The organism is Chryseobacterium sp., from assembly GCF_045629545.1.
Taxonomy (GTDB): Bacteria; Bacteroidota; Bacteroidia; order Flavobacteriales; family Weeksellaceae; genus Chryseobacterium.
In genome coordinates, this window is record NZ_JAZQRK010000038.1 from 1 (window position 1) to 45,937 (window position 45,937).

35 protein-coding genes are annotated in these 45,937 nt (G+C 34.5%); 18 read left to right on the plus strand and 17 right to left on the minus strand.

Going from position 1 to position 45,937, the window contains the following annotated elements; genetic code table 11:
• Positions 1–85 precede the first annotated feature (85 nt).
• Positions 86–820 (plus strand): SDR family NAD(P)-dependent oxidoreductase, encoded by a 735-nt coding sequence (locus ACKI42_RS08765; RefSeq protein WP_407404509.1) that lies wholly within the window; start codon positions 86–88, stop codon positions 818–820.
• Here the strand turns inward: ACKI42_RS08765 and ACKI42_RS08770 are convergent.
• The gene (locus ACKI42_RS08770; RefSeq protein WP_407404511.1) at positions 817–1,926 is read right to left on the minus strand and encodes a DUF6438 domain-containing protein; all 1,110 of its coding nucleotides are present in this window, start codon (positions 1,924–1,926) and stop codon (positions 817–819) included. The two genes, ACKI42_RS08765 and ACKI42_RS08770, sit on opposite strands and share 4 nt — an antisense overlap.
• 189 nt (positions 1,927–2,115) lie before the next feature.
• Here ACKI42_RS08770 and ACKI42_RS08775 point away from each other — a divergent pair, with 189 nt between their 5' ends.
• Positions 2,116–4,233, plus strand: coding sequence for a catalase (locus ACKI42_RS08775; protein WP_407404513.1), 2,118 nt, complete (start codon positions 2,116–2,118; stop codon positions 4,231–4,233).
• Positions 4,234–4,320: 87 nt separating this feature from the next.
• Complete coding sequence (locus ACKI42_RS08780) at positions 4,321–5,892, plus strand: GMC family oxidoreductase N-terminal domain-containing protein (RefSeq protein WP_407404515.1); 1,572 nt, start codon at positions 4,321–4,323, stop codon at positions 5,890–5,892.
• A gap of 1 nt (position 5,893) precedes the next feature.
• On the opposite strand, the gene ACKI42_RS08785 is transcribed toward ACKI42_RS08780, so the two are convergent.
• The 8 genes from ACKI42_RS08785 to ACKI42_RS08820 form a co-directional block, all read right to left on the minus strand.
• Entirely contained in the window at positions 5,894–6,448 is a 555-nt protein-coding gene (locus tag ACKI42_RS08785) for a hypothetical protein (protein ID WP_407404517.1), read from the minus strand.
• 395 nt (positions 6,449–6,843) lie between these two features.
• Positions 6,844–8,598 (minus strand): aspartate--tRNA ligase, encoded by a 1,755-nt coding sequence (gene aspS / locus ACKI42_RS08790; protein WP_407404519.1) that lies wholly within the window; start codon positions 8,596–8,598, stop codon positions 6,844–6,846.
• Between the two features lie 175 nt (positions 8,599–8,773).
• On the minus strand, positions 8,774–8,980 hold the full coding sequence (locus ACKI42_RS08795) for a helix-turn-helix domain-containing protein (protein WP_407404521.1): 207 nt from the start codon (positions 8,978–8,980) through the stop codon (positions 8,774–8,776).
• A 3-nt stretch (positions 8,981–8,983) separates the two neighbouring features.
• Positions 8,984–9,535 carry a DUF2975 domain-containing protein gene (locus ACKI42_RS08800; RefSeq protein WP_407404523.1) on the minus strand — a complete coding sequence of 184 codons (552 nt, stop codon included), beginning with the start codon at positions 9,533–9,535 and terminating at the stop codon, positions 8,984–8,986.
• A 57-nt stretch (positions 9,536–9,592) separates the two neighbouring features.
• Entirely contained in the window at positions 9,593–10,078 is a 486-nt protein-coding gene (locus tag ACKI42_RS08805; protein WP_407404525.1) for a hypothetical protein, read from the minus strand.
• 120 nt (positions 10,079–10,198) lie between these two features.
• Positions 10,199–10,636, minus strand: a complete 438-nt coding sequence (locus ACKI42_RS08810) for a hypothetical protein (protein WP_407404527.1) — start codon at positions 10,634–10,636, stop codon at positions 10,199–10,201.
• A gap of 217 nt (positions 10,637–10,853) precedes the next feature.
• Positions 10,854–11,522, minus strand: coding sequence for a DUF937 domain-containing protein (locus tag ACKI42_RS08815; RefSeq protein WP_407404529.1), 669 nt, complete (start codon positions 11,520–11,522; stop codon positions 10,854–10,856).
• Positions 11,523–11,636: 114 nt separating this feature from the next.
• Positions 11,637–12,146, minus strand: coding sequence for a DUF2480 family protein (locus tag ACKI42_RS08820; protein ID WP_407404531.1), 510 nt, complete (start codon positions 12,144–12,146; stop codon positions 11,637–11,639).
• A gap of 101 nt (positions 12,147–12,247) precedes the next feature.
• On the opposite strand from ACKI42_RS08820, the gene lpxB reads away from it, so the two are divergent.
• The 12 genes from lpxB (at position 12,248) to ACKI42_RS08880 (ending at position 34,579) form a co-directional block, all read left to right on the plus strand.
• Entirely contained in the window at positions 12,248–13,357 is a 1,110-nt protein-coding gene (lpxB, locus tag ACKI42_RS08825; RefSeq protein WP_407404533.1) for a lipid-A-disaccharide synthase, read from the plus strand.
• 113 nt (positions 13,358–13,470) lie between these two features.
• Positions 13,471–15,204 carry a ComEC/Rec2 family competence protein gene (locus ACKI42_RS08830; protein WP_407404573.1) on the plus strand — a complete coding sequence of 578 codons (1,734 nt, stop codon included), beginning with the start codon at positions 13,471–13,473 and terminating at the stop codon, positions 15,202–15,204.
• A 142-nt stretch (positions 15,205–15,346) separates the two neighbouring features.
• Positions 15,347–16,006, plus strand: a complete 660-nt coding sequence (locus ACKI42_RS08835) for a succinate dehydrogenase cytochrome b subunit (protein ID WP_407404535.1) — start codon at positions 15,347–15,349, stop codon at positions 16,004–16,006.
• A 15-nt stretch (positions 16,007–16,021) separates the two neighbouring features.
• The gene (locus tag ACKI42_RS08840) at positions 16,022–18,034 is read left to right on the plus strand and encodes a fumarate reductase/succinate dehydrogenase flavoprotein subunit (protein ID WP_407404537.1); all 2,013 of its coding nucleotides are present in this window, start codon (positions 16,022–16,024) and stop codon (positions 18,032–18,034) included.
• A 24-nt stretch (positions 18,035–18,058) separates the two neighbouring features.
• A complete protein-coding gene (locus tag ACKI42_RS08845; RefSeq protein ID WP_407404539.1) occupies positions 18,059–18,826 on the plus strand; it encodes a succinate dehydrogenase/fumarate reductase iron-sulfur subunit in 768 nt (255 codons plus the stop codon).
• Between the two features lie 137 nt (positions 18,827–18,963).
• Positions 18,964–20,493 carry a TlpA family protein disulfide reductase gene (locus ACKI42_RS08850; protein ID WP_407404541.1) on the plus strand — a complete coding sequence of 510 codons (1,530 nt, stop codon included), beginning with the start codon at positions 18,964–18,966 and terminating at the stop codon, positions 20,491–20,493.
• A 128-nt stretch (positions 20,494–20,621) separates the two neighbouring features.
• Complete coding sequence (gene rlmD, locus ACKI42_RS08855) at positions 20,622–22,028, plus strand: 23S rRNA (uracil(1939)-C(5))-methyltransferase RlmD (protein ID WP_407404543.1); 1,407 nt, start codon at positions 20,622–20,624, stop codon at positions 22,026–22,028.
• A gap of 30 nt (positions 22,029–22,058) precedes the next feature.
• The gene (locus ACKI42_RS08860; protein WP_407404545.1) at positions 22,059–24,524 is read left to right on the plus strand and encodes a zinc-dependent metalloprotease; all 2,466 of its coding nucleotides are present in this window, start codon (positions 22,059–22,061) and stop codon (positions 24,522–24,524) included.
• On the plus strand, positions 24,524–24,997 hold the full coding sequence (locus ACKI42_RS08865) for a DUF6452 family protein (RefSeq protein ID WP_407404547.1): 474 nt from the start codon (positions 24,524–24,526) through the stop codon (positions 24,995–24,997). The genes ACKI42_RS08860 and ACKI42_RS08865 overlap by 1 nt, the downstream gene beginning before the upstream one ends.
• Positions 24,963–25,622, plus strand: coding sequence for a DUF6048 family protein (locus ACKI42_RS08870; protein ID WP_407404549.1), 660 nt, complete (start codon positions 24,963–24,965; stop codon positions 25,620–25,622). The genes ACKI42_RS08865 and ACKI42_RS08870 overlap by 35 nt, the downstream gene beginning before the upstream one ends.
• A 72-nt stretch (positions 25,623–25,694) precedes the next feature.
• On the plus strand, positions 25,695–28,691 hold the full coding sequence (locus ACKI42_RS08875; protein ID WP_407404551.1) for a reprolysin-like metallopeptidase: 2,997 nt from the start codon (positions 25,695–25,697) through the stop codon (positions 28,689–28,691).
• 170 nt (positions 28,692–28,861) lie between these two features.
• Entirely contained in the window at positions 28,862–34,579 is a 5,718-nt protein-coding gene (locus ACKI42_RS08880) for a GEVED domain-containing protein (RefSeq protein WP_407404553.1), read from the plus strand.
• Positions 34,580–34,662: 83 nt separating this feature from the next.
• Here the strand turns inward: ACKI42_RS08880 and coaE are convergent, their stop codons facing one another.
• The 3 genes from coaE to ruvB form a co-directional block, all read right to left on the minus strand.
• Positions 34,663–35,292: a dephospho-CoA kinase gene (coaE, locus tag ACKI42_RS08885; RefSeq protein WP_407404575.1), complete on the minus strand. Its 630-nt coding sequence runs from the start codon at positions 35,290–35,292 to the stop codon at positions 34,663–34,665.
• A gap of 4 nt (positions 35,293–35,296) precedes the next feature.
• A complete protein-coding gene (locus ACKI42_RS08890; RefSeq protein ID WP_407404555.1) occupies positions 35,297–36,163 on the minus strand; it encodes an MBL fold metallo-hydrolase in 867 nt (288 codons plus the stop codon).
• 79 nt (positions 36,164–36,242) lie between these two features.
• Complete coding sequence (ruvB, locus tag ACKI42_RS08895; protein ID WP_407404557.1) at positions 36,243–37,265, minus strand: Holliday junction branch migration DNA helicase RuvB; 1,023 nt, start codon at positions 37,263–37,265, stop codon at positions 36,243–36,245.
• A 72-nt stretch (positions 37,266–37,337) separates the two neighbouring features.
• On the opposite strand from ruvB, the gene hutI reads away from it, so the two are divergent.
• The 3 genes from hutI (at position 37,338) to ACKI42_RS08910 (ending at position 40,931) form a co-directional block, all read left to right on the plus strand.
• Positions 37,338–38,561, plus strand: coding sequence for an imidazolonepropionase (gene hutI, locus ACKI42_RS08900; RefSeq protein ID WP_407404559.1), 1,224 nt, complete (start codon positions 37,338–37,340; stop codon positions 38,559–38,561).
• Between the two features lie 21 nt (positions 38,562–38,582).
• The gene (hutG, locus tag ACKI42_RS08905; protein ID WP_407404561.1) at positions 38,583–39,503 is read left to right on the plus strand and encodes a formimidoylglutamase; all 921 of its coding nucleotides are present in this window, start codon (positions 38,583–38,585) and stop codon (positions 39,501–39,503) included.
• Positions 39,504–39,638: 135 nt separating this feature from the next.
• On the plus strand, positions 39,639–40,931 hold the full coding sequence (locus ACKI42_RS08910) for an aldehyde dehydrogenase family protein (RefSeq protein ID WP_407404563.1): 1,293 nt from the start codon (positions 39,639–39,641) through the stop codon (positions 40,929–40,931).
• A gap of 65 nt (positions 40,932–40,996) precedes the next feature.
• On the opposite strand, the gene pyk is transcribed toward ACKI42_RS08910, so the two are convergent.
• Genes pyk through ACKI42_RS08935 form a run of 5 tightly spaced genes read right to left on the minus strand, consistent with a single transcriptional unit; the run spans position 40,997 to position 45,174 of the window.
• Positions 40,997–42,442 carry a pyruvate kinase gene (pyk, locus tag ACKI42_RS08915; protein ID WP_407404565.1) on the minus strand — a complete coding sequence of 482 codons (1,446 nt, stop codon included), beginning with the start codon at positions 42,440–42,442 and terminating at the stop codon, positions 40,997–40,999.
• Positions 42,435–42,908 carry an IPExxxVDY family protein gene (locus ACKI42_RS08920; protein WP_407404567.1) on the minus strand — a complete coding sequence of 158 codons (474 nt, stop codon included), beginning with the start codon at positions 42,906–42,908 and terminating at the stop codon, positions 42,435–42,437. Before ACKI42_RS08920 ends, pyk begins: the two co-directional genes overlap by 8 nt.
• Entirely contained in the window at positions 42,886–43,650 is a 765-nt protein-coding gene (rnc, locus tag ACKI42_RS08925; RefSeq protein ID WP_407404569.1) for a ribonuclease III, read from the minus strand. Before rnc ends, ACKI42_RS08920 begins: the two co-directional genes overlap by 23 nt.
• Before the next feature lie 10 nt (positions 43,651–43,660).
• A complete protein-coding gene (fabF, locus tag ACKI42_RS08930; protein WP_407404571.1) occupies positions 43,661–44,905 on the minus strand; it encodes a beta-ketoacyl-ACP synthase II in 1,245 nt (414 codons plus the stop codon).
• A gap of 29 nt (positions 44,906–44,934) precedes the next feature.
• Positions 44,935–45,174 (minus strand): acyl carrier protein, encoded by a 240-nt coding sequence (locus ACKI42_RS08935; RefSeq protein ID WP_002976354.1) that lies wholly within the window; start codon positions 45,172–45,174, stop codon positions 44,935–44,937.
• Positions 45,175–45,937: the final 763 nt, after the last annotated feature.

Here is a 45,937-nt window from a genome sequence, read left to right on the forward strand (position 1 = left end):
AAAAAACAACGCGGGAGAAAAAAACTGCCCATCATTTGCTTTTTTTGCATTATTATTTAAATTATAAAAATAATATCTTTGCGTAATGTCTATGCCTTTATCTAAAAATGTTCTCTTATTAGGTGCCAACTCTGATGTTGCTAAACAATGTATTTTACAATATATCAAGAAAGGATATAAAGTATTTGCGGCTTCTAGAAATACGCAGTCTTTGGAACAATTTGTCTTAGAAAATAAACTTATTTCTGCCCAAATCACTGTTCTTGCTTTTGATGCAATAGATTTTTCTTCTCACCAATCTTTTTACGATTCACTTTCAGAAAAGCCTCATATTGTAGTGTATGCAGCAGGTTTTCTAGTAGATAACCCAAACGCGTTTAATGATTTTCAAGGTGCTTTTGAAATGATGAAAACCAATTATGCAGGTGCAGTTTCTATTATAAATATCATTGCTACAGATTTGACTAATAAAAATTTGGAGAGAATTGTCGGATTATCCTCATTATCGGGCGTTAGAGGCAGAAAATCTAATTTTATATACGGAAGTACAAAAGCTGCTTTCACTCAATATCTTGCTGGACTTCGACAAGAACTTAATTCTAGAAACATCACTGTAAATGTTTTGGTAAGTGGATATATCAATACAAAAATAAATAAAGGTCTAGACCTCAACCAAAATCTAATCATGGAGCCGAGTTATGTTGCTAAACATATTGTAAATGCTGGTTCTGGCTTCACAATAGTTCCGAATTGGAAATGGAAGATCATCTATTGGATTCTAAAACTTTCACCCGAATTTTTGGTAGCGAAGTTGCCTTAATTTTTATGTAGATCAAATATTTCTTTATTCGTAGAAATTACATCAAAGCCAATATCTAGCGTTACGAAATCTTTATTTTCTTTTTGAATTTTAAAGTATTGCCCATCTGTTGAGATCGATCTGTCCATAGAATCTAATTTTTCATAATCGAAATTTTCTGGTAAAATAAGCTGAGCAGTGGTTCTGTATTTTGATGTGAACTCTTTATCCGATTGTTTTGCCTTAAAAAGTAAAGACTGTATATAAAACGAATCGGATGTGTTCATAGAAATATTAGGCTGAAATCCATAATGAATGATGGGTAAATTGTACTCATATTTGTTCAATTTAGCGCTTTGCCAAGCATATATAAGGTTATTAAGTATGCCTTTTAGTTCTTTCGGTTGTGCATATCCATAATCATCAATACTTTTTATAATTTTATTATTAGAAATGAAACTTACACTAAGTCTAGGCAAATCAGTTACATTTTTTTGGCTATAATTATTTTCTAGCTCAAGAAAGCGAATCTCATTGAGTTTTTTCACCATTTCAGTAAAGATAATTTTATTAGCTTTACCTTGGTACAATCCTTCTAGTTTCGTATTTGAAATGCCATAATAATACACATTTCCTTCAGAATCTAAAGATATTGAACTTATAGGACAAGTACCGAAGCAAGGTGCTAACGAAAGTGTAATTTGATCTATCGGTACATCAGAAGGTTTCACTACCGATTTTCTTTTATATTGAAAATTGAGTTTTGAGTCTCGATCGTATAGTGTCAAATAATCTTTGCTAACCTTTACAATTTTTTGTGCAAAATATTTTTTTCCTTTTATGCTTTTTACAAATAAGCTATCATCTGTTATATAGTATTTCCCTTTCTGTCCTAGATATATTGAGTAATGTTCATTATTTGGAAGTGGTTGATTTTGATAAAATCCATTATTCTCTTCATAAAGAGAATCTTTCATTATTTTAAAATCTGATCTCAAATACGTTGTAGTAATTCCATATTCATCTTCTTTTGATTCAAGTTGAATAAACTCCCATTCTCCTAGTAGCATATTGGTATCAATAGTATTTTTATGACAAGATTGCAAGATGAGAATGTATAGAAACATATAGAGATAGGATCTTTGCATAGAAAGTACTTTTATATCCTTTAATGTAGAAGTATTTTTTCGTCTTTTGAAAATGATTTAATTTATTTTCATTTTAAATAACACTTAATTATGATTTTTGTCATATTTTGTGATGGATTTCGAGAGATAAGTTTGTAATTTTAATTTCAACAACATAAAATATTGAGAATGAAAGATCAGAAAAAGCAAAATGCTAAAGATTTGCAAATGAAAGAGTATTTGGTGGACAACACCAATAAAGTGCTTACTACTAATGATGGTGTTCCCATCCATGACAATAATAATACCTTAAAGGCAGGCGAGCGTGGACCTTCATTACAGCAAGATCATATTTATTTTGATAAATTAAGTCATTTTGATCGCGAGAGAATTCCAGAAAGAGTAGTACATGCTAGAGGAAGTGCCGCACATGGTATTTTTGAGGCAACTGCGGATATGTCTGAATATACTTGTGCCGATTTTTTAAAGAAAGGTACTGTTACACCTCTATTTACAAGATTTTCAACAGTAGCAGGCTTTAAAGGTTCTACCGATTTGGCACGAGATGTAAGAGGATTTTCTGTTAAATTTTATACGCAAGAAGGCAATTATGACCTTGTAGGAAATAATATTCCTGTATTTTTCATCCAAGATGCGATGAATTTTCCAGATTTGGTACATGCTGTGAAACCAGAACCCAATAACGAAATCCCACAAGCGGGTTCTGCTCATGATACCTTTTGGGATTTTATTTCTCTCATGCCAGAATCTGCACATATGATTATGTGGGCAATGTCTGATAGAGCTATTCCAAGAACCTTACGCACCATGGAGGGTTTTGGAGTGCATACATTTAAATTCGTAAATAAAGAAGGGAAAGGAACTTTTGTAAAATTCCATTGGAAACCCAAATTAGGCGTGCATTCTGTTGCTTGGAATGAGGCTCAGAAAATATCAGGATTCAATTCAGATTTTCATCGTCAAGATTTGTGGGAAAATATAGAAAAAGGCAATTATCCACAATGGGATTTGGGAGTACAACTCATACCTGAGGAAGATGAATTAAAATATTCATTTGATATTTTGGATGTGACTAAACTGATTCCTGAAGAGTTAGTACCTGTAAAAATTATTGGTACAATGACGCTGAATAGAAATCCTGAAAATTTCTTCGCTGAAACCGAGCAAGCAGCTTTCGATCCTGGACGTCTTGTTCCTGGTATCGATTTATCTAACGATCCTCTGCTTCAAGGACGTGTATTTTCTTATATGGATACCCAAAACTATCGTCTGGGAGCCAATTTTCACGAAATTCCGATTAACAAACCAGTAAATGGGAAACATAATAATCAAAAAGATGGTCCTGCAAAAATAGAGATTCCGAAAGGAGCTGTAAGTTATTTCCCGAATAGCAAGGCGCAAGGATGTCCTTATCATGCGATGTTAAAAGGAGAGCAAGGATTCGAGTCTCACCAGGAAAAAGTAGATGGTCCAAAAGTAAGAGCAAGATCAGATTCTTTTGCGGATCATTTTACACAAGCAAAATTATTCTTCAATTCACAATCTCCCGAGGAGCAAGATCACATCGTAAATGCTTATTCTTTCGAATTGTCTAAAGTAAACGATGTTAATATTAGAACTCGAGAATTGGCTATTTTAAACCAAATAGATCAAAACTTAGCAAAAAAAGTAGGGGATAATCTGGGACTCACTCCACCTGCTGAATTAGATGAATTAACGCTTAAATTTGCGAAACAAAATCATCCTAATTATCCTATACAACCCAAAAAACCAGAAGTTGAAAAATCTGCAGCTCTTAGCATGAAAGTAAAACCAGGCGAAGGTAGCATAGAAACTAGAAAAGTAGCTTTTATGGTAGCCAATGGTGTCTCTTCTGCTTCAATCGATCATCTGAAGAATGCTATCGAAAGCCAAGGAGCAGAAGCAGTTCTTATTGCTCCTCATGTAGGGACTATAAAATCCAAAGAAGGAAAAGATCTGAAGATAGAACATTCCTTACTTACTGAAGCCTCTGTTTGTTATGATGCCTTTTATACACCAGAAGGAGATTCTGTAGACGCATTGATTGGTGAAGCCGACTATCTGCATTTCATCAACGAAGGTTTTCGTCATTGTAAGCCCATCGCTTTTGCAAAAGGTGCAGAGAAAATTATGGAGAAAACCTATATCGAAAAAGATAAAGGTGTTATCCTAGAATCCAATGATAAGCTAGATAAAGATTTTATTGAGGTTCTAAAAGGACATCGTGTTTGGGAAAGAGAAAAATCTCGTAAAGTACCATCATAAATTATTACTAAGGCTCTTCGGAGCCTTTTTTTGTGCTAAACATTTCAATATTAAATTAAGTAGCATGCCTTTTGTTAATCTTAATGCATGAATAGACAAAATTTCATTAAAACTACAGCTTTAGGTATTGGCGCATTCTTTTTTTTAGGGAATTCTATTTTAAAAGGCAAAACCAAAGATGATGTTCTGTTTGAAGATAATCATAAGCCCATCATTATTATTGGATCTGGATATGGGGGTGCCGTTGCAGCGCTTAGATTATGTGAAGCGGGGAAGAAAGTGTGTATGCTAGAGATGGGGCTCAATTGGGAAAAAGCGGGAATACCTTTTTCCAAAATGAAATCTCCAGGAAAGAGTGCGGCGTGGCTAAATAAAAATACAATAGCTCCTTTCTTTAATATATTTCCTCTAAAACCCTTTACAGGAGCTTTGGATAGGTTAGATTTCGAGAATATAAAAATATGGGTTGGTAGAGGAGTTGGGGGAGGCTCACTCGTTAACGGTGGAATGGCAGTATTACCCAAGAAAAAATACTTCGAGGAGATTTTTCCAAATTTGGATGCCGATATCTTCTATAATACTTACTTTCCTCTAGCACAGAAAGAATTAAAAGTGAATGTCGCAGACGAACAATTTTTAGATTCTTGTGAGTATTATAAGTTTAATAGGGTAGGTGAAGAGGAAGCTCATAAAGCTGGTTTTAAAACTGTGAGAGTTCCCAATGTTTATGATTTTAAATATATGGAGAAAGAATATGCAGGAGAAGTTCCGAAATCGGCGTTAGATGGTGAAGTTATATATGGTAATAATCATGGGAAAAATAGTTTAGATAAAACCTATCTCAAAAAGGCATTGGAAACTGGAAATTTAGAAATTTTAGATTTACATTCGGTGCTTTCTATTACAAATGAAGAAAATGGATATACCTTAAAAGTAAATCAGATAAATACTTCTGGTGAGATTGTTGCCGAGAAGAAAATGTCTTGCGAAAAATTGATCCTTGCTGCTGGTACCATGGGAACGTTAGAATTATTACTAAAAGCAAAAGCAGAAAAAACATTAGTGATCCATGATGAGGTGGGAAAAAATTGGGGGAATAACGGGAATTTCATGACAGGTAGAAACTGGGTGAACCCATTGGATGGAGGCCTAGGACTTCGTCATTCCACCATACCTGTTGGTGCAATTGATAATTGGGACGACCCTAAGCATAGCTTTTTTGCAGAATTGGCGCCACTTCCTATGGGGATGAATGTTGCTACAGCTTTATATTTAATGATCAGTAAAGTAGATATTCTGGGTACGGTAGGTTTTGATATCTCTAAAAATAAATTGACACTAAATTGGCCGAGAGAGAATACAAGGAAGATGGAAGATAACGCCCACTATTTTCTTAGAAAAATGAATAAAGCGAATGGCGGAACTAGAAGTCATCTCCTTTTTCATAATGGTTTTGGCTACGATGTTTGTTATCATCCTCTTGGTGGTGCAGTTTTGGGAAAAGCAACCCATAGTTTTGGTCAGTTAAAAGGGCAAGAAAATATGTATATTTTGGATGGTTCTCTAATACCTGGAAGTATTGGCGTCAATCCTTTTCTTACCATCACTGCCTTGGTAGAATATTGTATGGACAATCTAATAAAGGAGAAGCTTATCTAATTTATCTTTTGCTAAGTTTATATTTAAGCTTCGATTTAGACTTTATTATATCTACAACGGCGTCGTAATGAAGAGTTTCTTCCCTGTTAAGTAAGTAATCAAATGGTGAATTCATATTGATACGAATAATAATAGAATTCTTTTGAAGGTGATAGGTAATCAGATTCCAATTATATTTAAGGTCATAATCGGATGTTTTTAGTCTTAAGTATTCTTCTGCAAACTCGATAATGGTTTGGTTTTCATGCTGCATTTGCGCATCCTCAATCAATTTTTTAAGTTGAACATTGAGATGTATTCTTTGATAAATATAGAATGATAAGAGAATCAGTACATAGAGAATAATATAACTTTTGATGAAATTAAAATAATCTAAAATAGTATAAAATCTTCCTCTAAAGTCTTCTAGCATGTAGATACAGCCAATCAGAAGTAATAAATATTGAATATACTCTGGAAGTCTCTTGATCCACAATCTTTTTAAATATTTAATTTGTTGACTACGAATTATTTGTTCATTAAAATCTATCTTTACTTGAAAGGGTAATTTTTTCATCGATTTTAGTATTTAAGAATTTTAAATCTTTGGGCAAAATGCAAATTTGTATCATCAGTAGGAGTTATTTTAATCTATTTTTTCTCAGAATCTGCTACTAGTTCCAAATGTAAAATTATGTATTTTGTAGATATTCTTTATCTTTCGGCATACTTACATATGGACATCAATGATATTAATATTAAAGGCAACATTCCCTTATTGTACACGAAATTTTAATTGGCTGAAATCCTTTATTCATGCTAAGTTTGCGCTACTTGTATGTTGTTCTTATAAAGAATTCAAATAAAACTGGATTCTTCTTACTCAACGAGAAGCCTCTCGTTTTTATCAGTGAGCACAAAAAAACACAAACTCAATGTTAGTTTGTGTTTTTACATTGTATGATAATAGAATTACGCTTTCAAGTTCAAAGCCAATTCCAATTCGTCTAGTTGTTCTTGTGCTACTGGAGAAGGTGCGTCTATCATGACGTCACGTCCAGAATTATTTTTTGGGAATGCGATGTAATCTCTGATTACTTCGTTTCCGTCTAAGATGGCAACTAATCTATCAAACCCGAATGCCAATCCTCCGTGTGGAGGTGCTCCGTATTTGAAGGCATTCATTAGGAATCCGAATTGTGCTTCTGCTTCTTCTTTGGAAAATCCTAAAAGATCAAACATCTTAGATTGAAGTTCTCTATCAAAAATACGGATAGATCCGCCTCCAATTTCGTTACCATTCAGAACCAAATCGTAAGCATTCGCTCTTGCTTTTCCAGGATCTGTAGTCAGGAGATCGAAGTCTTCTACTTTTGGACACGTGAATGGGTGGTGCATGGCGTGGTATCTACCAGATTCTTCATCCCATTCTAGAAGAGGGAAATCTACAACCCAAAGTGGTGCAAACACATTTCCTTTTCTTAATCCTAGACGGTTACCCAATTCCATTCTTAAAGCAGAAAGTTGTCCTCTTACTTTGTCTGCGTTCCCGCTCATCACCAACATTAGATCACCAGCTTTTGCGCTGAATTTTTCAACGATTGCTTTCAATGCTGCTTCATCATAGAATTTGTTTGCAGAAGAAGTCACGGTACCATCATTTTGTAATTTTACCCAAACTAGTCCTGTAGCGCCAATTTGTGGACGTTTTACCCATTCTACCAATTCATCTATTTGCTTTCTTGTGTATTCTGCACAACCTTCTACGTTGATCCCAACTACCAATTCAGCTTCATCAAATATTTTGAAGTCTTTTCCTTTTGTTACTTCATTCAGTTCTACAAATTCCATCCCAAAACGGATATCTGGTTTGTCGTTTCCATATTTTTGCATTGCATCAGCAAAAGTCATTCTTGGAAACTCGCCGAATTCTTGTCCTGTAATATCTTTAATTAAAGTTTTCGTCATTCCTTCGAACACATTCATAATGTCTTCTTGCTCTACGAAAGCCATTTCACAATCTATTTGTGTAAATTCTGGTTGTCTATCTGCTCTTAGATCCTCATCACGGAAACATTTTACAATTTGGAAATATCTGTCCATTCCACCTACCATCAATAATTGCTTGAAAGTTTGTGGAGATTGAGGAAGTGCATAGAACTGTCCAGGATTCATTCTACTTGGAACTACGAAATCACGTGCTCCTTCTGGTGTAGATTTTATTAAAACAGGCGTTTCTACCTCGATAAAGTTTTGATCAGAAAGGTAATTTCTCACTTTTTGCGCCATTTTATGACGGAAAATCAATTTGTCTTTTACCGGATTTCTTCTAATATCTAGGTATCTGTATTTCATTCTCAGTTCTTCACCACCATCAGTTTCGTCTTCTATGGTGAATGGAGGAATCTGAGATTCGTTAAGAACCGTAAGACTTTCAACTAAAATTTCTATTTCTCCTGTTGGAATGTTTGGGTTCTTAGAAACTCTTTCAATTACTTTTCCTTTTACTTGAATAACGAATTCTCGACCTAATTTCTTAGCGTTTTCCATTAATTCTGCAGAAGAACGATCCTGATCGAACACCAATTGGGTAATGCCGTAACGATCTCGAAGATCTATCCAAATCATAAATCCTTTATCACGAATGGTTTGTACCCATCCAGAAAGTGTTACTTCTTCATTTAGATTTTTTAGCGTCAATTCGCCATTAGTGTGTGTACGGAACATTATAATTATTAGATGTTAGATGTTATATATAAGATTTTAGATGGTTTATTCTAAAATTTTCATTGGCAAAGATAAGGATTTTAGTAGAAAAAATATTTTGCATCGATACCGAAAACCAAAACCGTATTATTGATTGATCTATTCTAATGCTTTTTTTATTTATTCATCTTTTATTTTAAGATGGTGAGTATTCCAATACATCGCCAGGTTGGCAATCTAATGCTTTACAAATCGCTTCAAGTGTCGAAAGCTTTATAGCCTTTGCTTTTCCTGTTTTCAGGATGGAAAGATTTGCCTGGGTAATGCCAATTTTCTCGGCCAATTCTTGCGATTGCATTTTGCGCCTAGCAAGCATTACATCTACATTTATTATAATCGGCATGGTTTATATCGTTAAGTCGTTTTCGGATTGTAATTCTAAGCCTTTTTTGAAAAACTCAACAATGAAAAAGATAATCATTCCAAAAAATGCAAAAAATAGATATGTGATAAAAGTAACTCCAGAATTGTCTTTATTAAAGAAGAATTCAATAAGTCCAAAGATGCCTAATGCCAAATTTAGGGCGCAAAATCTTCTCAGCCATTGTATAGCCTTCAGATTGAAGATGCTATCTTTCGCCATTTCTTTGAAGCATCGGTAAGATAGGTAGAAAAATAGAGTCATAAAGGTAAACCCTAATAGGTTGTGTATTATTTGAGAAAAATTGGGATATAAACCTGTTACGCATTGTACGGTAGAAAAAGGATAATTGATCCTAAATTTCATTTTTACTTGAATGGGAATTGTCCATTGGTTTTGCGACCAACCAACATCGTTTCCTAATATAAATGTAGTAGGAAATAAGTTGCTACCTGTTTTGTATTTGTACCATAAAATAGCTTGTCCAAAGATTTCATAAATCAAATGAAACATAAATATTGCTGCAAATACAAACATGATTATTGCAATGTATTTGGATATCGAATTTGAGCCAATAATTTTTATAATTAAATATTATATCGTTAAGTCGTTTTCTTTTTGTACCGAAACACCTTGTTTGTAAACGAAGAAAATAATAACAAGGATAATGAGTTGATAAAATAAGCTAGTATCTGTAGCACGTAGTGAAATAGATTTTGTATCGAATTGTAAATAATGTTCTAGCACCGCAGTAAAAAATTCTAGAAAGATGATAGATAAAGCTAATACAATAGTTCTTTTTATTTTGTTTAAAAAAGATTCGTCGAAATTATTTCTAAATTGATTACTACTTGCCATTAACAGCAATAAAAAGGCAAACCCAATTTTCATTAATATGATTACAAAATGCATAGAAATAATGGCAATATCTTTTGATTCTAAAATAGATGCAGAATTGATGAATTCGAATATCTTACTATTAATTATTACCGTTCTGAAAATTATAAAAACTAGATTTGCCAATAGAGCAGTGCTAATAATGTAGAGGACAAATTTGTTGGAAAAAAGATTTGGTTTCATTTTATGATTTATTTTATTATTGCAAATCTATAAATAATTATCGTAAAACAATAAAAATATTCTAAAAAACAAAAAAAACTTCCAATTGGAAGTTTTAGATTTTTATTAGGGTGTGATGTATTATTTCACAATTTCTGCTAAAGCAGGTTTTTGATATTTGATGGCAAAATCTTTAGCAGTTTCTCCTAATGCATTTTTTAGTCTTTTATCAGCACCTTTCTGCATCAGTATATTTGCCATATATGCTTTGTCATATCGCGCTGCTATCATGAGTGGTGATTGATCAGTGCAAATTCTGTTGATATCGGTAGTTTTAGTAAGCATATAATCGAAAATATTTTTTTTCTCAAATTTCACACTTAAACCTAGCAAATCAAAAGAATTGGTTTTTATCATTAAGCACTTATTAAGGTCTGATGCAGGAAAAGCTTTTTTGAAGTCTTCTACATTATCCGACTGAAATATTCTCATCTGATTTGAACTAATTTGCTGTGCAGATAAGCTATTTGCCACAAAAGATAATACAATTATAAGAGCTGAAGAGATAATTTTTTTCATAAATACTATTTTTATCAAAGTTAAACAAATCTAAATAAATTTTTATAAAATAGAATATTCTTTTACCAATTTGAAAGGATATTGATTTGTATAGTATCAATACTTAATATTTTGGAAAGGTTAGGGAAATGAAATAATTTTTACTGTTATAACATTTAATAAAAAAAATTAAAGGTCGAAAATTTCTTTCCGACCTTATGATATATACTATTAATAATTATTTTCCTCCAAAAATACTTCCTAACAAACCTCCTAAACCACCATTTTGTTGGTTTTGTTGACCTTGTTGCTGTTGTCCCCCTCCCAAGAAGCTACCTAAGATATCATTCAAAGGGTTGCCAGAAGATTGAGAATTTCCTCCTCCCAAAACGCTACCTAATATATCGTTTAGAGGATTAGATTGTTGCTGCTGTGCTTGGTTGGAAGCATTACCAAGAATTCCTCCTAATAAGTCTCCAATTCCACCTGCTCCCACATTACTTTGTTGCTTTTCCTTACCAATGTAACCCATAATTACAGGAGCCAACATGGCTAATATTGGACCTATCTTGTCCATAGAAATACCTGTATTTTGAGATAATTGGTTTTCAACATTGGCTTTATCATTCCCAAAAATATGAGATAAGATAGAGTTTCCTTCTCCTTGCCTAGCCTCCAATTGAGAGGCATCATTAAGGATACTACCATCATGATCTTTATCCAATGCGTTATTTAGAGCTTCAGCTTCTTTACTATCTTGAGATTTATTTTTCAAATAAGAAATTACCAAGGGAGCAGATACTGCCAAAAGAGCAATGATTTGGTTCTTGCTAATACCAAATTTGTTTTCAGCTTGTGTTGCAACTTCATTTCCTGTGTTGCCGGTAAGTAAATCAATTAGATTCATTATTGTGTTCGTATTTAATTGTTAGTAAACCAAAGTTATCAAAAAATATTCCACTAAATAATTAAATTAAATAAAACTTTGATAATAAATTATGATCTCCTCAGTTCTAGAATTTTAATTTTTAAAAATAGGAACATTAGAGCAAGCTTCTCCGAACATTAATGATTTTACAATAGGTTTTAGTTTCTCCACCAACTCTATATACGCGTTTTCTGGAATTTCCTTATCCGAACAACCTTTTACCAAAACTCTTTTGTCTACCAGATCTTCAAAGCTGAAGTTATCTATCGCAGTATGCATTAGAACTACTTCCAAATCCTCTTTTTTACCAAAAACAATTTTTTTTGCAACATCTGTAAGCTGTGCTGTAATGAGGAAGTATGCCCATAAAGGGACAATGGCATCTGCAGAATTGTAAACGTAGACGTATGCATCTTCATAGAGAGTAGTGTCGATTGCTGCTACTTTTTCGCGAAAATCTTTTTCTTTTAAAATCATTTCTTGAAACAGAAAATCTTTCAAATCTATCCCCATCCTTCTGCCTTTTGGTACTAGATCCGTAAGATCAAAATTTATCAATCCACTAGATGCTACTTTATTTTTTATATCAAATTCTTCTAACATTTTTTTATCATTATCTTTACACAAATTTAAGTCAAATTATTGATTTGAGATTTATAGATCTTCGTAATCTGTATTCTAAAATCTAAAATCTACAATAAAAGTTGAAATATTATATTATTGCAGGAGAAGCTTCTGGTGATCTACACGGAAGCAACCTAATGAAATCTTTGAAGAAACAAGATTCCCAAGCAGAATTTAGATTTTGGGGTGGAGATTTGATGGCTGCCCAAGGTGGAACATTAGTGAAGCATTATCGTGATCTAGCGTTCATGGGTTTTCTAGAAGTTGCCAAAAACTTATGCACTATTCTTAATAACATGAAGGTGTGCAAAAATGACATTAAAACCAATAATCCCGATGTTTTGATTTTGGTAGATTATCCAGGATTCAACCTTAGGATTGCAAAATTTGCAAAAGAATTGGGCATCAAAGTGGTATATTATATTTCGCCTCAACTTTGGGCTTGGAAAGAGGGTAGAGTAGAAATCATCAGAAAATATGTAGATGAAATGATGGTGATTCTCCCTTTCGAGGAAGATTTTTACAAAAAACGTCATGTGAAATCTCATTTTGTAGGACATCCTTTGTTAGATGCAATTTCGGATCTAGAGACTATCAATGGGGAAGACTTTAGAAAAGAAAATGGTCTAAATTCTAAAGAAATTATCGCATTATTGCCTGGTTCTAGAGAGCAAGAGGTAGACAAAATGCTACAACTCATGCTTTCGGTAAGACCGTATTTCGAAAATTATCAATTTGTAATTGCCGGTGCGCCAAGTTTAGAAAAATCGTTTTACCAAAAATATGTAGACGAAAACGTTCATTTTGTATCCAATAAAACTTACGATTTATTACGATGCTCCAAAGCAGCTTTGGTAACTTCGGGTACTGCAACTTTGGAAACAGCCTTGCTAAATATTCCTGAAGTTGTATGCTATCGTGGAAGCAAAATTTCCTATGCCATTGCCAAAAGATTGGTAAAACATATCAAGTATATTTCTCTTGTGAATTTAATTATGGATAAAGAAGTGGTGAAAGAATTGATTCAAAATGAGCTCAATACTCAAAATTTGGTTACAGAACTTCAGCAGATTTTAGAAGGAGATAAAAGGCGAATAATGCTCGATGAGTATGAAATTTTAAGGTCTAAATTAGGAGGAAAAGGCGCAAGTGATCATGCTGCGTGTATCATTTTGAAGACTATAAATTAAATTTTTAAATTGTTCATTTTTAATTATTTGTATTTAATTATTTAGTAATTTGGTTGTGCAAATGATAAATTTTGAACAAGCAACCAATTTTGATACTAACCCTCTGCTTTATAGTGGGCATTTTTCTTCAAGATGTATTTTCTTTGAGTAGAAATTGGGTTTTCCTTGTTTTGCTCTTCGGCTTATGTTTAGGCTTTTTTACCTTTTTTCAAACTTATTTATTTTCAAAATTACGTTCTGTTTTTTTAGGAATTTTGTTTTTGTCTCTTGGAGTTTCTTTACATTATTTCAACTCTTTAAAATCTAGTGATTTAGGATTTAAATCAAATGAAATAGTAAATTTTAAAGTCTCAAAAAAGCTCAATTCTAACATAAAACACAAGAAATATGAGGTTTTAGCTCAAGTCAGGAATCAAACATTTAAAACGATTTTATATTTGACGAGAGAAAAAGGTGAACTGGATTTCGAACATTATTACCAAACCAAAGCATACATCAATAAAGTTGAGTCGCCGAAATATGATTTTCAATTTGATTATGCGAAATATCTCCAAAGACGAAACATTGGTTATCAAGTTTTTGCCAAGGGAGAATTATTTTCATCTCCGCGAATTGATCTTTCTATAGCCGAAAAAGTTAGACAGGAAAGGCTTGATGTCTTACTTAAAATCAATCAATCAGCTTTATCTCCAAAAAGTCAGGAATTTTTAAAAGGAATTATTTTGGCTGATCGTACAGAAATCGATTCGGAAACTTTACAAGATTTTAATCGTTCTGGTTTGGTGCATTTTTTGGCAATATCTGGGACGCATATTGTTGTGATTTTTGGGATGTTGTACTTTCTACTGATGAAGGTTTTACCAACTCGTTTTAGGAAATATGTTATTATTTCTTGTCTCGTCTTTATTTGGATTTTTGCAACATTCATTGGGTTTGGTAATTCGGTTGTAAGATCTTGTTTGATGCTTACTATTTATTTTATCTTTGTTCTATTGCAAAGAAAAACAGATTTGTTGCATGCGCTATCGCTGTCTGCCCTTCTTATTTTGGTTTGGGATTCTCAACAACTTTTTGATGTTGGTTTTCAACTAAGTTTTGTGGCGGTTTTGGGTATTTTTTGGTTGAATGAACCTATATTGAAATATTTGCCTAAACAAAATTCCAATTTTAAAAAACTTTTATACAATACGTTTTCCATATCAATTGCAGCACAATTGTCTACGTTACCACTCGTTCTCTATTATTTTCATCAATTTTCTTTGGTTTCCATTATTGCCAATTTTTTTGTAGTTCCCTTTTCTGAGGTAATTATTATTTTCTCATTCTTAATGACCGGACTGTTTTCCTTAGGATTAGAATTTTCTTTTTTGGTGATGGTATATGATTTTTTAATTAAAATATTGTTAAAATGCATCCATTTCTTTGCAAATTTTGAGGCGATATTCTTTCAAAATATAGCTTTCAATCTCACAGAAGTGCTTGCTTTATTTGGTGTCATCTATTTATTAAGAATTGTTATCATTCGTTTTAACATTAGAAGATTGGCAATTTGGGGTTCGGCAGTGGTATCATTTTATATTTTAAGAGTTAGCTTTAATATTTACGAAAATGGCAAAGAGGAAGTTATGATTTATTATCAAAAAAAACACACCATTTTTTCAATAAAACAAAAAGATAGAGTTTATTTTTGGATTGATAAGGGTGTTGATAAGCAAAGTTTTACACAATTTGTGTTGAATCCCTATATTTCGTCGAGAAGAGTAAAAGGGGTGGTTTTTTTTGATTTACCAGTAACACATAGCCATTTTGTATTCCAATCAAAAACCTATAATCTGCAGAGAAAATAAATTGGACTACAGATTTTCATTATTCATGTTGTTTAATGATGTTATTTAGAAAGGTTACAAACTGAAATTTTGTGAGATTTCTCAGTTTCAACTTTAGTTAACATTTTTTAACTTTGTGCTTATTCAAATAACTAAAAGAATTATGGCAGGATTTTCGTCTACTATCGGTAGAAAATATGCAATGGCACTTTCGGCAATGTTTTTGCTGATATTCCTATTGATGCATTTGTCCACGAACATGTTATCTGTTATCAGTCCGTCAGCATTTAATGCAGCTTCAACATTTATGGGGTACAACCCATTAATTCAATTCGCAATGCAGCCGATATTAGGTTTTGCAGTGATTTTCCATTTTATAATGGGATTTATTTTAGAATTGAAGAATCACAGAGCTCGTCCTGTTAAATATGATGTGAATGGTGCAGCAGCAAATTCATCGTGGGTTTCTAGAAATATGATTATTTCAGGATTAGTAATTCTAGCATTCTTAGGATTACACATGTACGATTTTTGGGTACATGAGATTACTTACAAGTATATTGAAGGAATAGCACCTGATGATACACGCTTTTGGGGAGAACTTCATGAAAAATTTGCTAACCCCATTAGAGTCGCAATTTATGTTATTGCTTTTGTATTATTAGGATTACACTTAGCTCATGGCTTTCAGTCTTCTTTCCAATCTATTGGAGCTAGACACCCTAAGTATACACCAATCATTATGGCTATCGGAAAATGGTATGCTATCCTTATTCCACTTGGGTTTATTTTCATCGCAGTTTATCATTTTGTAACTCAATAATATATCAAAAATAATATGAGTAAGTTAGATTCAAGAATTCCAGCAGGTCCTTTAAAAGACAAATGGAAAGATCATAAAGATCACATGAACCTTGTAGCACCTAACAACCGTGATAAAATTGATATTATTGTGGTAGGTACAGGTTTAGCTGGTGGTTCTGCAGCAGCTACTTTAGCTGAACAAGGTTACAACGTAAAAGCATTTTGTTATCAAGATTCTCCTAGAAGAGCGCACTCTATTGCCGCGCAGGGAGGGATCAACGCAGCAAAAAATTATCAAGGAGATGGAGATTCTACATATCGTCTTTTCTATGATACTATAAAAGGAGGAGATTACCGTGCAAGAGAAGCTAACGTATATCGTTTGGCTGAAGTATCTGCAAATATTATCGACCAATGTGTTGCACAAGGTGTACCATTCGGTAGAGAATATGGTGGTCAACTAGACAACCGTTCATTCGGAGGGGTTCAGGTAAAAAGAACATTCTTCGCAAAAGGACAAACTGGACAGCAGTTATTATTAGGAGCATATTCTGCAATGAGCCGTCAGATCGGTAAAGGGAGAATAAAAATGTACAACCGTCATGAGATGCTAGACTTAGTAATTGTTGATGGTAAAGCGAGAGGTATTATCGCTAGAAACTTGGTTACAGGCGAAATAGAAAGACACTCGGCTCACGCTGTAGTGATTGCTTCTGGAGGTTACGGTAACGTATATTTCCTTTCTACTAACGCTATGGGATCTAACGTATCTGCAGCTTGGAAGATTCACAAAAGAGGAGCTTACTTTGCAAACCCTTGTTATGTACAGATCCACCCAACATGTATTCCGGTACACGGAACACAACAGTCAAAATTGACGTTGATGTCAGAATCTCTTAGAAACTCAGGAAGAATTTGGGTACCTAAAAAGATTGAAGATTCAATTGCAATTCGAGAAGGAAAGAAAAAAGCAAAAGATATTGCTGAAGAAGATAGAGATTATTATTTAGAGAGAAGATATCCTGCATTCGGTAACCTGGTGCCAAGAGACGTTGCGTCTAGAGCTGGTAAAGAGAGGTGTGATGCTGGTTTCGGAATTGAAAATAATGAGACTAAAGAAGGTGTATATTTGGATTTCTCTACAGAGATCATGAAGAAAGGTAGAGAAGCAGCTATAGAAAAACACATTCACAACCCATCAGAGCAACAAATCTATGATTTGGGTAAAGCTTGGATCGAAGAAAAATACGGTAACCTTTTCGTAATGTATGAGAAAATAACCGCAGAGAATCCTTACGAAACTCCAATGAAGATTTATCCTGCAGTACACTATACAATGGGTGGAGTATGGGTAGATTACAACTTGCAATCTACTATCCCAGGATGTTTCGTTATTGGTGAAGCTAACTTCTCTGATCACGGTGCAAATAGATTGGGTGCATCTGCATTGATGCAAGGGCTTGCTGATGGATATTTCGTATTACCTTATACAATCGCCGATTATCTGTCTGCAGACATTAGAACAGGAGCAATCCCTACTAATTCTCCAGCATTTGATCAGGTAGAAAAAGAAATTACAGACAAAATTCAATTCTTCACAAGCAATAAAGGAACGCATTCTGTAGATTATTTCCACAAACAATTGGGTCACATCATGTGGAACAAAGTAGGGATGGGAAGAACACCTGAAGGACTAAGAGAAGCTATCCAAGAGATCGAAAATGTAAAAAAAGATTTCTGGGCTAACGTGAAAGTGCCTGGTGATGCTAACGGAATGAATACCGAATTGGAGAAAGCTTTCAGAGTTGCCGATTTCATAGAATTAGGTCAGTTGATGGCTATAGATGCTTTACATAGAAACGAATCTTGTGGAGGACACTTCAGAGAAGATCATGCTACTCCAGAAGGAGAAGCAGAAAGAGATGATGTGAATTACAAATATGTTGCTGCTTGGGAATACCAAGGTAATGACATTAAGCAAGAAGTTCTACATAAAGAAGATCTTGTATATGATAACATCGAAGTTAAAGCAAGAAGTTACAAATAATCTCCAACTAATAAAGATAAAATTATGAATGCAAAAAAAGGCTTACATCTTACGCTGAAAATTTGGAGACAGAAAAATACCAAAACCAAAGGTCAGTTTGAGACCTATAAAATATCAGATGTATCTACAGAATCTTCATTCTTGGAGATGTTGGATATTCTAAACGAGAATTTAATTAACGAAGATAAAGAACCTATCGCCTTTGATCACGATTGCCGTGAGGGTATCTGCGGGATGTGTTCTCTATACATCAATGGGCGTGCACATGGTCCTGATACAGGTATTACGACTTGTCAGCTTCACATGCGTCACTTCAAAGATGGTGAAACTATCGTTATAGAACCTTGGAGAAGTGCTGCTTTCCCAGTTATCAAAGATTTGATGGTGGATAGAAGTGCTTTCGATAGAATTATGGCTGCAGGTGGTTTCATCTCTGTTAATACTTCAGGTAATACGCTAGATGCCAACGCAATCCCAGTTCCTAAAGAAGATGCAGATAAAGCAATGGATGCTGCAGCTTGTATTGGTTGTGGAGCTTGTGTAGCAACTTGTAAAAATGGTTCTGCAATGCTATTTGTAGGAGCTAAAGTTTCTCAGTATGCCTTATTACCTCAAGGTAGAGTAGAAGCAAAAAGACGAGTACTGAATATGGTCCAAGCAATGGATGAAGAAGGATTCGGTAACTGTTCTAACACAGGAGCTTGTGAAATCGAATGTCCAAAAGGTATTTCTCTAGAAAACATCGCAAGAATGAATAGAGAGTATTTTGTAGCTGTGGCTGATAGAGGATAGCATCACTCTAAAAATTTAATATAAAAGCGTCTTCCTTGATGGAGGCGCTTTTTTTGTTAAAACTTTCATAAAATAGAATATTAAATTATGGTAAGTATACCGAATACCTTATTTTTGTTCAATTATTAAAATATAAAATGAAAAAATATCTTTTATTGTTTATCGTTGCAATATTTGCAATGTCATGTTCAAAGAAAGTGGAAGTAAAAGGAAAAGTTGCTGGTAGTTCTCCTCTAGAGCGTATAGAATTTGTAGAAGCATCGGGAGTTGCTACTTTACCTTTAGCCAATTTTGGTTTAGATAAAGATGGAAACTTTACGGGAAGTTTCGAAGCTCCAAAAAACGGAATGTATGTTATTAACTATGCAGGAAAACAAAATTTGATTTTTCTAAAAGGAGGTCAGTCTGTAAATATTTCTGGTAATGCAGCTACTTTCCCTAATGAGTATACTGTAACAGGTGATGCTAAAAATGATAATGATTTTTACCAAGCAGGTCAGAAATTCTTGATGACATATGGGCAAGGTCTAAAAATCCAAGAATTAGCAAAAGATGAAGCAACGTATCTGAAGGGAATGCAGAAAATTGAAGCAGACCTTAATAAAAATATCGAAGAAAATATCAAAAAATTCAATCCTGGTAAAGAGGTTATTGAGTGGAAAAGAATTGATGCAAAAACTGCAGTGTTAAACCTTTTGGCTAACTACGAATTGAATATGCAACAAATGTCTGGAAACCCAGCTTTCAAGGTAGGTAAAGCATTTTCAGATTATGAAAACAAATTGCAAGTAAATAAAGATGATATGGTGAAAAACTCTCCATTCTATAGACAATATTTACTTTCAAAATTAAGTAATGATTTCCAAAAGTTTGCTGAAGCAAAAACGAAAACAAATAAGGAGATCACAACTACAGAATTGTTTAATGAATTCTTGAAAGGTAAAAAGGATTACTCTCAAACGGCTAAAGATTATTTATTAGCGTTTGTAATGGCTCAGTCTGATATTCATCCTACAACGCCTGCAGCAACTACTGATAAAATTAAGAAAATTATCGAAGAGGATATTAAAGATGCAGGAATAAAGGCAGACGTTAAAAAGATGCTTTTTGCTATCAATGGTTTCAAAATTGGTGATGATGCACCTGAAGCTTCGTTAGTAAAAGCAGACGGATCATCTTATAAAATTACAGACAACAAAGGAAAACCTTACTTATTAGTTTTCTATGCATCATGGAATCCTTATATTGCTGAAGGTACTATGCCAGTTCTAAAAGAAGTTTCTAATTTTTATAAGTCTAAAATGAATTTTGTTTATGTAAACCTGGATGATACTAAAGACCAGTTCGTAAAATCTAGCAACGCTATGATGAAAGGAATTTCAGGTGTTAATGTATATGGCGAAAATGGACTAAACTCTGATATCGCAAAAAAATATGGAGTGTACGGATTCAAACTTCCAAGTTTTATTGTTGTAGACAAAGATGGTAAGATAGCAAGTAGATCTTTTAATAATCTAGGAGATCAAGATTTAATCGCTATTTTGGATAAAGTCACTGGTCTTTCTGCACCACAAGTAGCTGCTCCAGAGCAAATGCAACCTCAGGGAAATTTAGACCCTGCAACTCAACAAGCACCTCAAGCTACAGCACCAGTGCCAACAAAATAATAACGTTTATCACGTAATGAAAACCTTATCTTTTGATAAGGTTTTTTTTATTGTATTTTTGCAAAATCAAAATACTTTTTTATATCAGATTTTTGTGATATAAATAGGATAAGAAAATTAATTTTAAAATGAAAAAGAAGAAAGATATTATTCTTGAGAATATTACACTTACCGCTGCTGGTGCCAAAGGAATCGCTATAGGTAAAACCGAAGAAGGCAAAACAGTATTGGTTTCTGGGGCAATCCCAGGTGATGTTGTGAATGCAAGAGTAAGAAAATCCAAATCCAAATATTTTGAAGCAGAAACTGAAGAGATTATTGTAAAGTCGCCTTGGCGAGTAGATGCAAAATGTATTCATTTCGGGACTTGCGGAGGTTGCAAATGGCAAAGTATGAGCTATGACAAGCAACTAGAATTCAAACAAAATGAAGTGTACAACAACATCAAAAGAATTGGAGGTATAGAGGATTTCATTACCGTACCGATTTTGGGTGCAGAAGAGCAATACTATTACAGAAACAAAATGGAATTCTCTTTTTCTAATGCAAGATGGCTTACGAAATATGAAATAAGTTCTGAAGAAAACTACGGAAGTAGAGATGCTTTAGGTTTTCATATCCCAGGGATGTGGAGCAAAATTTTAGATCTTAAAGAATGTCATTTGCAAGAAGATCCGTCTAATGCACTTCGTATGGCGGTAAGAAAATTTGCTACAGATAATGGATTAGATTTTTTTGATGTAAGAGAGCAAAAAGGATTTCTTAGAACTTTGATGATGAGACAGAATTCAAAAGGAGAATGGATGGTCTTATTCCAATTGTACAGAGAAGAAAAAGAAAATAGAGAAAACTTATTTCAGTATTTACTAGAGAATTTCCCCCAGATCAAAACTTTAGTGTATTGTATCAACTCTAAACAAAATGATTCTATCTATGACCAAAATGTACAAATCTATTTTGGTGAAGGATTCTTGATGGAGGAGATGGATGGACTAAAATTCAAAATTGGACCAAAATCTTTCTTTCAAACCAATTATAAACAAGCATTAGAATTATACAGAAAAACACTGGAATTTGCTGATCTGAAAGGAGATGAAGTGGTTTATGACCTTTATACGGGGACAGGGACTATAGCACAATATGTAGCGAGAAATGCAAAACAAGTAATCGGAATAGAATCTGTACAAGAAGCAATAGATGCTGCTATAGAGCATGCTGAATTGAATGGTCTTACCAATACTCAATTCTATTGCGGAGATATGAAAGATATCTTCAATGACGAGTTTTTGGCAAACCATCCAAAGGCTGATGTTCTTATTACAGATCCACCAAGAGATGGGATGCACCAAAAAGTGGTAGAGCAAATTTTAAAGCTTTCTCCAGAGAAAATAGTGTATGTAAGTTGTAATTCTGCTACACAAGCTAGAGATTTAGCCTTAATGAAAGAACATTATACCTTAGTGAAAATTTTGCCAGTAGATATGTTCCCACAAACGCACCACGTAGAAAATATAGCTTTATTAATAAAGAAATAATTTTAAATTTAAATTAGAAACAAACTGTTTATGAAGAAGAACTGTAAAGCCCTTATAATACTCGCATCTTTGGTATTTTGCCAATCTCAATTTTCTGCTCAGGTGAAAGAAACTGAAACTGCTAAAGTAGATACCGCAAAAGTAAAAAAAGACGACAAAAAGAAAAATTTGCTAAAACCTTACAAAGAAATTGTAACGGATAAAGCAATTTCAGATCAAGGTGTTTTTACAGTTCATCAAGTAGACGACAAATATTACTTTGAAATTCCGGATTCAGTTTTGAAGAAGGAATTTCTTTTGGTCACTCGTCTTACAAAAGCAGCTGCCGGCATGCGTACAGGTACTACCGGATATGCAGGAGATCAAATAGGGCAACAAGTAATTGCCTTTGAAAAAGGTGGAAAAGATAAAATCTATGTAAGATCCATCTCTTTTGTAGATTATGCCAAAGATTCTACCTCTGCAATGTACAATTCTGTTTCAAGAAATAATGTACAATCTATCATCAAAACTTTTGATGTAAAAACATATGGCGCACAAAATAAATCTTCTGTAATAGATGTTACAGATTTGTTGAATGCTGATACAGAATTTACTTCATTCTCTACTTCGGCTAAAGACGGATATAGAGTCGGAGCTTTTCAGAAGGATTTGTCGTTTGTAAATTTTGTTAAATCTTTCCCTACTAATATAGAAATTAATACCACAAAAACTTTTGCTAAAACTGCTGGTAAAGTAACACCTATACCAGGAAGAGAAGCTCCCAAAGTAAGTGGTAATTACACCGTAGAAATAAATTCTTCGTTTGTACTTTTACCCGAAAACAAAATGCAAGCAAGATATTATGATCCACGAGTAGGATATTTCACTGTTGGATACACAGATTTTGATTTGGATCCACAAGGTGTAAAAAGAATTTCTTTGGTAAAAAGATGGCGTCTAGAACCCAAACCTCAAGATTTTGAAAAATATCACAATGGTGAGGTGGTAGAACCTGCAAAACCAATTGTTTTTTATATAGATCCTGCTACTCCCAAAAAATGGGTCCCGTACTTGATTCAAGGAGTAAACGATTGGCAAAAGGCATTCGAAAAAGCAGGTTTCAAAAATGCAATCATTGCAAAAATTCCAGATCCGAAAGTAGATAAAGATTGGAGTTTAGAAGATGCTAGATTTTCGGCTATAGTGTACAAACCTTCTGATGTGCCCAATGCTTCGGGGCCTTCTATTGCAGATCCTCGTACAGGAGAAATTTTAGAAAGCCATATCAATTGGTATCACAACGTAATGCAATTGGTAAGAAACTGGTACTTTGTGCAAGCTTCACCAAATGATCCCAGAGCAAGAAAAATAGAATTTGATGATGCCTTGATGGGCGAGCTGATTCGTTTTGTTTCTTCTCATGAAGTAGGACATACATTAGGATTAAGACATAACCATGGATCTAGTTCTACAGTGCCTGTAGAAAAACTAAGAGATAAAAAATGGTTGGAAGCTAATGGGCATACACCATCTATTATGGATTATGCAAGGTTCAACTATGTGGCGCAACCCGAAGATAATATTGGTGAATCTGGTATTATGCCAAGAATAGGCGATTATGACGAATGGGCAATTAATTGGGGATATAGAAGATTCAAAGAATTCAAAACTCCTGAAGCTGAGAAAGAATATCTGAACCAATGGGTCATCAAAAATCTTAAAAATGAAAGATTGTGGTTCGGTACAGAATCTAACCCTTTAGACCCACGTTCTCAGAGTGAACAAGTAGGAGATAATGCTATGATTGCAAGCAATTATGGAATTAAAAATCTTCAAAAAATTGTAAATAATCTGGAAGATTGGACGAAAAAACCCAACGAAGGTTATGCAAATTTGGAGATGATGTACGACCAAGTGACCACTCAATTCAAAAGATATATTGGTCATGTTTCTAAATACATTGGTGGACAAATGGAAACACCAAAAACCACTGAACAATCGGGCTCTGTATATGAATTGGTTGCGAAAAAAGATCAGAAAGAAGCAATGAAGTTTTTAGAAAATCAGGTGTTTGCTACGCCACAATGGTTGCTGAAAAAAGAAATCTTTGAAAAAACGGGTAAAATGCCTGTAAAAACAGTTGAAGAAATTCAGAATGGAGTTTTCGCAAGAATTTTAAGCCCAATGATCCTGCAAAATATGTATCAGGCTCAGGCTATTGAGAATAATACGTATACTGTTTCAGAAATGCTAGCAGATCTTAATACAAATATTATCAAAAATGGACAAGTAGACATCTACAAAAGAAACCTACAAAGAAACTATGTAGAAACTCTCATTAAACTAATGTCAGGTTACGCTTCAGATAAATCTGATGTTCCTGCGTTAATAAGAGGTAATTTAAATTTAATTAAAAAAGAATTAACTTTAAAAAACAATTCTTCAGATCTTGTGAACCAATATCATTATGAAGATTTAATTTTCCGAATTGAAAAAGCATTAGACCCAAAATAATGAAAAATTTAAAATTTTTATTCTCCTTTGTTCTGCTACTATTACTTATGATTTCTTGTGGAAGCGATGACGATATCTGCGAAAGTGGAGAAGGTACACCAAGACTAAAAATGATGTTTAAGAGCGGAGATAAAACCACCATTCTAGATTCTATTAGAGTGTCTGCTGACTTAGGAACTGGTATGGTAGATTTCGATTGGAATAAAAATGCGAGCTCAGTAGTAGTTCCGTTACGAGTAGATGATTCTCCATATACAGATCTATATATCAAAACCTCCAAGAAAGGAGATTCTGCAATGGTGAGAGTAAACTATACTACAAAATCTATCTATGTTTCTCCGGGTTGTGGAGTGAAAAAGAATTATGAAAATCTGAGTTTTCAATTGTTAAAATCCAACCCTGTTGTAAAAGTAGAATCTGCACAAAATTTTATTGAAAATGAAGAAAAAACTAGTTTATACCTTATTTTTTAGTGTACTAAGTCTTTTGGCTACGGCACAAGAAAAACAGATTACTGAGAAAGCAAAAGAGAAATATCAACCGAATTTTATGGTAGGTATTGATGTTCTTAATACTGGAGTTTCTTTTTTTTCTGATAGGCAAATGATTCAAGGTTTTGTTTCTTCAAAAATAAAAGGGAATACGCATGGGATTATAGAAGCAGGTTTTGATAAAAATATTTATCAAAATAATGGTTATGACGCGAAGGCAAACGGACCATTTGTAAAATTGGGTGCTTTTTATATGCTTGCTAAAGATAAAGAGAATGAATTCAACGGTTTTTATGCAGGTGGTAAAGTGGCAGGATCTTTTTACAAACAAGAATATTTGGCAATTCCTATACGAGGATATGGAGGTAGTGCGTCTTCTGTATCTATGCCCGCATCTTCACAGTCGTCATTTTGGCTAGAGGGAACTTTAGGAGGAAGAGTACAGCTCTTTGAGTCTAATTTTTTTATTGATGTAAATATACAACCTAGATATCTTATCGTAGCCTCAAAGCAAGATGAAGTTGTTCCAATGATCGTTCCTGGATTTGGGAAAAGTTCTTCAAAATTTAATATGGGCTTCGCCTGGAATATTGCTTATAAGTTTTAACGAATTTTTCATTAAAAACAATAAATTATTGATTATTATCCCTATTTTTGGATAATATATAATTAATTTAAAATGAAAAGAATAATTACTACTGTGTTTTGTAGTTTAATTGGAAGTTTTTCTTTAGCACAGTGGACTCCCGCTAGGGCTACAGATAAATCGGCTGTAAAGCCAACAACAATTAAAAGCTACTATAAACTGGATTTAGCAAAAATCCAATCTCAACTTAAAAATGCTCAAGAATCTGGGCCAAATTCTAGAGCAATAGAAATTTCATTACCAACTCTAAGTGGTAAGGTTGAAAGGTTTGCTATATACAGTTTCCCTGTAATGGTAAAAGAATTAGCAGACAAATATGAATTAGGTTCATATGCTGGAGTAGGAATTGATGATCCTACCAAGTATGTTAGATTTTCTGTAGCTCCAAACGATTTTCAGTCTACAATTATCAAAGGTGGTGAGTATGAGTTTATTAGTCCAGAAGGTCCAGACAAGACAATATATTCCGTACATCCAAAGACAAATCCTAATACAGATGGTAAAAGTTTTGTATGTAATACAAAAGAAGATCCAACTTCTGTAAGGCAACTTGAAACTCTTTATAAGAAGGGTGCATCTTTTTCTAACCAACCAACTAATTTTGCCAAAAGTACAGATAAGAAATACAGAACAATACGTTTAGCAATTTCTACTACTGGTGAATATACTGCTTTTTTCGGTGGTCAGGCACAAGCACTAGCACAAGTTAACGCAACCATAACTAGAGTAAATGCTGTTTTTGAAAAAGATTTTGCTCTCCATATAAATGTACAAAATTATCCTCAGCTTATATTTACAGATGCAACTACAGATCCTTATGCTACAGTTGTAAATGCAAATGAACCCCCATCTTCATGGAACCTTTCGTTACAACAAACTCTAACTAATGTTGTTACGTCTGCTAATTATGATATCGGACACTTATTTGGTGCCTCTGGTGGAGGTGGAAATGCTGGCTGCATCGGATGCGTTTGTATAGATCCTACCAGTATTACTCCTTTAGGTAAAGGTGCTGGAATTACCTCTCCTGCTACTGGGTCTATAAATGCTTCTGCAACAAGACCTCCTTCTGGTGATTCTTTCGATATAGATTATGTAGCTCATGAACTGGGGCATCAATTAGGTGCAAATCATACTTTCTCACACAATATGCAAGGTAGCCCTGTACAAATGGAACCAGGTTCTGGTTCTACAATTATGGGTTATGCGGGTATTACAGGAGCATCTACTGATGTCCAGGCAAATTCTGATCCATACTTCCTATTAGGAAGTGTAATCCAAGTAGAAAATAATCTTGCAAGTAAAACATGTGATATAGAAACTACAATTGCAAACAATCCACCTGTGATTGCACCAATGCAAAGTTACTCTATTCCTAAAGGTACAGCGTTTGTTTTAACTGCTTCTGCAACAGACCCAGAAAATGACCCACTTACCTATACTTGGGAAGAGTTTGATAACACTAGTGAAGTTATTAATAAAAACAATTTAGGTACTACAATGACAGGAGCGACTTTCAGATCTTTACCTCCAAGCACAAGTCCTACTCGTTATTTTCCTAAATTACAATCCGTTCTTAATGGGGTTTTAAATAATGGTAATAATTTGTGGGAGGCAGTTTCTCAGGTTGCTAGAGCTACTACATTTACAGTTCATGTAAGAGATAATAATCCTAATGTTGCTCAACAGCAATCTGAATATGATGGATTAAATATTAATGTAGGGAACGATGGTCCTTTCAAAGTAAATTCTCAATATGCAAACGTTGGTGTACCCACTCCAGTACTATGGGATGTAGCAAATACCAATGCAGCTCCTTATAACGTTGCGAATGTTAAGATTGATTATACAACAGATAATGGTAACACATGGACTGTTTTATCTGCATTAACTCCTAATGATGGATCAGAAAGTTTTACTTTTCCCACATCAATGAATGGACAAATTATTAAGCTCAGAATATCAGCAATTAATAATGTCTTTTATGCAATTGGTGCAATTAATGTAGCAGCTTTCTCAGCATGTGATGGTACTGCTCCTTTAGCAGTAACTGCAAGCTCAATTACTTCAAATGGTGCAACTATAACTTGGTCACCTATAGCTAACGCAACTTATAATATTCGTTACAGAATCGTAGGGCAAAGTACATGGTTACAAACTACTTCTAACAACCCAATCTTATATTTAACAGGTTTATCCGATTCTGCCACTTATGAAGTACAAGTAGCTTCAGTATGTTCGGGAACTACAGGAGCTTACTCAGCATCTACTAATTTTGTTACAGCTGCAATACCATATTGTTCAGTTGCGAGTGAAAGTGGACAATACAATTATATCTCTAATGTTACTCTAGCGAATGTAAATAATACCACAACTGGATCTACATATTCAAATTTTACTAATAACGCAACATTACAAGCTAATTTATTACCAAACAGTACAAATACCATTAGTGTTTCCCTTTTTGCAACTCTTGCTGGTGCTACTATGAACGGAATGGCTGCTTGGATAGATTTTAATAGAAATGGAATATTTGAGGCGAATGAAAGAGTACTAAACAGACCATCAGGGACAATTGCAGTAGGAACAAATACAACTACTACTAGTACATTTACTGTACCATCTACAGCAGTACTAAATACCCCTTTGAGAATGAGAGTCGTTACTGTATTAATGACTGCGGCAAGTGTAGGAGCTAGTATACCAGATGACTTTGCATGTGGAAGTTTCCCGAATGGTGAAGCAGAAGATTATAATGTAATAGTAGCATCTCCACTTAGTACGAATGATAACACTAAACCGCAAGATGGTATTCAAATTTATCCAAATCCTGCAATTGATGTGATTATTGTAACCAAAGTTTCAGATAAGGCAACGTTTAAAATTTACAATGCGGCTGGACAATTGGTAAATAGTGGAACTATAAATGATGGTAAAATAAATGTGACTTCATTAATAAAAGGAACTTATGTTATTTCGATCAGTGATAAGAATGTAGAAAATTTCAGTTCTAAGTTTATCAAGAAGTAATAAAATCTCCCAAACACTTATAAATCCTCAGGTTTTTCCTGAGGATTTTTTTTATTCTAAATAATTTGTACTGTTTTATTGTATTACCTTTAAAAAAATAACTAATTATATGCGATGATATTAAAAAATGATTAGATTTGTGATTAATAATTTAATATTTTGAGAACGTTATGAAGAAAATTTTTACTTCTTTTTTGTTCTTCTTTTTGTCTGCCGCTATATGCGCTCAGTGGAGCCAAGCGACATTTAAGGGAGAAAAAGCTAAAGGAGGTCCAGACGTTAAGGACTATTACTCCTTAGATATTTCTCAACTAAAGTCACAATTACTAAAAGCACAGGAAGCAGGTAAAGATGCCAAACCAGTGATTATTAATTTGCCGACTTTAGATGGAGGAATTGAAGAGTTTGCGGTATACAGCTTTCCTGTTGTTGTACCAGAGCTCGCCACTAAATATGATCTAGGATCATATGCAGGAACTTCCTTGAAAGATCCTAGTAAATATGTACGATTCAGTACGGCACCTAATGATTTTCAATCGATGATTATCAAAGGAAATCATTATGAATTTATAGAGCCTGCAAACAAAGACAAAACAATCTATGGTATACATGCCAAGTCTAAAAAGTCTGATGCGGGATTCTTTTGTTCAACTAATGAGAGTCTAAAAGCAAAACAAAGTATTAGCTATCTATCTCAAAATGGATTTTCATTTGCCCATCAAGTAGGAGATTTCTCCAAAAACTCTGATAAAAAATACAGAACCATGAGATTGGCGATGTCTGTAACAGGAGAATATACCCAATATCATGGAGGAACAGTAGCTGGAGCCCTTGCAGCAATCAATGCTACCATTACAAGAGTAAATGGTGTGTTTGAGAAAGATTTTGCATTGCATCTAAATTTACAAAATTTCCCTAATGTCATCTATACCAATGCAGCTACCGATCCTTATTCTGCGGCAGCAGCAGGTGCAGGTGGAGCTTGGAATGGAGAATTACAAAATACACTTACTGCCAATGTGGGAAATGCCAACTATGACATCGGACATCTATTCGGTGCTTCTGGTGGAGGAGGTAATGCAGGATGTATAGGCTGTGTATGCATTAATCCAACTACTGCAGTACCGGATGGTAAAGGGTCTGGATATACATCTCCAGGTGATGGTATTCCTCAAGGAGATAATTTCGATATCGACTATGTAGCTCACGAAATGGGGCATCAACTAGGAGCAAATCATACTTTTGCTCATAGTATTAATGGCCAAATGCCTGGTGCTCTTATAGAGCCAGGGTCTGGTTCTAGTATTATGGGTTACGCAGGAATTACTGGGGTTAATACTAATGTTCAACTTCACTCTGACGCTTATTTTAATAGGTACAATATTAATCAAGTACAGGTGAATCTTATTTCTAAAACTTGTGACATCGAAACGGCCGTGACAAATAATCCACCCGTGATTGCAGATTTACCTACATACAATATTCCAAAATCTACCGCTTTTGTTCTTACTGCATCAGTTACAGATCCAGAGAACGATCCTATGACTTATAATTGGGAACAACAAGATGCGGCAACAGTAATTATTAATAAAGCGAACTTAGGAACTACAACCTCAGGCGCTACTTTTAGATCTGTAGCACCCTCTACAAGTCCAACAAGGTATTTTCCTGCTTTAGCTACGGTATTATCTGGTACAGTTTCTAGTCCTAATACTTGGGAAGCTGTATCTTCTATTGCTAGGACAACAAAGTTTTCCATCACAGCCAGAGATAATAATGCAATACCTACGCAGCAACAAACACAAAGTGCTGACCAAACAATTATTGTAGGAAATGATGGGCCCTTCAGAGTTACTAGTACGAATGCATATAATAGTGGTACCACTAATGTTACTTGGGATGTAGTAAATACAACGGCTGTTCCATATAATGTGTCCAATGTTAAAATTGACTATACGAAAGATAACGGTCTAACGTGGATTGTGCTTGCGGCTTCTACTCCTAATGACGGAAGTGAAGCTTTAACATTTACAGGTGTAAATGCTGGAGATGTAGTAAAAATTAGAGTTAGCGCTATTAATAACGTATTTTATGCCATAGGAAGTGCTACTGTGACTACAGTAGTGTTGTGTACCACCATTCCTACTACCATTAATATGTCTGCTATTACGCAAACACAAGCTAATGCAAGTTGGTCTGCAGCTGCGGGTGCTACTTACAATATTCAGTATCGTCCTATAGGAAGTTCTGCCTGGATATCCGCTACATCAGCAACTAACAGTATATTACTAACTGGATTAACGCCAGGAACAATGTATGAAATACAAGTGGCTAATGTGTGTTCTGGAATTCCAACAGGATTTTCGGCATCTACACAATTTACTACTGCAACTTTGAGCTATTGTCCTATCACTTCGGCGAGTGCTAGCTCTTATATTAATAATGTAAGTGTTATTGCTACCAATTCATATACCATGAGTAATAACTCAGGTGCTACTCCGTATTCAGATTTTTCTACCAGTGCACCTGCTTTAATTACTTTAATAAGAGGTTCTGCCAATAATACGCTATCAGTAGGAAGATTCATAGCATCAAGTACATATGCCACTTCTGCTTGGATAGATTTTAATGGAAACGGTGTATTTGAAGCAACCGAAAGAGTAATGAATTTACCTTATTCTAGTACAACTCCTGTTACTGCAACCTTCAATGTACCTGCCGGGGCATATGCTGGAACTAGCACGGTAAAGATGAGAGTAGTAATGTCTTATCTAACTATTACTGATCCTTGTGCAAACGTCACTTCTTCAGGTGAAATTGAAGATTATGCAGTGAAATTTGATAACCTTCAGCCATGTACTGCTGTAGCTCCTTCTAATATTGGAGTTTCTAATCTTACGGCAGCTACTGCAAATGTTTCTTGGGTTTCAACCGCGGGTGCTACTTATATTTTAAGATATAGAGTGGGAACTACGGGCGCATGGACTACCATAAATCCTGCTACCAATCCACAAACTATAACAGGTCTTACAGAACAAACGGGATACGAAGTGCAAGTGGCAACCATTTGTGGTGGAGTAACAAGTGCATTTTCGCCTAGTACTATTTTCACTACTCCGTCACTTACCTATTGCCCAGCAGTAGCTACTTCTGCAGACGAATTTATTTCAAATGTAACCATTACAGGAACAGGTGTAGCACCTATGGTGAGCAACTCTACATTGGGCATAGCTCCTTTTTATTCAGATTATACCGCAGATCCTGCAAGGTTAGTTACACTTATTAGAGGATCTGTTAATAATACTATATCAGTAAAAAGAGAGTGGCCAGGTACTCAGTACAGTAATGTGACCAAAGCTTGGATAGATTTTAATAGAAATGGTACATTCGAAGATTCTGAAAGAATTTTACAATCTCCTTCAAATACTGTCGCAGTAGTGAACGCTACATTTAATGTTCCAGTAGCAGGTACTTATGCAGGTAATTTACTTCTAAGAATGAGAGTTATTACGAGCGAATCTTCCACCACGCCGGCATGCGGATCATTTAGTTACGGCGAAGTAGAAGATTATTCAGTGAAATTAATAGATTTACTTCCTTGTACTACAGCGCCACCATCTCTACAATCGGTTACCAATCTTACGGCTACTACAGCGTATGTATCTTGGTTACCTGCGGCGGGTGCTTCTTACAGAATTCGTTGGAGACAAGGTACTACAGGGGCGTGGTTGCCTACACCTTTAGGATATTTAGATTTACCAGCTGGACAAAGTTTCTATACAATTACAGGACTTACGGAGCAAACAAATTATCAAGTTCAAATCATGACGATTTGTAATGGTACTGCGGGAACATTTGGTACTTCAATTCCATTCACAACGCCACCATTGACGTATTGCCCAATGGTTGGTACGGGTACAAACGATTATATTTCTAATGTAAAAGTAACCCCAGTTAACTTCCCTGTAATGAGTAACACTTCATTGCAGACCAACTATATTAGTTATACAACGCCAGCTACCTTAATCAACTTGGAAGTAGGCTCAGCAGGAAACCAAATTATAGTTTCTAAAGCGTGGCAAAACTCAAGTTATAGTGATGCGGTATATGCTTATATAGATTATAATAGAGATGGTGTTTTTGCAGATTCCGAAAGAATAATGACTTCGGCTGCAAGTACTACTACACCAGTTATCGCTACATTCACTGTGTCTAATACAGTGTATACAGGGCCTTATACTACAACAATGAGAGTAGTTCTTAAACGTTCTAGTGCACCAGCGATGTGTGCAGATCCTGCGAATGGTGAAGTTGAAGATTATGCAGTAAGGCTAAAACCTTGTAGTAATGTAGCACCTAGTACACCTACATTTAATACAATTACTCATACATCTGCAACAGTAACATGGACTCCAGCTGCCAATAATAACTCTTATATTTTACAGTACAGACCGGTTACAAATCCTGTGTCTGCGTGGACTACTGTAAATGTATCTGCTATTGCTGGTAATCCACCTGTAGTGCTTGCAAGTCTTATACCTGCTACTTTATATGAAGTTCAAATAGCAGCTGTTTGTGGTGGAGGCCCTGGATCGTTTACACCAATTAGAACATTTATTACACGTTGCGACCCTACACCTCCAAATGTTGTGATAAGCAATGTTACTGCAACATCAGCAGTAGTTACATGGAACCCAACTGTAGTGAGTGCTACATATTCAGTGAGATACAGAGAAGTAGGAAGTGCAACTTGGACAACTATTAATAACTTAGTTCCTCCAGTGAATTCTTACACTATTACAGGTTTGTCTTCTTATAAAATATATGAAGTACAAGTATCTAACACATGTGTAGGTGAAACCACTAATAACCCATGGTCAAATCCACAAGTATTTACTACAGTTAGAGTTTGTGAGGTTCCACCACCTAACTTTACCATTACACAACTCACACCGACTACAGCTGAGGTTCATTGGGATCCGTTCCCAGGAGCAACTTATATCTTAAGATATAGAAAAGTAGGAATTCCGAGCTGGACAATGGTTCCAGTAAATAATCCAACGTATACAATTACAGGATTATTAGAATTAACAAAGTATGAAATGCAAGTAGTAAATGTATGTTCTGGTACTCCAGGTAATTATACAGATCCTTACTTCTTTACAACGCCAACTGTAGCTTATTGCCAAATGTCTTCTTCAAGTTCTACAACAGAATTTATTTCTAAGGTAACGGCAAAACCAGATGGTAAACCAGTAATGATTAATGAATCAGGTGCATCCAACTATACCGATTATACTGGCGTACCTGATAACTATATAGAAATGGTACAAGGAACTAGCAATAACCAAATTATTATTGATAAGAAACTTGGTTCTGGCGTTTCTGCTGGTGTAGCAGTTTGGATAGACTTCAACCGTAATGGTTATTTTGATCTAAACGAAAGAATTATGGCAGACGGACCAAATGGAAATCCTACAGCAAGTGCTACTTTTGCAGTACCAGCTGATGCATTTGTAAGTATGACAGACTACAAATATGTAGTGATGAGAGTAGCGATGCAAAAAGATGGTATCCCTGTAAATTGTCTAAGCTTCCAAAATGGTGAAGTAGAAGATTATACAGTGAGAATCTCTAAGCAACCTGCACCTAATTCTGTAAACCAGACTGATATATTGATATATCCGAATCCTGTAAGTACAATATTGTATGTGAAAAACATCAGTAAAAAAGCAACTTACAAAATATATGCTTCTTCTGGACAATTGGTTTCAAATGGTTATATTTTAAATAATAAAATAGACGTAAGTAAACTAATCAACGGAGTATATGTGATCGATATTGAAGATGTACAAGGTACAGTACAGAAAAAATTCATCAAAGAATAAAGTTTAAATAAGAAAGGCTTTCCAATTGGAAAGCCTTCTTAATAAAACAAAAAAACCTCATATTAATGTGAGGTTTTTTCGTTTTATTCTATTTCAAAAATTACTTTCTCAGTCTGATCTTTTAAGTCATCAAGATTGGTATTGTTATAGATGATGTAATCTGCCAATTTTATCTTATCTCGTTCCTGCATTTGGTTATTCATTACAGATTCTACCTCACGATAGGTTTTCCCATCTCTATCCATCACTCTTTTTAGACGGATATTGTCTTCAGCAGTTACTAGTAGAGACTTGTAACAATCAAGATGAAGATTCAATTCAAATAATAAAGCAGTTTCCTTGAAGACTAAATATTTGGTTTGCTGACTTACCCAATTATTAAAATCTAGTCTTACTGCAGGATGAATAATATTATTAAGCTTTTGCAAAAGTTCATCGTCATTAAAGACTTTTTTACCTACAAACTTTCTGTCATATAATCCTTGATGATCGTAAGCTTCATTGCCAAGTAAATCTTTAATTTTAATTTTTAAATTCTCATCCTCATTCACAATTGCTTTTGCTCGGTCATCCGAATAATATACAGGAAATCCGCAGTTTTCGATATATTGTGCAACGGTCGATTTACCAGATCCAATACCACCAGTTAATCCAATAATTTTGGAACTGGGTTCTGGCTCTAGATAATTTGATTCTATATTTTGTTCTTCCATACTATTAATACCCAAATACTTCATTGAAACTAAACGTTTCATCCAATCGAACTCCCTTCTCAGTCATTTTCAAACTAGCCAACTCATGATAAGCATCATGCTCGAAAAATAATAGGTATTCGTTATCCACACATTGTTTTAAAAATTTGCTTTTTTCCTCTAAAGTAAGCAATGGTCTTGTATCATATCCCATAACATATACAGGTGGAATGTGACCCACGGTTGGGATAAGATCTGCTGCAAATACAATTGTCTTTTCTTGGTATCTGATCACAGGAAGCATTTGCTTTTCTGTGTGCCCATCTACAAATATCACGTCCATTTTTAGATCAGGCGCAAATCCAAAATTTCCAGTTACAGGAAGTTGTAAGAAGTTTAGCTGTCCGTTTTCTTGGATCGGCATTATATTTTCTTTCAAGAAACTTGCTTTTTCTCTAGCATTTGGTTCGGTAGCCCATTGCCAATGATTTTCATTGCTCCAGATATTTGCATTTTTAAAGGCTGGTCTGTAACCCGATTTGTCATCATTCCATTCTATAGCTCCACCGCAGTGGTCGAAATGAAGATGCGTCAAAAAAACGTCTGTAATATCTTCTTTTACGAAACCATATTTTTTCAAATTTTTATCCAAATTATCATCACCCCAAAGAGAGTAATGACCAAAAAATTTGTCGTCTTGTTTATTACCTAGTCCACAATCTATAAGGATAAGTTTTTTTCCATCTTCCACAAGAAGAGACCGTGTGCCTAGTTCGATGAGGTTTTTTTCGTCTGCAGGATTCGTTTTTTCCCACAAACTCTTTGGGACGACCCCGAACATTGCGCCGCCGTCCAGCTTAAATTTTCCACATTGTATTGGATAAAGTTTCATATATATAATTTGATTAGTTAGTTCTTTTTTTATCTAAATTTTTATTCTAATTTGAAATATAATTAAATTTAAATACTCATTAAAATAGTTCTCCTGGTCTTTTTGGAGTAGCAATATTAAGATGCTGATAGGCTTTATCTGTAACCTCTCTTCCTCTAGGCGTTCTAATAATGAAACCTTCTTGTATCAAAAATGGTTCGTATACTTCTTCCAAGGTTTCAGGATTTTCACCTATGGATGTGGCGAGTGCAGAAATACCTACAGGTTTCCCTTTGAAGTTTTCTATCATCACTCGCATAATTTTATTATCCATATCATCCAACCCGAATTCATCTACATTCAAAGAATTAAGCGCATAGATGGTGATATTTATTTCAATTTCACCATTACCTTTTATTTCAGCAAAATCTCTCACTCTTCTTAGCAAAGCATTGGCTATTCTCGGAGTACCACGGCTTCTTCTTGCAATTTCTATCGCTGCATCTTCATAGATTACTACACCCAAAACTCTTGCACTTCTAATGATAATCATAGAAAGAAGTTCTATAGAATAATACTCGAGTCTACTTTGGATACCAAATCTTGCCAACATTGGCTTAGTAAGCATTCCGCTTCTGGTAGTAGCTCCTACAAGGGTAAAGGGATTAAGACCAATTTGTACACTTCTCGCATTTGGCCCAGATTCTAGCATAATATCTATCTTAAAATCTTCCATTGCAGAATACAAATATTCTTCAACAATTGGCGATAAACGGTGTATTTCATCAATAAAAAGCACATCGTTTTCTTCCAAATTAGTGAGTAATCCTGCCAAACTTCCTGGTTTATCTAATACAGGGCCAGAAGTTATTTTGCAATTTACTCCTAGTTCATTAGCGATAATATTAGATAAAGTGGTTTTTCCCAATCCTGGTGGACCGTGTAATAATACGTGGTCTAGTGCTCCACCTCTATTTTTAGCTGCCGCTACAAAAACTTCTAGATTTTCCAAAGTTTTTCTCTGTCCGGCAAAGTCTTTAAAGGTCTGCGGACGAATTTTTTCTTCCTGCATGAGTTCATCATCGGAGTAGTTTTCCTTATCAGGTTGTAAAAAATCTTGCATTAATTCATTTCATTTACCTCAAAGATAGGAAATTTAGGTCAAGTCTGAAATTGTATTTGTAAATTAGCAAGCATGAAATTAATAGGGCCATTTAAGCAAATTGTAACTCTTAATAATCTTCCATTGCGAGGAAAATTATCTGATGAACAACTTGAAATCATCTCTGATGGTGGAATTTTAATTGAAGAAAATAAAATTCTGAAAGTAGGTGATTTTGAAAATTTAAAATCAAATAACAATAACGCTGCATTAGAATTGATAGAAGATGAGCAAATTCTACTTCCTGCATTTGTAGATGCACATACCCACATTTGTTTTGGTGGAAATCGTGCCAATGATTTTGCGATGCGTAATGCTGGTAAAACCTATCTAGAAATTGCACAATCTGGTGGTGGCATCTGGAGCTCTGTTCAACATACAAGATCTGCATCTGAGGAAGAATTACTAAAAACACTTTTAGAAAGAATAAATACACTAATTTCATTAGGAATTACAACCATTGAAATAAAAAGTGGTTACGGATTGGACGTAGAGAACGAATTGAAAATGCTAAGGATTATTAAAAAAGCACAATCTCTAACTTCTGCTACCATAGTTCCCACTTGTCTTTCTGCACACCTGAAACCAAGAGATTTTGAAGGCAGTAATGAAGAATACCTTAATTTTATCATAGAACAAATTTTACCTAGAGTAAAAGAAGAAAATCTAGCAAACCGCGTAGATATATTTATAGAAAAGTCTGCATTTTTACCTGAAGAGAGCAAAGAATTTTTGCTTAAAACTAAAGAATTAGGTTTTGACATTACAGTTCACGCAGATCAATTTACGCCAGGTAGTTCTAGAATTGCCGTTGAAGTTGGCGCACAATCTGCAGACCATCTAGAAGCAACTATTGATGAGGATATAGACTTTATTGCAAAATCTGATACTGTAGCTATCGCTTTGCCTGGCGCAAGTTTAGGATTGGGAGAAAAATTTACACCTGCAAGAAAATTATTAGATGCAGGCGCAATTGTGGCCATTGCTAGCGATTGGAATCCAGGTTCTGCACCTATGGGAAATTTAGTTACTCAAGCTTCAATATTAGCAACTTACCAAAAGTTATCTACTGCAGAAGTTTTGGCGGGTCTTACTTATCGGGCTTCATATGCTTTAGGATTAAAGGATAGAGGTATTTTGGCCACAGGATATAAAGCAGATTTCGTAAGTTATAAAACGGATAATTTTCAAAATATACTATATAATCAGGGAAGTTTAAAACCTGAAAATGTTTATATTGATGGATATAAAATCTAATCAATTTAATTTTAATAACCTATGAATAGCATTTGGCAAGGAAGACACGATGGTGATGATGCTTTACATCACAGAGTATTTCAAAGAATTAATGTAGAATGTGATTATGAAGTAATCTCAACTAATGATTTCGTTTTGCATGGGTTTGCTGTAGATGAAGGCGTTGCTAGAAATAAAGGAAGAGTAGGCGCGCAGAAGGCTCCAGATATTATCCGTAGAAATATGGGTAATTTTCCCGTAATACGTCCTTATTTTTCTTTATTAGATTTCGGAAATACAGAATGTGTAGATGGTAATCTAGAAAAAACTCAACAAGGATTTGCTAGTAAAATTTCAACTGCCTTATTAAAAGGTGGAAAATCTATTGTTTTGGGTGGCGGTCATGAGGTTACATTTGCACATTATTCTGGAATTAAAAATGCTTTCCCTGATAAAAAAATAGGAATAATAAATATCGATGCTCATTTTGACAATAGAAAACCCGAACAGGGAGTAGGAGCAACTTCAGGAACAGGTTTTTGGCAAATTGCTCAGGAGGGAGAAATCAATTCTTTGCATATCGGGATTCAAAGAAATTCTAATACGCTTAAATTATTTGATACGGCGCATCAGTTTGGGATGAAATATATCTTGGCTGATGAAATTTTTTTCGAAAATTTACCTTCCATTTATCAACGTATTAATGATCTTTTAGTCAGTGTAGACGTGATGTATTGTACTATTTGTATGGATGTTTTCAATGCCTCTATTTCTCCTGGCGTTTCGGCATCAGCATATAATGGGATATTTACAGATGCTGCTTTTATGCACCTTTACAAAAATATATTGCGTAGCGACAAATTGGTTGCACTCGATGTTGCCGAAGTAAACCCTGAATTTGATGTGCAAGATAGAACTGCAAGGTTGGCAGCTACTTTGGTCAATGAATGGTTTATGATTTAATACAATTATTAATCTTATAGAAACAATCAACTTTTTTAATTACACTAAGGAATAAAATTTGATTCCTTACCTCTGCTTAATCCAAAAGCAGGAAAAAAATTCATGACTTGGATTTTTTTAAAATGATATTATAACATGGACTTATCAATAGAAAAAAAGCTTATAAAAGCTGACAAAGCCTTTAAAGAATGGAGAAATGTACCATTCGGAGACAAACAGAAACTCATTGCAAAAGCAGCAGAATTATTTAAAAATAAAGCTGAAATTTTTGGTGAAATCATAACGAAAGAAATGAACAAACCCATTACGCAAGCAATATCTGAAGTCGGAAAAAGCGCAATGATGATGAATTATTATGCAGAAGCTGATAATGTACTAAAAGCAGAAAAAATAGAATCTGAACATGCAATTTCTGAAATCCATTATGCACCAAAAGGAGTAATCTTGGGTGTTATGCCTTGGAATTTTCCCTTCTGGCAAGTACTCAGATTTGCTACGCCAGCAATTTTAGCGGGAAATACGGTAGTTTTGAAACATGCATCCATTTGTTTTGGAAGCGGTAATGCTATAGAACAAGTTTTCTTGGAAGCTGGTTTTCCCGAAGGTGTTTTCCAAAATTTGGAAGTTGGGCATAAGGAAGTGAAAGAAATCTTGGAGCACAAAACGGTAAAAGGTGTAAGTCTTACGGGAAGTGAGAAAGCAGGTGCTGAAGTGGCATCTATCGCTGGTAAGGCAATTAAGAAATCTTTGCTTGAATTGGGTGGTAGTGATGCTTTTATAGTTCTAGAGGATGCTAAATTGGATGATGCCGCGAAATTTGGTGCTTTAGCTAGATTACAGAATTGTGGTCAGACTTGTGTTGCGGCTAAAAGATTTATTATTCAAAAATCAGTTGAAAATGAATTCTTGCCCAAACTTATTGCTGAATATAAGAAATTTGTGATTGGTGACCCGATGGACAAAAACACAAAAATCAGTGGAATGGCTAGGCCAGATTTGGCAGACGACCTAGAAAACCAATATAAAAGAGCATTAGAAAATGGAGCAGAGGTAATTTTGCCCTTAGAAAGATTATCAGAAAATCAATTTAATCCTGGGTTGATGTACGTAAGGAAAGGAAACCCAATCTTACAAGAAGAATTATTCGGGCCATTAGGTATGGTCATGATTGCTGATACAGACGAGGAAATTGTTGAATTAGCCAACAATATCCCATTTGGACTTTCTAATTCTGTATGGACTAAGGATCTAGATCGTCAACAATATTACATTAATGAACTAGAATCGGGTACCGTAAATATCAACAGAATGACGAGTTCTGATCCCCGTTTTCCTTTTGGTGGTACAAAGTCGTCAGGTTATGGTACAGAGCTTTCTCTATTAGCCTTAAAAGAGTTTGTCACTGCGAAAACTGTTTTAGGAAAATAAACCAAAAAATAAACCCCAAAGAAATTCATCTTCGGGGTTTATTATTATATTTAAGGAGTAATTTACTAGATTGTAGTTAATCTCAAAGTATTGGTTTTTCCTCCTTCGAAAGATGGAGTAGCATTGATGTTGATAACGAAATCTCCCGTTTCTATATAACCATGATTATGCGTCAACATATTAACTTGGATGATGGTTTCATCAGTAGGTTTATTCATATCGTAGTAGTAAGCACGAACACCCCAAAGTAGGTTTAGCATCGTGATTACTCTCTTATTTCCACTGTATACAATAATGTGAGAATTTGGTCTATGTGCAGAAAGTTGGAATGCGGTATATCCTGAATGCGTCAGCGTAACGATAGCGGTTACATTGGTGCTCTTTGCAATCCTTACGGCTGCGAGACAAATTCTATTCGTGATAAATCTCTCATCGATACAATTGTAATCTTTTTCTATTGGCTCATTTTTATGCTGATAAAAATTGGTCTGTTCTATATTCTGAACAATCTTTGCCATATTTTCTACCACTTGTACAGGATATCTACCTACCGAGGTTTCACCAGATAGCATTACAGCGTCAGCACCGTCCAGTACAGAGTTGGCAACATCATTCACCTCAGCTCTTGTCGGCGTAAGGCTATTAATCATGGTTTCCATCATCTGAGTAGCAATAATTACTGGCTTAGAATAAAATCTTGCTCTTTCTACCAAGTTTTTTTGGATAGCAGGAACTTCTTCCATAGGAACCTCCACACCTAGATCACCACGAGCAACCATAAGTCCGTCACATTCTAATAATATTTCTTCAATATTTTTTACCCCTTCAGGCTTTTCAATTTTAGCAATAATTGGAGTCTTCATGTGCCCTTTAGGGTGATTTTTAATCAATTCCTTAAGGTCTTTAATATCTTGGGCGTGACGAACAAAAGAAAGTGCCATCCAATCTACTTCGATGTCCAACATAAAGTTGGCATCCTCAATATCTTTTTCTGTAAGCGCAGGAAGCGAAACATTGGTATTAGGTAAATTAACACCTTTTTTAGAGCTAAGAGGCCCTCCTTGTATTGTTTTTGCTTTTACAGTATCTATCTTGTTGGTTTCCGTAACCTCTAATACTAATTTACCATCATCAATAAGGATTCTTTCACCTACATTTACATCTTGAGGAAACTGCTGATACGTCATATATACTTTAGTAGCATCACCTTCCATTTTTTCATTGGTAAAGGTAAGAATGTCTCCTGGATTCAAATAAGAACCTTCTTTTACCACACCTACTCTCAGTTTAGGTCCTTGCAAATCTCCTAAAATACTAACTGAAAATCCGTATTCTTTATTGAGTGATCTGATGATTTCTATATTCGAGCGAACTAGATCATAGTCAGCGTGAGAAAAATTAATTCTAAAAACGTCAACACCAGCTTTCATTAAATCTAGCATTACCTCTCTTGAAGATGATGCAGGGCCTAGAGTTGCGATTATTTTTGTTTTCTTTAAATTTTTATTCATAGTATTGGATTATTTGATAAAGTTCTTCTTCAGAACTCAATTTGTATTCTTGTACAGGAAATACAAGATTTTCAGGCAGCAAAATTACGGAAAAATCAGCAAAATGTTCAGAACATAGTAGAATATATTCCACTTCGCTCTGATTATTTAATAAATATTTAATATTCTCTTCATATAGGAAGAGTTCTGTTGGTGTTTTTTTTTGCTTATTTTGCGAAGAACGGTTAGAAATGAAAGTGAATCGGGTCTTTGAGGATTTATGATATCCTTCAAATCTTGGAAAATAGTGATTGTAATAATTGCTATGTAAAATAAGATCATCAATCCTAGAAAATGAAAAATGATTATGATTATTTAGTTTAAAGAAAAACTCATGATCTGGTATATGCTTTGTTAATCTTACCAGAGCGATGGTAATATCATCAAATTCTATGTCATCAAAATCATAAAGTTTTTGGTTTTCCAAGAATATTTTCTTTTTTATTTAAAATATAAAATGCTCTTTGTGCTGCTTTTTCTTCTGCTTTTTTCTTTGAAGTTTCAGAGGCATTAGTTAATTTCTCGTTTCCAAGCCATACATTACACCTAAAAATAACACTTTTATTTATATGACACTCCTCCATAGTTTCATATTTTATATGAATTTTCTTTTTCTGGCTCCATTCTAGTAAAAGTCCTTTGTAGCTTACAATCTTATTTTCTAGCTTATTGATCTCTTCGGGAGTCAGTAGTCTTTCCAGAACTATCTTTTTGCACGTATCATACTGCAAATCTAGGTAAATTGCGCCAATAAGAGCTTCAAAAAGATTCCCCGAAATATTTTCTCCCAGAGCAACTCCAGAATTTGTATGTTGAAGAAGAGAAATGAGTTTTAAATCTTCGCCTAATTTATTAAGATTTTTTCTATTTACGATTTTAGATTTCATCTGTGTCATGTATCCTTCATTTGCCTTTGGATAGGTATGAAATAAGTGACAAGAGATAATTGTACCCAAAACTGAATCTCCCAAAAACTCTAGCCTTTCGTAATTGACATCGTGATTCTTAGAAGAACTTTTGATTGAGAAAGCTTCTTGGTAAAAGTCTATATTCCTCACAGAAATGCCCAAAATCTTATTGAGTTCTGTTGTGAGAAAATATTCTCTATCCGTTAGCTTTCTTTTTCTTTGTTTGATAAGGAATTTAGAAAAGTATTTCTGTAACTCCATCTAGTATAAATTAGATTTTCTTAAATAGAACGCAAGCGTTGTGACCACCAAAACCGAAAGTGTTACTCATGGCTACTCTTACTTCTTTTTTTACAGGCTCGTTAAATGTGAAATTCAATCTCGCATCTATTCTTTCATCATCTGTAAAATGATTTATCGTAGGCGGTACAATACCATGAATAATTGTCCCTAATGCTGCTATAGCTTCAATAACACCAGCTGCACCTAAAAGGTGACCTGTCATTGATTTTGTAGAATTAATCTGAATATCGCTAGCGTGCTCGCCGAATATTCTAGATATTGCGTTAGACTCTGCGATATCTCCTAATGGAGTAGAGGTACCATGCATATTGATGTGGTCTACTTCATCAGCAGATAAACCTGCGTCTTCCAAACAATTCTTCATCACAAGATAAGCACCAAGGCCTTCTGGATGTGGAGCGGTCATATGATATGCATCAGCACTCATACCACCACCTAGTAATTCTGCATAGATAGTTGCCCCACGCTTTTTTGCATGTTCGTATTCTTCAAGTATAATGCTTCCTGCGCCTTCACCCAACACAAAGCCATCTCTGTCTTTATCAAATGGTCTTGAAGCCGTAGTAGGATCCTCATTTCTTGTAGAAAGTGCCATCATTGCATTGAAACCTCCAACGCCACTGGCTGTTACGGCAGCTTCAGAGCCTCCGCATACAATAACGTCTGCTTTGCCCAGTTGGATTAGCATTTTAGAATCAATTAATGCATTTGCAGAAGAAGCACACGCAGATACAGTAGTATAATTGGGACCATGAAAGCCGTACTCAATAGAGATATGTCCTGGTGTAATATCCGCAATCATCTTTGGAATAAAAAATGGATTAAATCTTGGAATTTCAGTGTTTGCCCATCCTAAAACTTCCGTTTCAAATGTTTCTAATCCACCAATTCCAGATCCCCAAATAACCCCAACTCTGTTTTTATCTACATTGTCCTCCATTATTCTTGAGTGAGCCACTGCTTCTCTAGCAGCTACTAACCCAAGTTGGGTATTTCGGTCCATTTTTTTTGCTTCCTTTTTATCAAAATGTTGCAATGGATCGAAATCTTTTACCTCGCAGGCAAATTTTGTTTTAAAATTTGTGGCATTAAAAAGAGTAATAGGAGCGGCTCCGCTCTTACCTTTTAACAGGCTTTCCCAGTATTCATTCGCATTATTACCGACGGGTGTTATTGCGCCAAAACCAGTTACAACTACTCTTTTTAATTCCATAAATCTTTTAATTTCTTTGTTGAAGAATATTATTTATTTACTACTTCTTCAATATAAGCAATAGCGTGCCCTACAGTAGTAATTTTTTCAGCTTGATCATCAGGGATTTGAATATTAAATTCTTTTTCAAATTCCATGATAAGCTCAACTGTATCTAGTGAGTCAGCTCCTAAATCATTTGTGAAGCTAGCCTCAGGAGTTACCTCTGTTTCTTCAACGTCAAGCTTATCAGCGATGATAGCTTTTACTCTTGATGCAATGTCTGACATAGTAAATTCTTTTTTTATTGTTAGATTCTGCAAATATATAAAATTCTTTAGGATAATGCATTTTTTTATAGAATTTTGTGGTCAGATAATTTACAAAAAATACTTTAAAAATTTATTGTTTTCGTTATCAGTAGGTTAAGTTGTATTTGTTCGATAACTATTTTACGAATTAGTCGAAGTATTTTTTTTAATAATTTATTAATTCAATTATAATTATCTCATCTTTGTCACTTTATCTTTTATAGTTGAGGATTTTTTTTGTGCAAGTAAAAGCCTGTTGATATCTTACACAGCTCTGTAATTTAATCTAATTTTATTGTTTATATTCAATAATAGCATCACTTTATTGCAAAAAAAAAGACACTTCGCTAAAAGTGCCTAATTTCGTGAGTTGTGGAGTTGGAGGGATTCGAACCATCTCTTTAAATCTCTTTATTTATCGACATTTTTTTCAAATTGAAGCTCAGCTACTCACCGAATTACTCACTTTGGAAATGTAGGTTTTTGATTCGTTTTGCAAATCAAATATAATAACTTCTTTTGTATTTTAAGGAATAAATATTGAAGTTTTTTATGAGAGATTAGAAATGGGTTGTACTCAAAATTGTAAGGCTTTTTGCTTAGAACCTGAGTTCGATTGTAAATTTAGAATAAATAGCTTGTGATAAAAGGCAAAAATTAGTATCTTTAAGTTTCTGACATTTAATGATTTAACTAAGATTTGCCTTATGATTTGTTTTGATAAAATTACGGATATTTATTC

What these genes read in the sequence shown, in the direction of transcription:
- ACKI42_RS08765 (WP_407404509.1), top strand. Translation starts at nt 86, where the DNA reads ATGTCTATGCCTTTATCTAAAAATGTTCTCTTATTAGGTGCCAACTCT.
- ACKI42_RS08770 (WP_407404511.1), bottom strand. Translation starts at nt 1,926, where the DNA reads ATGTTTCTATACATTCTCATCTTGCAATCTTGTCATAAAAATACTATT.
- ACKI42_RS08775 (WP_407404513.1), top strand. Translation starts at nt 2,116, where the DNA reads ATGAAAGATCAGAAAAAGCAAAATGCTAAAGATTTGCAAATGAAAGAG.
- ACKI42_RS08780 (WP_407404515.1), top strand. Translation starts at nt 4,321, where the DNA reads ATGAATAGACAAAATTTCATTAAAACTACAGCTTTAGGTATTGGCGCA.
- ACKI42_RS08785 (WP_407404517.1), bottom strand. Translation starts at nt 6,448, where the DNA reads ATGAAAAAATTACCCTTTCAAGTAAAGATAGATTTTAATGAACAAATA.
- aspS (WP_407404519.1), bottom strand. Translation starts at nt 8,598, where the DNA reads ATGTTCCGTACACACACTAATGGCGAATTGACGCTAAAAAATCTAAAT.
- ACKI42_RS08795 (WP_407404521.1), bottom strand. Translation starts at nt 8,980, where the DNA reads ATGCCGATTATAATAAATGTAGATGTAATGCTTGCTAGGCGCAAAATG.
- ACKI42_RS08800 (WP_407404523.1), bottom strand. Translation starts at nt 9,535, where the DNA reads ATGTTTGTATTTGCAGCAATATTTATGTTTCATTTGATTTATGAAATC.
- ACKI42_RS08805 (WP_407404525.1), bottom strand. Translation starts at nt 10,078, where the DNA reads ATGAAACCAAATCTTTTTTCCAACAAATTTGTCCTCTACATTATTAGC.
- ACKI42_RS08810 (WP_407404527.1), bottom strand. Translation starts at nt 10,636, where the DNA reads ATGAAAAAAATTATCTCTTCAGCTCTTATAATTGTATTATCTTTTGTG.
- ACKI42_RS08815 (WP_407404529.1), bottom strand. Translation starts at nt 11,522, where the DNA reads ATGAATCTAATTGATTTACTTACCGGCAACACAGGAAATGAAGTTGCA.
- ACKI42_RS08820 (WP_407404531.1), bottom strand. Translation starts at nt 12,146, where the DNA reads ATGTTAGAAGAATTTGATATAAAAAATAAAGTAGCATCTAGTGGATTG.
- ACKI42_RS08835 (WP_407404535.1), top strand. Translation starts at nt 15,347, where the DNA reads ATGGCAGGATTTTCGTCTACTATCGGTAGAAAATATGCAATGGCACTT.
- ACKI42_RS08840 (WP_407404537.1), top strand. Translation starts at nt 16,022, where the DNA reads ATGAGTAAGTTAGATTCAAGAATTCCAGCAGGTCCTTTAAAAGACAAA.
- ACKI42_RS08845 (WP_407404539.1), top strand. Translation starts at nt 18,059, where the DNA reads ATGAATGCAAAAAAAGGCTTACATCTTACGCTGAAAATTTGGAGACAG.
- ACKI42_RS08850 (WP_407404541.1), top strand. Translation starts at nt 18,964, where the DNA reads ATGAAAAAATATCTTTTATTGTTTATCGTTGCAATATTTGCAATGTCA.
- rlmD (WP_407404543.1), top strand. Translation starts at nt 20,622, where the DNA reads ATGAAAAAGAAGAAAGATATTATTCTTGAGAATATTACACTTACCGCT.
- ACKI42_RS08860 (WP_407404545.1), top strand. Translation starts at nt 22,059, where the DNA reads ATGAAGAAGAACTGTAAAGCCCTTATAATACTCGCATCTTTGGTATTT.
- ACKI42_RS08865 (WP_407404547.1), top strand. Translation starts at nt 24,524, where the DNA reads ATGAAAAATTTAAAATTTTTATTCTCCTTTGTTCTGCTACTATTACTT.
- ACKI42_RS08870 (WP_407404549.1), top strand. Translation starts at nt 24,963, where the DNA reads ATGAAGAAAAAACTAGTTTATACCTTATTTTTTAGTGTACTAAGTCTT.
- ACKI42_RS08875 (WP_407404551.1), top strand. Translation starts at nt 25,695, where the DNA reads ATGAAAAGAATAATTACTACTGTGTTTTGTAGTTTAATTGGAAGTTTT.
- ACKI42_RS08880 (WP_407404553.1), top strand. Translation starts at nt 28,862, where the DNA reads ATGAAGAAAATTTTTACTTCTTTTTTGTTCTTCTTTTTGTCTGCCGCT.
- coaE (WP_407404575.1), bottom strand. Translation starts at nt 35,292, where the DNA reads ATGGAAGAACAAAATATAGAATCAAATTATCTAGAGCCAGAACCCAGT.
- ACKI42_RS08890 (WP_407404555.1), bottom strand. Translation starts at nt 36,163, where the DNA reads ATGAAACTTTATCCAATACAATGTGGAAAATTTAAGCTGGACGGCGGC.
- ruvB (WP_407404557.1), bottom strand. Translation starts at nt 37,265, where the DNA reads ATGCAAGATTTTTTACAACCTGATAAGGAAAACTACTCCGATGATGAA.
- hutI (WP_407404559.1), top strand. Translation starts at nt 37,338, where the DNA reads ATGAAATTAATAGGGCCATTTAAGCAAATTGTAACTCTTAATAATCTT.
- hutG (WP_407404561.1), top strand. Translation starts at nt 38,583, where the DNA reads ATGAATAGCATTTGGCAAGGAAGACACGATGGTGATGATGCTTTACAT.
- ACKI42_RS08910 (WP_407404563.1), top strand. Translation starts at nt 39,639, where the DNA reads ATGGACTTATCAATAGAAAAAAAGCTTATAAAAGCTGACAAAGCCTTT.
- pyk (WP_407404565.1), bottom strand. Translation starts at nt 42,442, where the DNA reads ATGAATAAAAATTTAAAGAAAACAAAAATAATCGCAACTCTAGGCCCT.
- rnc (WP_407404569.1), bottom strand. Translation starts at nt 43,650, where the DNA reads ATGGAGTTACAGAAATACTTTTCTAAATTCCTTATCAAACAAAGAAAA.
- fabF (WP_407404571.1), bottom strand. Translation starts at nt 44,905, where the DNA reads ATGGAATTAAAAAGAGTAGTTGTAACTGGTTTTGGCGCAATAACACCC.
- ACKI42_RS08935 (WP_002976354.1), bottom strand. Translation starts at nt 45,174, where the DNA reads ATGTCAGACATTGCATCAAGAGTAAAAGCTATCATCGCTGATAAGCTT.